Origin of the sequence: Myxococcus sp. CA040A (genome assembly GCF_013336725.1) — a bacterium.
Classification (GTDB): Bacteria; Myxococcota; Myxococcia; order Myxococcales; family Myxococcaceae; genus Myxococcus; species Myxococcus llanfairpwllgwyngyllgogerychwyrndrobwllllantysiliogogogochensis.
The window spans coordinates 8459-66129 of record NZ_JABUMR010000004.1 but is presented as its reverse complement, the minus strand read 5'-3'; the positions used below and the strand labels follow the sequence as shown (position 1 = coordinate 66129).

Sequence of the window (57671 nt, the reverse complement as noted above, 5' to 3'; positions counted from 1 at the left end):
CGGGCGAGGCGCGCCTGCTGCGCCTGGCGGAGATGGCGCGCCGACATGACGTGGAGGAGCTGGCCGAAGAGGTGCGGCGGCTGGTGGGGTTGTTGAGCCGTCACAGGGACCGCGCCTGCCTGGTGTCGGAAGTGGATGGCGAACGGTCCGGGGCGGTGGGGGAGCTGGGTCCGGAGGGCTCGCACTACTTCACCACGCTGGTGGTGGATGACATGGAGGCCGAGGACTTCGCGCGGGTCCATCGCGGCATGGTGGATGCGCAGCGCGGGGAGCGGCAGTTCATCTACGAACTGCTCCAGGTCCGCTCGGTGGAGGACGCGCTGATGGCGGTGCTCGTCAATGACGACGTGCAGGCCTGCGTCGTCCGGCAGGACCTGCCCCTGCGCTCACGCTCGCCGGTGAAGCAGCTGCGCTCCACGCTGGAGCCCATCCTGGCGGAGGCGGAGCGGCGGGGTGAAGCGGCGAGCCTCGTGGTGGCGCGCTGGGTGCGCCAGCTGCGCCCGCATCTCAACATCTACCTGATCACCGACGAGTCGCTGGTGAGCCGGGAGCTGCACACCGAGCGCCTCTTCGATCGCGTCTTCTACCGGTACGAGTCCGCGCATGAGCTGAACGTCACCGTGGTGGATGGCGTGCGCGAGCGCTACCGCACGCCGTTCTTCGATGCGCTCAAGCACTATGCCTCGCGGCCCATCGGCAACTTCCACGCTCTGCCGATTGCCCGGGGGCACTCCGTCTACAACTCGCGCTGGCTGCGAGACATGGGGGAGTTCTACGGCCCCAACCTGTTCATGGCGGAGTCGTCCTCCACGGCGGGCGGCTTGGATTCGCTGCTGGATCCCACCGGCTCCATCAAGGAAGCGCAGGAGATGGCGGCGCAGACGTTCGGCGCGCAGCGCACCTTCTTCGTCACCAACGGCACGTCGACGGCGAACAAAATCGTCCACCAGACGTTGCTCCAGCCGGGTGACGTGGTGCTCATCGACCGCAATTGTCACAAGTCCCATCACTACGGGCTGGTGCTGGCGGGGGCGCAGCCTTTGTACCTGGATGCGTATCCGGTGCGTGAGTACGCCATGTACGGCGGCGTGGCGTTGAGCACGCTGAAGGCGAAGCTGCTGGAGCTGAAGTCGGCGGGGCGGTTGGACAAGGTGAAGCTGGTGGTGCTCACCAACTGCACGTTCGACGGGCTCGTGTATCACCCGGAGCGGGTGATGGAGGAACTGCTCGCCATCAAGCCGGACCTGTCCTTCCTCTGGGACGAGGCGTGGTTCGCCTACGCCACCTTCATGCCGTTGGCGCGTCAGCGCACGGCGATGGCCGCGGCGAAGCGCCTGGCGGAGAAGCTGCGCAGCCGCTCCTATCGCGAGGAGTATCGGGCGTGGCGCGCGCGCCGGGGGGATGGGGACCCCGCGGCGGGTGCTCGGGCGATGGAGGAGCGCCTGATGGCGGACCCGGACAAGGTGCGGGTGCGCGTGTACGCCACCCAGTCCACGCACAAGTCGCTGTCCGCCTTCCGGCAGGGCTCCATGCTCCATGTCTGGGATGAGGACTTCGAGCGGCGCGCGTCGGCGGCGCTCACGGAGGCGTACTACACGCACCTCACCACGTCGCCGAACCATCAAATCGTGGCGTCGTTGGATTTGTCGCGGCGGCAGGTGAACCTGGAGGGCTTCGCGATGGTGAAGGAGGCGTTCCAGCTCGCGATGCGGACGCGGGAGCGCCTGCGGGAGGACCCGTTGCTGCATCGCTACCTGCGGCTTTTGGACGCGGAGCAGGTGGTGCCGGAGGTGTTCCGCAAGTCGGGGTTGAATCGCTACGTGGGCCCGGGCTCGGCGGGGGTGGATGACATGACGCGGGCGTGGAGCCAGGACGAGTTCGTGCTGGACCCCACGCGCATGACGCTCTTCACCGCGCTCACGGGGCGCAATGGCTTCGAGTTCCGGAGCAAGGTGTTGATGGACCGGCTGGGCATCCAGGTGAACCACACGTCCATCAACACGGTGTTGCTGAACGCGACGATTGGCGTCACGTGGGGTTCGCTGTCCTTCCTGTTGGATGGGCTGCGGCACGAGGTGGAGCGACTGGAGTTGGCGTTGTCCCAGTCGACGGAGGTGGAGCGCCGGTTGTTCGACGCGAAGGTGCGGTCCATCACCGAGGAGCTGCCGCCACTGCCGGACTTCAGTGGCTTCCATCCGGCCTTCCAGCCGTCAGGGGGCGTGGGAGAGGGAGACCTCCGCGCCGCGTTCTTCCTGGCGTACGGCGAGGAGAACTGCGAGTTCGTGCCCCTGACGGAGGCGGGCGCGGCGCTGGAGTCGGGGCGTCCGTTGGTGTCCACGCGCTTCGTGGTGCCGTATCCGCCGGGCTTCCCCATCCTGGTGCCGGGGCAGGAGGTGAGTCCAGGCATCGTGGAGTTCATGCGGAAGCTCGACGTGAAGGAAGTCCACGGCTACCGGCCGGAGCTGGGCCTGAGCATCTTCACGGAGTCGGCGCTGGAGCGCGTGGCGAGCGGAGGCGCGCGCGAGCTTCCAGAGCCACGGGCCCGAGGCACGCGTCATGCGCCAGGGAAAGGCCCGGTGCCCGCGCCGCACTGAGCCGCCAGCTCAGGCATGCCACGTGAGTGAGGAGTCCACCCTCGTCACGGCGGGGAGTGAGAAGAAGAACGTGGTGCCGAGGCCCGGCTGGCTTTCCACCCAGACGCGGCCACCATGGGCCTCGGTGATTCCCCTGACGATGGTGAGCCCCAGTCCGGCACCTTCCTTGTGCCGGCTCTTCGCCTGCCAGAAGGGCTCGAAGAGGTGGGGCAGGTCGTCGACCGGAATCCCGGAACCTGTATCGCTCACCGAGCAGCGAACCATGTCCCCCCACGGCTCCGCGCGCAGCGTGACGACCCCCCCCATCGGCGTGAACTTGAGGGCGTTGCCAATCAGGTTGGAGAAGAGCTGCAGCACCCGGTCCTTGTCGACGAACACGTCCGACACATGGGGCTCGACATCGAGCTGGAGGTGGACGGAGCGGGCGTCGGCGAGCGCGCGGTGTTGATCCAGCGCCTCCTGGAGCATCGCCACCGTCGACTCCGGCCGGCGGTCCACCGTGAGCTGTCCGCCTTGCATCCGCGCCACGTCCAGCAGGTCCTCGATGAGCGTGGTGGCGCGGATGACCGCCTTCTGGATGGAGTTCAGCGGCCGGGAGTCCGCGAGCCGCTCCTCCGGCGAGCGCTTCATCAGCGTCCCCGCGCTCAGCGCGATGACATTCAGCGGAGAGCGCAGGTCGTGCGCCACGATTCGCAGCACCTCGTCGCGCAGGAGCGTGGCCTCCTCGGACTGGGCATGCAGGCTGGCGTTGTCGATGGCGAGCGCAGCGCGGCGGGCCACCTCCTCGACCAGCGCCAGGTCTCTTGCGCCATAACGCCGCCCGGACTCGGACGTGCCCAGGGCGACCACCCCGAGCGTGTGTCCTCGCGCGCTCAAGGGCACGACGATGCAGGACTGGGGCGCGAGTCTCCGCAACATGTCCAGGTGCTGGGGCTCCTCCGCCGACGCCTCCAGCAACGCCAGGGGCACTTCCTCGAGCAGCAGGGCCTTGCCTGACTTGAAGACCTCCGCCAGGAGGTGGCCTCGCCGGAAGGGCGTCTGTGGATACAGGTCGAACATCGCCTCCAGGAGTCCGGACTTCTCCGGCGAGGCGGCAAGGGATTGCCTGCGCAATACCCGTCCACCCTCGTCGAGCAACGCGACGAGGCAGAAGTCCGCGAGCGTCGGGACGACCAGCCGCGACACCGTGGAGAGCGTCGTCTGGGGGTCCAGGGAACTGGCGAGCCGAGGCCCGGCCTCCGCGAGCAGGAGCCAGTCGCTCTCCAGTCGCTTTCGCTCGGAGATGTCCAGGACCTGCGAGATGAAGTGCAGCGGCCTGCCCCGGGAGTCCTGAACGAGGGAGGCCGTCAGCAGCGCGTCGACCAGGTGCCCCTGCTTGTGGAGATAGCGCTTCTCCAACTGGTACGACCCCTGTTCCCCGTCGAGCAACCGCTTCACCACGAGCAGGTCCTGCTCCAGGTCTTCGGGAAAGGTGAGGTCGTGGAACGTCATCTGGAGCAGTTCCTCGCGCGAATATCCAAGGATCTGGCACAGCGCCTCGTTCACGTTCAGCAATCGTCCCTCCAGACTGACCAGGCACATGCCGATGGGCGCGTGCTCGAACGCGGCGCGAAAGAGCTCCTCTCGATTCCGACGGGCCTCCTCGGCCCGCTCGCGAGCACTGATGTCCCGGAGGATGACGACGCGCTGCTTCGTTCCATCCACCCACACGTCTGCCAGGGTGGCTTCCGCCGGGAACACCTCGCCCCCCTTGCGAAGCCCGAGGAGTCGACGGCGCTCCTCGCGCGGACTCACGCTGTCTCCCAGCGGCTCTTGCAACAGCAACCCCATGGGCTGTCCCAGCGCGTCGCTCACGCTGTAGCCGAAGATTCGCTCCGCGCCGGTATTGAAGAGGGTGATTCGCTGGCGCGCGTCGATGGTGATGATGGCGTCGGCCGCGTTGTTGACGATGCCGGAGAAGCGCGACTCCGAGTCGCGCAGCGACTTCTCCACCCCGCGCTGGCTCGCATCCAACAGGGACAGGGCCTTCGCGTTGCGCGCCAGGATGGCCAGGAACGTGGCCACCGTGACGAGCGCGAACACGGAGGTTCCGAAGGGGGCGGAGTGAAGCCCCAGCCGCTCGCTGAACAGCCGCAGCCCCCAGACGATCAGCGGAATGAGGATGGTCGCTGGCAGCAACCTGCGCGCCATGAGGCCGCCCGCGTCATCCCGGAGCAGCACGCCCATCAGCCCCTGCCGGGGATGCACGGAGAGCACGCCGAGCGCCAGCATCAGGAACAGGAGCGCCGTGTGCAACGCCATGGGTGAATAGCTCCCGAGCCTGTCGAGCCCGGGCAGGAGCGTGAGCGGAGCATCCTCTAGGTACACGTAGCTGATGAGCGCCTGCGCGGCGATGAGCACGACGAGCAGCGCCAGGGGCCGGGCGGGATGCCAGCCTTCTCGTGTCCTGACGTGAAGCAGCAGCAGGGCACCGCCCATCAAACAGAGGCTCAGCGCCGTCAGGGGAGAGGGGCGACCCGGCGGGCTCGGTGACAACCTGCGCAGCGTGTTCGCGAAGAGGAGGCGGTCAATGCCCAGGTCCGTTCGTGCCACGTACTGGACGAGCACGAGCCCTCCGAGCAGGAGGACGAACAGGGCCATGGCCTGTCCGGTCGTCCGTCTGAGGCGGTTCGTCGGCTTGTCGTGCAGCAGCCAGAGCGCCATGCCCACGAGGAGCAGGCCCAGGGCCGTGTTCGGCATCATCATCCCGGCACCCGGCAGGGTCACCACGCGGGTAAGCCGCTCGCTGGCGAGGGCCCAGCCGACCAGCGCCGTGGTCGTCACCAGGACGGCCATCAGGCACACGGCGGGGACCAGCCAGTCGAGCACCCTTTCAATTGGGTGCGGAGAGTTACTGGGGCGCGCTGCCGTCATGGGGCCGCGGTGGGTTCCGTCGCGAGGTCCGTTCAAAGGGTGCGAGCGTGGAGTTCACTCACCGCACCCGGGATGAAACTTCCATCCAGAAACCTGGAGATGCCCCGGCGTGAGGACCAGGGCGGGGCCCCGGTCAATCCACCGCCCGCCTCATCGAGTGCCCGCCTCGGGCGGTTCCTCGTGGGAGTGGGCCTCCCAGCGAATCCAGCGCAGGTCCCTCACGAAGAGGGTGTAGAGGACGGGGACGAGCAGCAACGTCAACACCGTGGCCACGGTGAGCCCGCCAATCTGCGCGTAGCACAGCGGTTGCCACAGCGGGCCGCCATGCAAGGCGAGTGGGATGAGGCCCAGCACGGTGGCGGCCACCGTCACCAGCACGGGCCGCAGGCGGTGCACTCCCGCGTCGAGCAGTGACTCGCGCAGGGACTCTCCGCGCTCGTGAGCCTCTTCGATGTAGTCGAAGAGGACGATGATGTGACTGACGATGACGCCCATCAGGCTGATGATGCCCAGGAAGGCCATGAAGCTGAACGGCGCGCCCATGATGACCAGGGACACCAGCGCCGCCGCCGCGCCGAAGGGCAGGGCCGCGAAGACGACCAGCGGTTTGACGGCGTTCTTGAACTGGATGACGAGCATCACGTAGATGGCGACGATGAGCATGCCCAGCACGACGACCATGCTGGAGAAGCTCTTCTTCTGTTCCTCCGCCTCGCCGCCAATCTCCATCGTGTAGCCGATGGGCAGGCTCTTCTGGAGTGCATCGAGCCCGGGGCGCGCTTCCTTCAGGATTTCCGACGCGAGGACGCCCTGTTGGGGAAAGGTGGAGACGGTGATGGTGCGGAACTGGTTGCGGCGGCGGATCTTCTCCGTCTGGAGCGAGTAGGTGACGACGGAGACCTGCCGCAGCGGGACTTTTTGAGGCCCCGTGCGGGAGCTGACGTAGAGGTTCTCGATATCGCCCAGCTGGGCGCGCTCCTCCGCGCGGAGCCGGGCGACGATGTCGATTTGATGAATCCCCTCGCGAAGCTGTCCCACCGTCATGCCATTCATGGCGACGGCGGAGGACGTGGCCACGTCCAGGTTGGTGACGCCCGCGAGGTTTGCCCTGTCCGGGTCCACCTCCAGCTTCACGGAGAACGTGTCACTGCCCCAGTCATCCCGGGTGCGAGCCGTCCCGGGGACGGAGCGGAAGAGGGCCTTGGCGCGCTCGGCGATATCCCGGAGCAGGGAGATGTCCTCGCCGGAGATGCGGATGGACACGGGGATGCCCACGGGCTTGCCGGTCTCCAGCTCCCGCACGTCGATGCGCGCGCCGGCGATTCGCCGTGACAGCGCCTCCTGGAACAGTGGCACCAACACGCGGGTGTCTTCCTTGTCTCGGACCTGGACCACGAGCTGTGCGTAGTTGAACTGTTGCAGCTCGGGCGCCACGGAGAACCAGAAGCGCGGCCCTCCGCCGCCGATGAACTCCGTCACCGACTCGAGGATTTCGTGGGGCGGGTCGTCGCCCTTCGCGTGGGCCTTGCCGTAGTCCTCGGCCACCTCCTGGAGGATGCGCGTGGCTTCGCGGGCCGTGTCTCGCGTGGCGGTGAGCGTGGCGTCCTCGGGCAGCCAGACGTCCACGTAGGACAGATAGGACAGGTCCTTGGGGAAGAAGGCGGACCTGACGCGGGTGCCCACCAGCGCGCCCGCGATGAGGATGACCAGGGCCACGCCGACGACGAGGAGGCGGTGGTCGATGGCCCAGCCGACGACCTGCTGGTAGCGCATCGTGAAGCCCCGCGTGCTCCGCTGCCCGGGCGCCAGCTCCGCGTGGGTGGGCGCGCGCAGGATGGTGGAGCCCAGCAGCGGGATGAACGTCATGGAGACGATGCGCGAGGCGACCAGGGACAGGGTGAGGACGATGGGCAGCGTGCGGATGAAGCGGCCCGTGTCCCCGGGCAGCGCGAGGAAGGGCAGGTAGGCGGCGATGTTGGTGAGGGTGGCGAAGAGGATGGCGGTGGCCAGTTTCGTGGGCCCGAGCCATGCGGCGATGCGCGGCTTCCAGCCCATGGACAGGGAGCGTTTGATGGCGTCGCTGGCGACCACGGGGTCATCCACCAGCAGGCCCAGGGCGATGATGAGCGACGCGATGGAGATCTGCTGGAGGTCCACGCCGAACACGTGCATCAGCCCGAAGGTCATCGCCAGGGTGATGGGGATGGACAGGGCCAGCAAGAGCGCGGTGCGCCACTCCCAGAAGCCGATGAGCGCCACGAGGACGACGAGGATGATGGCCTCGTAGAGCGACGACATGAACAGGTCGACGTTCTCCTTCACCTGGAGCGGCTGGTCCGACGTGCGACGGATGACGAGGTCCTCGGGCAGGAGTCGCTGGACGTGTGTCAGTTCCTCGCTCACCACCTTGCCGAAGTGGTCGATCTGCTCGCCGGGCCTCATGTTGACGGCGAGGGTGATGGCGCGGTTGCGAACGAAGTGTCCCTGGGCGTCTCGCGCATCCAGGTAGTTCAGGAAGCGGGGCGGGCTCTGGTAGTCGCGGCGCACGTCCACCAGGTCGCGCAGGTACACCGGGGAGCCGCCGCTGGGGGTGGTGAGGATGTCACCCAGTTGCGTCTCGCTGGTGAGCTCGCCGGACGGGTCGATGGTGATGCTCTTCCCGCCAATCTCCAGGATGCCGCCGGGCGCGGTGATGTTGCGCGCGGAGATGATGTTGGCGAGCCCGGACTGGTTGACGCCATAGGAGGCGAGCCGCTCCTGGGAGTACTCGAGATAGATTTTCTCCGGCAGCACGCCGCTGCGGGTGACCTTGGAGACGACGGGCAGGCGCTGAAGGTGACGCTGGAGGGTGTCCGTGAAGTCGTCGAGCTGCCGGTGGGTGTAGCGGTCCCCCGCGTTCTCCGTGAGTCGCGCCCGTGCGTCCTTGGGTGAGCGCACGACGATGGGGCGCCACACGTCGGGGTGGAGCTCGGAGAGGCTCAAGTGGTCCTGGGCGAACGCGCGCAGGTGTTCCAGCAGCGCCGTGTCCTCCAGCGACGTGGCCATGTCCACGCCGATGAAGCCGGGACTCTGGATGAGTCGGGCGTCATCCGTCTCGGGCAGCGTGTCGAAGAACCTGCGCGCCTGGTCTCCCAGCCGCTGCATGGACGTCGCGTTGATGGCGGGTGGGAAGCTCACCACCACCGTCGCGCGGGGAGCGTCGGATGCCGCGGCGGAGCGCACTTCCTCGATGGCCCGGGCGATGGCGCGTGAGCGCAGCTCCAGCTCCACGTCGTTCGCCTTCGGACTGGCCACCGTGAGCATCAGCGTGGCGGTGTCGCCAAAGTCCTTCAGGAACTGCACGGGGCCGGCGCCACCAGGCAGGTCCCGTATCGTGTCGAGCCGTCCCTGGATGTCGTCGAACTCCTTGGCCCGGTCCGTCACGTCCTCCTTCAGCGTGACGTAGACGACGGAAAGGCTGGTGCGGCTGATGGACTCGATCTTCTCGACGCTGGCGTTCTCGGAGATCTTCTGTTCGATGCGGCGGGTGACGAGCTGCTCGATCTTCTCCGCCTCGGCGCCGGGCCACAGGCAGGTGGCCACCGCGACGCGCACGGCGATGACGGGGTCCTTCGCCTTGGGCATCTTGAAGTAGCCGTAGACACCCCACGCCAGGGTGAAGGCGAGGAACACCCAGGCCACCTGGCGTTTCTCCGTGAAGTAGCGCGCGGTGTTGTGCTTGTGGCGCACCAGCGCTTCGTCGCGAGCCCGCTCCGCCTGCTCCGGCGTTGGAGGTGTCCCGGGCCCGTCGGTGGGGGCGCTCAAGGAATCACCTCGACCGCTTCACCGTCCGACAGGAGGCTGGCGCCGGTGACGACGATGCGCTCACCGGCCTGGAGCCCTTGCTTCACGGGGATGACGTTGCCCAGGTATTCGCCGAGCGTCACCTCGCGGGCTCGTACCAGGGCCTTGCCGTCCTGCTCCTGGAGGATGAACACGGCGAAGCCGTCCGGCTTGCCGGGCGCGCGGACGATGGAGGACAGCGGCACGAGCAGCTCGGGCTGGAGTCGGGCGGAGCCTCCATCGCGCAGCGACAGCGCGGCCACCATGCCGGGCTTGAGTCGCTGGTCGGCGTTGGGGATGGAGACCTCCACGGCGAAGACGCGACTCTTCGGGTCGGCGGAGGGGGCGATGCGGGAGATGCGTCCCTCGAACTGCTGGCCGGGGAAGGCCTGGGTGATGACGGCCTGGGGCGCACCGAGTCGGACATTGGGCAGCAGGGTGTCCGGGACGCCGAACACGACGCGGACGGTCTGCGTCTCCGCGACGGAGAAGGCGACGGTGCCGGGCGCGGCCAGGGCGCCGACCTCCACGGCGCGCTTGAGCACCACGCCCGTCAACGGCGAGCGCAGCTGGGTGTCGTCGAGCGCCGTGCGGGCTTCGTCCACGCGAGCCTGGGCGACGGCGGCGGCCGCCGCGGCGCTGTCTCGCTGGGTGCGTGCGGCGTCGAGCTGCGCGGGTGTCTGCACTTCGGCGTCGACGAGCTTCGTCGTGCGGTCGAAGTTGATCTGCGCCTGTTCCTGGGCGGCACGGGCCTGGGCGAGGGCCGCGCGGGCTTCGGTGAGCTTCTGCGAGTAGTCCGTCTTGCGCAGCGCCGCCAGCTCCGTGCCCTCGCGGACGTTGTCGCCTTCCTGGAGGAGGCGGGGGCGGCCGTCGACATCGCGCACCTTGGCGATGGACTCCACGTAGCCACCGACCTTGAAGGCCAGGTCCACTCGGGTAGCCGGCTGAATCTCCGCGGAGAAGCGCGCGTTCGCCGTCGTCCCGGCGCGGCCCACGGTGGCGATGCGCACCGCGGTGGGAGGTGCGGGCGGAGGCTGACTTCGTCCGCAGGCGAGCCCGAGCAAGGCCCACCCGAGGAGAGTGAAGGCCTGGAACGACATCCTCATGGTGCGGGCTCCTGCGATGCGGCAAGCGTGTTGCGTGAAGGACAGCCCCGGAGGACCGGGGCCATCTCGTGGGAAAGCTCACCACGCTGAAGCGGCGTCTCGGGTGTGGGTACGGGGTGGTGGGCGTTGCGTGTCACGCGCTCGACAGGGAAGAGCGCGGGGATGCTCAGAGGACGACGAGCAGCCCGAGTGAAGCTGTCGGGTAGACCTGCCGCAGCTTCAACTCACCGGCGGTGACGCGAAGGGCGCGAGTGTCCGTGAAGGTGAACCCAGGCCCGCCGCGCGCCGTCAGTCCGAGCCGCCCGGCCCCCGGCCGCCACATGACGCCCACCGCCGGCTCCAGGAACGCCGTGGTGCTGGCGCCCTGCGACGGGCCCTTGCCGGAGCGGGCCACGAACTCCTCGAAGCCCGCGGTCACGCCCACGAACGGACGCAGCGCCCCATTCGCGAGCGTCAACACCGTGTAGCGCGCGTCCGCGCCCACCGCGTAGTTGAGCTTCACCTCGCCCAGCTCCGCCCCGTCGAAGCGCGTCCTCACGCCCACCGTGTTGCCCCACTGGCCCGCGCGCGTCATCAGGCCGAAGGAGAAGGGCCCGTCGAACGACGGCGAGATGTCCAGCCGGATGCCGTACATGGACGCGTCCAGGGCGGGCGGCTGGAACTCCAGCAGCACCGCCCCTCGCCGCTCCCGCTCCTGCGGAGGAATCCGCTCCCCGGCGTCATCGGCCAGGGCGGGCGCCCCCAGCAATGCCACCGACGCCAGGACCGCCTTCAGGGCTCCTCGTGACTGGATTCGCATCGTGCTCTCCTCTTAGTCATTCGACTAAATTAGTTACACGACTAACTAAAACCGGGCTCGAGGGATGTCAAGGCGACCGGGCAGCCGGGGTGGGGCACCCTTGCGGGTAGGTGTGTGGCGTCCTATGGGGGACAGATGGCCCGTCCACGCAGCGCAAAGACACCGTCCAGTCCTCCCCCGGAGCCGGCGGCCCCGGGCGTGCCGGATGCGCGGGAGCGCCTCATCGCCGCGAGCTCACGCGTGCTCGCGGAGCGTGGCTACGACGCGACGACGGTGAAGGAGGTGGCGCGCGTGGCGGGGGTGAACCAGGGGCTGGTGCACTACTACTTCGGCAGCAAGGACGCGCTGCTGCTGGCCGTCACACGCGAGCACAGTCAGCAGTACGCGGAGGAGCTGCGCCAGTTGCGGGAGGAGACGCCGCTGGAGCAACTGGCGGACACGAGCTTCGCGTGGGGAGAGAGTCACCTGCGCGAGTCACCCGCACAGTTCCGCCTGCGCTATGAGCTGTTCGCGTTGGGGCTGCGCAATCCGGAGCTGACCTCCGCCGTCGCCGAGCTCCAGGCCCAGGGCGACATGGAGGTGGCGCGGACGGTGGCCCTGTACCGGGGTGGGGACGCGGCGAAGCCGGAGCCCACCGACCTGCACTACGCGGTCATCATCAAGGCCTGCTTTGATGCGCTCGCGCTCCAGGCGCTGTTGGATCCGAAGTTCGACGCGGCGCCCATCTACGCGCTCTTGAAGCGCATGGTGCTGTCGAGCGTGGATGGACCCGGGAGCGCGAAGCCCGCGCGGCGAGGGACCAAGGGGCAGGCACGGCGAGGGAAGACTCCGGCTCGCCGTCGTCGGGTGCCTCGGCCGCCTCGCTAGAGGGCGGTGCGTTGTCCTGGCGTGAGGAACCTCACGCGTCGGTCTCCGCGAAACGCGGTGCGTACGTCGGCCTCGGTGGAGAGGGGCTCGAAGGTGCCGTAGTGCATGGGGATGATGAGAGAGGGGCGGAAGTACTTCCGGATGGCGAGCGCCGCGGTGCTCGGCCCCAGCGCCCAGCGTCCACCACCGGCGGCGAGCAGCACGATGTCCGGATGGAAGAGCTCCTGGATGAGCGACATGTCGCCGAAGAGCCAGGTGTCTCCCGTGTGGTAGAGCGAGCGCCCGTCCGCGAAGGTGAGCACGTAGCCCAGTGGCCTGCCCCCGGGCTCTGTCGAGTGCATGGCGGGAACGGCATGGACCTGGACGTCGCCGATTGTGAAGCCACCGCCCACGTTGACGCTGTGCTGCTGCGCCTCGGGAATCTTCATCGCGCGCAGGTGCTCACCCGTGGTGACCACGAGGGCACCTGTCACGCGGGCCAGCTCGGGGACATCACCGGCGTGGTCACCATGTGCGTGCGTCACGAGAATGGCTGCGGGTTTCTCCTCGGCGTAGCGGGTGAGTGACTTCCACTCGGTGGGGGTGCTCGGGTTGTCCGTCAACCAGGGGTCGATGAGCAGGCGCGTGCCTCCGGGCGAGATGACCTCGAACGCGGCGTGGCCGAGCCACGTCACGCGAAGTCCGCTGGAGGGTTCGAGGGTGGCGCTCGCGGTGGACGTGGGCCGGGGCGCCGACGCGGCGAAGGCGGGCATCGCGAGCGTCAGCGAGAGCAGCAAGCACGGCATGAAGGGGTGGGGGCGGCTCATCGACACTCCTCGGTCGAACGGGCTCGCGACCGTGGAGGCGCGAGCCGTCATGGGGTGCACCGAGGAATAGAAGGGGGACGGCGTGCGGGGCTTGGGCGTTATTGACGTTGAATCGCGCGCGCGTACTGGCCCGGAGTCATCCCGACGATGCGTCCGAAGTGGCGGTTGAGCTGGCTCTGGTCATAGAGCCCGACCTCCGCGGCGACGGTGCCCGCGGCGAGTCCTTGTGCGAGCAGTGTCCTCGCCCGGGCCACGCGCAGATGCGTGACGTACTCGTGCGGTGGAAGTCCCAGCTCTGAGCGGAACACACGCAGCAGATGGAACTTGTTGAGTCCCACCGCGGACGCGAGCGTCTCCAACTCCACGTTCAGGGTGAAGCTCGCGTGCAGGTACTCGCGGGCGCGTGACACCGCGGCGCGGTGTGGGGCAGGGGAGGCCGGGGGCTTCGTCTCTCCGTACTCGGTGAGCAGGGCCTCGAGTGTCTCCGCCACCAATGATTCGCACTCCAGTGTGTCCTGCGTCCTCCGGGCCAGTGCGTCATGGAGCGCGAGGGCCGTGAGTTCCGTGCGGCCCTCGCCCTGGGACAGCGCGGTGCGCAGATGGGGCGTCGCCGCGAAACCCAATTGGAGCGAGGCCTGTCGCACCAGCGCCGGCGAGAAGGCGACGGACTGCGCGGTGACAGGCGCGTGGACTCGCTCGTCGCGGTGAACCTCGCCCGGCTCCTTGAGCTTGATCCGACGTCCGGGGCCATGTGTCCAGGTGCGCTTGCGGTACCAGAAGTCGAAGGCACCCGCGTACGTCACAGTGAGGCCGTAGGCCGTGGAATGTCCCGTCCACAGGCGGGTGTCATTCTCCACTCGGACGACTTGCACCTCGGGAACCGAGAGAGGGCGCCAGGTGATGACGGTGGCGGGGCGCGCGTGTGGCATGGTGTTTCGTCCTTGATGCTTTCTATCTCACGTTTAGGGTGCTTCACGAGGTAAGGGGCGTCGTGACAGTCGGGGGGGCGCGCTAAAAGCGCTGAACCGGGCCTTTTCTGGCGGCCTACCGGGCCGGAGGATGGAGACATGCCAGGAGCCACAGGCGGTCAGAGCGTGGGGGGCGCACGCATGGGGACGGATGCGGAGGGCGCGTTGCGCGCGGTGCGGTCGCTCGTGGAGCTGGACGAGACGGAAGAGGCGGCACAGCTCTACGAGGAGCTGGGGGCCTCGCAGCGCGAGCGACTCCGAAAGCAGGCGGCGCAAGGGCCGGCCAAGGAGCGGCGAGGCCTGGTGGAGGTGCTGCGCCGCGCGCGCGACTTCCTGGGTGCCGCGCGATTGATGGATGGCAGCGGCGACGACGCCGCGGCCGCGGACCTCTACGTCCAGAGTGGTCAGTACATGGAAGCGGCGGAGGCGTGGCTGCGCGCGGGAGACTCCGAGCGAGCCGCCGCGGCCTTCGAGCGGGGCGGAGCCCTGGAGCGCGCGCTGGAGGTCTATCGCGGCCTGGGGGCGCGGGAGTCCATGGCGCAGTGCCTGGTCCGGCTCAAGCGGCTCTTCGACGCGGCGGACCTCTACCGTGAGCTGGGCCAGCCGCACGCGGAGGTGGAGGCCCTGGGCGGCGTGACGCCCGAGGACCCTCGCTACATCGAAGCGGTGCTGCGCATGTGCCGGCTGCTGGACGTGGAGGGCTTCACGCACCAGGCGCTCGCCGTGCTGGTGGACGCGTTGGCCAGCTCCGAAGTGGCGCGCTCGGAGCCCGCCATGGTGACCGAGCGGGCACGGCTGCTGCGGCGCATGGGGATGAACGCGGAGGCGGAAGCCGTGCTCGGCCGACGCAACGCGACCAGCGCCACGCCGGTGGCCAACGGCTATCGCTTCCTCAAGGCCATTCCCATTTTCAGCGAGCTGACCCTGGAGGACATGAAGGACCTCTACCGTCAGGCGCGGCAGGTCGTGCTCGCGCAGGACTCGGTGGTGCTGGAGAAGGGCGAGCCGGGGGTCGGGTTGATCGTGCTCCTGGAGGGGACGGTGGACGTCTTCAGCGGTCCGGAGGCGGACGCCCGTCAGCTCAACTCGCTGGGACCGGGCGCGTACCTGGGAGAGATTTCGCTGGTGCAGGACGCACCGGTGTCCGCCCACGTGCGGGCACGCACGGCCGTGCGCGCGCTGCGCATCAGCCGTGTCGCCTTCGAGCACTACCTGGACACGCACGAGGCCGCCGCGCTGCGCATCTACCGCCTCTTCACCCAGAACCTCGCGGAGCGGGTGCGTGCCCTGAGCACCTGACGTCGCGACGGCACGGCGTCACTTCCAGGCGCAGCCCTTGATCTTCTTGCAGAAGGCCGAGTTCGTGGCCTTCTTGCAGTCCATGGCGATGCCCATGCACATCTTCGAGGCGTACGAGTAGGAACAGCCGGGCTGGCTGTTGCAGAAGACGCTCGAATACACACCGCAGAAGGTCGCCTTCCCGGTGCACTGGCCGCCGCCTTCGTTCGCCACCGTGTCCTCCGCGGCCTTCTGCGTCCCGTCCTTCGGGGGCGACTCCTTCGCCTTCCCGTCCGCCGAGTCCTGGGGCGCGGGGGTGGCGGGTTTCGCCTGGGTATCCTTGTTTTTTGTGTCGGAGGAGGGCCCCTCCGCGCTGGCGGGAGCACAGGCGAGCAGCACCGCGGTCGCCAATCCCATGACGAGTCCCAGCCGCTCTGCGTGGCGAAGCATATGCCGTCCTTTCGGCGCGGAGCCCGGTGGCCCCGCCGTGGTTTGAACAGGCCAGTGTAGAGGACTCCTTCCGGGCGTGGGGGTGGTGGCGTGCTCGGCGGCCTGCCTCACCCAAGGGGGTGGGTCCTTTTCGCGCGACTGTCATCGACGGGGATGGCTCGCGCGGATAACATGCTGGGCTTCATGGCCAGGCAGGATGGCGCCAGCGAAGATCCCGACCGGGGGCGGCGCATCGGAAAGTACGAAATCCTCACCCGCCTCTCGATGGGCGGAATGGCGGAGCTTTTTCTCGCCTTCACCTCGGGACCGGGCGGCTTTCGAAAGTTCGTCGCCGTCAAACAGATCCTCCCGGACATCAAGAAGGACGAGCAATTCGTCCAGATGTTCCTGGATGAGGCGCGAATCACGGCGGCGTTCTCGCACGCGAACATCGGGCAGGTGTTCGACCTGGGCGAGGACGGCGGCGAGCTGTACCTGGCCATGGAGTTCCTGCCCGGGCAGAACCTGGAGCAGGTGGTCAAGGCCTCCACGCGGCAGCAGTACGGGTTGCCGCTCGGCTTCATCGGGCGGGTGATTCGCGATACCTGCCTGGGGCTGCACTACGCGCACCACTTCACGGACCCCTCCGGGCGTCCGGTGTCGGTGGTGCATCGCGACGTGTCTCCGAAGAACGTGATGCTCACCTATGACGGGGTCGTCAAGGTGATCGACTTCGGCATCGCCAAGGCGCGCGGCCGGCTGGGCCGTACGCAGGTGGGCACGGTGAAGGGGACCAGTGGGTACATGTCCCCGGAGCAGGTGCGTGGCCAGGGGATGGACGGCCGCAGCGACTTGTTCTCCGTGGGGGTGATGCTGCACGAGATGCTCACCGGCCAGCGGCTGTTCAACGGTCCGCACGAGGCCGCGGTGATGCTGCAGATCGTGGAGGCGAACGTCGTCTCGCCCCGCGCGGGCAACCCGGACATCCCGGAGGCGCTGGACGCGGTGGTGATGCGCGCGTTGTCGCGCGACGTGGCGCAGCGCTTCGCGAGCGGCCGGGAGATGGCGCGCGCCATCGAGGCGGCGCTGGGGCCGGAGCTGTTCGACGAGGACGGCATCACCGAGGTGATGGGCGCGCTGTTCCAGGAGAAGCGCCAGAAGACGCGCACGCTCCTGGAGCTGGCCAGCAGCGCCGAGGACGCCCGGGTGAGCGAGGTTGCCGGCGCGCTGCAACAGGATGAAGTGGCCGAGCCCGGAGCCGCCACGCGGGTTCCCACGCCGCGAGCGAAGGTTCCGCCAGCAGGGCCCTCTTCGACGGCGGTGCAGAGCCGCACGGACGTGAGCAGCGCGCCCAAGCCGGTGCCGCAGCGACGTCCAGCGGCGCCGACGGATTCGGAGCTCTCCACCCGCGTGGGGGTGGGCAGCGCGCCCAAGCCGACGCCGCAGCGCCGGCCCGCCACGCCGACGGACCCGGAGATACCGACGCGCGCGGGTGCCGGCAGCGGGCCCAAGGCCGTACCGCAGCGAAGGGCCGCGTCCGAGCCCACCTCGGCGACGCCGCGCAAGCCTCGGCTCGCCCTGGAATCAGGGCTCTCTCGTACGCCCCGGCCCCGACCCGAGGAGTCCGCGGAGGATGCGGAGTCTCTCGACGAGCCGAGCGACCTCTCGACGCAGCAGTTCCGCACCCGTCCGCCGCGTCCCGGAGCGAATCAGGCGGGCGCGCGAGCGGGGCGTGGCGCCACGCGAGGTGACGCGGAGCGCTCGGACACGCCTCGGCAGACGCCTGTCGCCAAGCCGCCGTCGCGCTGGATGGGGCGACTGGTGATGCTGGTGGTCCTGGGCGGGTTGGGCTGGGCGGCGACGCTGCCCTCCGTCCGCGCGCAGTTCCTTCCCGCCGTCGACTCCGCGAAGGCCTGGGTGAAGGCGGAGTTGGATTCGCAGCCCTCGAAGGACCCCGCGGCGGAAGCGCCGTGGCCTCCTCAACAGAAGCCGGGCCCGCCGCCGGGCTTTCCTGGCACGACGGCGCCGGTGGACCCACGTCCGGGGGCCCAGGCCGCCGCGCAAGAGCCCGCACCGGAGCCCGTCGAGAAGCAACCCGCCGCACCGGAGCCGTCTGGCACGCCCGCGGTGCGCACCGCGTCCGTCACGTCCCCGCGCAAGGGGAAGGACGCCGCGACGTCGCCGACCGGGAAGGGGGTGGCGGAGGCCTCCGGCAAGCCCACCCCGCGCCGCGCCGAGAGCAAGGCCAAGGATGTGCCCGAGCCGGTCACCACCGTGACGCAGGACCCGGACATGCTGGCGGAGGTGATGGACACCAGCACGCCCAAGGGCGCGGCGAAGGCGGGCCTGGGGTGGATCACCCTCTACACGGTGCCTCGGGCGGCCGTGTTCGACGGGGCCACCCAGTTGGGTACCACGCCGCTGCTGAAGTTCCCCCTGCCGGTGGGAACCTACAGCCTGAGGTTGGTCGACCCCACGGATGCGGAGGCGGCGAGCCGTCGTTTGTCGGCGCCCGTGCGTCCCGGCGAAGTGACCAAACTGCAGATTCGACTGGCGGACCTCCCCCTGTACAAGGAGTGAGCGCCGTCCTTGACGCCCCCGGACCCCCTCACTAGGGTCCGCGGGCTCTTCCTTCGACGCAATGCGAGAAGGACACCCAAAGCTATGTATTTCCAGGATCTGATCTTCACGCTCCAGAAGCACTGGGCCGACCAGGGCTGCATCAACACGCAGCCGTACGACCTCGAAGTCGGCGCGGGCACCATGGCCCCGTACACGTTTCTTCGCGCGCTCGGTCCGGAGCCCTGGAACGTGGCGTACGTGCAGCCCTCGCGGCGCCCCGCGGACGGCCGGTTCGGAGAGAACCCGAACCGCCTGTTCCAGCACCACCAGTTCCAGGTCATCCTCAAGCCCGCGCCGAAGAACGTGCAGGAGCTGTATCTGGAGTCGTTGCGGAAGATTCGCATCGACCCCCTGGAGCACGACATCCGGTTCGTCGAGGACGACTGGGAGTCCCCCACGCTCGGCGCCTGGGGCCTGGGCTGGGAGGTGTGGTGCGACGGGATGGAGGTGACGCAGTTCACCTACTTCCAGCAGTGCGGCGGCTTCGACTGCAAGCCCGTCTCCGCGGAGCTCACCTACGGGTTGGAGCGCATCTGCATGTATCTGCAGAACGTGGAGAACGTCTTCGACATCGAATGGGTCAAGGGCGTGAAGTACCGCGAGGTGTTCCACCCCAACGAGGTGGAGATGAGCAGGTACGCGCTCCAGGAGTCGGACGCGGGCATGCTCTTCGCGCTGTTCGACGCGTACGAGAAGGAGTGCAAGCGCCTCATCGAGCGTCAGCTGCCGCTGCCGGCGTATGACTTCGCGCTGAAGTGCTCGCACACGTTCAACCTGTTGGATGCGCGCGGCGCCATCTCCGTCACGGAGCGCGCGGCGTTCATCAAGCGCGTGCGCGACAACGCGCGGCTGTGCGCGGAGGGCTACCTCCAGATGCGCGAGCGTCTGGGCTACCCGCTGTTGAAGACGCCGTGGACGGTGGGAGAGCAGCCGGCCCTCCTCGAGGGCAAGCCCGCCAGCGAGTACTGGAAGACGGTTCAGCTCAACAAGCCGGTGGAGAAGAAGGAGAAGGCGGAGGTGGCTCGTGGCGCGTGACCTGCTGCTGGAAATTGGCGCGGAGGAGATTCCCGCGTCGTTCATCGGCCCCGCGCTGGAGGACCTGCGTCGCGCGTTGACGGAGCGCATGGCGGAGGCGCGCCTGAAGCACGGCGAGGTGAGCGTCTACGGCACGCCCCGGCGACTGGCGGTGCTGGTGCGGGACGTGGCGGACTCGGGCGAGGACGTGGTGAAGGAGGTGCTGGGGCCCAGCGCCAAGGCCGCGTTCGACGCCGAGGGCAAGCCCACCAAGGCGGCGGAGAAGTTCGCCGAGAGCCTCAAGCTGTCGGTGGACAAGCTGGGCCGCTCGCAGACGGCGAAGGGCGAGTACCTGTCCGCGCGCGTCGAGGAGAAGGGGCGTCCGGCGGCGGACACGCTGAAGGACGCGCTGCATGTCGCGGTGCACTCCATCAACTTCCGCAAGTCCATGCGCTGGGGTGACGTGGAGGCGTCCTTCGCGCGTCCGGTGCAGTGGTTGGTGGCGCTGCTGGGCGGCGACGTGATTCCCGTCGTCTTCGGCGACGTGAAGAGCGGCCGCACCACCCACGGTCATCGGTTCCTGGCGCCGGGCGCCATCGAGCTGAAGGCGCCCGCGGACTACGAGGCCGCGCTGGCGAAGGCGCACGTCGTCGCGGACATCGCGAAGCGTCGCGCGCAGCTGGTGGAGAAGTTGGCGGCGGCGGCCAAGGCGGCCGGCGGCAAGCTGCTGGAGGACGAGGGATTGGTAGACCAGGTGACGAACCTGGTGGAGCTGCCCAGCCCCGTCGTCGGGACGTTCGAGGAGCGGCACCTGGACCTGCCCCCGGAGGTGCTGGTGCAGGAGATGAAGAGCCACCAGCGCTACTTCTCGCTGGTGGACGGGGCGGGGAAGCTGCTGCCCAAGTTCATCGCCGTGTCCAACACGCCCGTGCGCGACGAGCAGTTGAGCCTGCGCGGCTACCAGCGCGTGCTGCGCGCGCGTCTGGCGGACGGCCGGTTCTTCTACGACGAGGACCGCAAGACGCCGCTGATGGACCGCGTGGAGAAGCTGGGCCGCGTGGTGTGGCAGGGGCAGCTGGGCACGTATCTGGAGAAGGTGGAGCGCTTCCGCACGCTGGGCGTGTGGTTGGCGGTCCAGACGAAGCGGGCAGGGGAGAGCGCGACCATCGAGCGCGCCGCCACGCTGGCCAAGGCGGACCTCGTCACCGGCATGGTGGGCGAGTTCCCGGAGCTCCAGGGCGTCATGGGCCGCGAGTACGCGCGCGCCAGTGGCGAGCCGGAGGCGGTGGCCCAGGCCATCTTCGAGCACTACCTGCCTCGCGGCGCCGAGGACGCGCTGCCCACTCAGGACGCGGGCGCGCTCATCGGCATCGCGGACCGGCTGGACTCGCTGTGCGGCATCTTCGCCATTGGCAAGGCGCCCAGCGGCGCGGCGGACCCGTTCGGGTTGCGCCGGGCGTGCATCGCCATCATCCGGCTGGTGCTGGGCCGGGGCTATCGCTTCAGCCTGGCGGGAGCGGTGGACGAGGCGCTGCGGCTGCTTGCGCCCAAGCTGACCAACGTCAAGCGCAAGGCGGGTGATGCCGCTCCGCGCGAGCAGGTGCTGGAGTTCTTCCGGGGCCGGCTCAAGTCGCTGTGGGGCGAGCAGCACCGCACGGACGTGGTGGAGGCGGTGCTGGCGGCGGGGTTCGACGACCTCGTGGCCGCGCACAAGCGCCTGGAGGCGTTGAGCCTCATCGTCGGGCGCGCGGACTTCCAGCCCCTGGCCGTGGCCTTCAAGCGCGTGGTCAACATCGTGGAGAAGCAGGGCCGCGACGTGGCGGGCGGGCAGACGCAGTCCCAGAAGCTGGTGGACGACGCCGAGCGTCAGCTCCACTCCGCCTTCACCCAGGCCCGCAACTCCGTGGCGGGGTTCGTCCAGTCGGACGACTTCTCTGGCGCCCTGAAGGAAATCACCGGTCTGAAGCCCGCCGTGGACACCTTCTTCGACAAGGTGATGGTCATGGCCGAGGACAAGGAGCTCCGGGAAAACCGTATCCGGCTCCTCACGGAGATTGGCGCCCTGTTCAACCAGGTGGCCGACTTCTCGAAGATCCAGGCCGAAGCGGCCGCCTGACCGCCGTCTGGCGGTTGCCTGCCCCCCGGGGGATGAAGCACGTCCCTGGGGGTCCCAGTTCGTCTGCTGGAGGGCTCCCGGGAATGGATGCCATCCTTTCCGGTTGCCCGGGGGGAGGCCCCTTCCTACACTCCGCCCCCCTCTGATGCGCGCCTACCTCGTCACCTCCGCGCTGCTGCTCGTGTCGTGTTCCGTCGACTCCGAGCCGCAGCCTCCGCCGTCCACTCGCCTCGTCTATCCGAGCGGTGTCGCCTTCTGGCGCCCCGAGGTTTCTACATCCACGAACGGATTCTTGTACGTGGCGGGAGCGAACTTCGACAAGTGTTACGCCTCTGGCGCGGTGACGGCGCTGGACCTGGACGCCTTGGGGCTGCGGCCCTTTGGCAAGGACTTCTCCGACGCCACGGAGGTCGCCAGCTTCCCCGCGCTCATCACCGAGCTGCACGTCACGCCGCCGGCCTTCGTGTTCATCGACAGCTTCGCGGGGGAGATGGCCCTGTGGAGCCCGCCTGGCCGCCCGCCTCGCCTGTTCGTCCCGACGCGCGCGGAGGGAAGCTACCTGCAGGTCATCGACGTGTCGGATGACGGCGCGAACGTGAACTGCGCGCAGGGCGGTAACGGGCGCGACTGCCGGGTGAACGCGCTGTCCCTGGTGGGTGTCCCGGGAGCGTCGAAGGACGGCCTTCCTGGTGCCCCGTCGCCGATGGGCGTCGCCGTGGAGCGCACCAACCCCGACTCCCGGGTGTGGGTGACGCACACGGAGCTGGTGGGCCCGCCCGCGGCGGAGTCCCAGTCCGAGCTTCAGTCGTACCTGGTGGACCTGCCCGCCTCGGCTCCCACGCGCGAGGAGCTGAGCACGTCCAGCTTCGTCCCGCTGGGCGTCAATGGCCTGCTGGCGGGCGCGGCGCACTCGGTGGCCATCGGTGGTCGCTACCTCTATGCGTCCGGGCGGAACTCCGCGACGGATCAGCTGGGTGCGCTCGCCGCCAGCTTCGTGCTGCGGCTGGTGGACCAGACGAACACGGGGCGCGTCCTTGAGTCCGACCTGAGGGCCATCTACTCCATCCGCGAGGCGCGCGGCATCGCGGTGGTGCAGTTGATGATGCGCGACAACCCGACGCAGGTGGACCCCAACCGCGAGCGTGTCTACCTGCTGGCGCGCGGCCCGGACACGCTGCTCGTGCTCGACATCGAGAACGCGCTGGCGGACCTGCCCACGCTGCGCGTGGTGTCGGCGCAGTCGCTGCCGGAGAGCGCCAGTGAGCTGGAGGTCATCTCGCGTGGCCCTGGCCGGGGCAACCTGGTGGCGGTGACGGGCAGCGGCGACGAGGCCGTCTCCATCTACGACGAAGAGGTGGGGCAGCTCGTCGCGCAGGTGCTCGTGGGCAACCAGGACCCGGCCCAGCCCAGCCAGCCCTTCGGATTGACGGCGGACGTGCGCAACAACTCGGCGCGCCTGTTCGCCACCACCTTTGGCGACGGACGCGTCGCTGTCATCGACATTCCCAACCTCGACCGGCCGCAGGATGCGCGGCGGGTCGCCCTGCTCGGCGTGCAGCAGCTGCGCGACACGCGTCAGGGCACCAGTGTGTGCCAGGAGTCCTCCCCGTGAAGCGCGGAACCCTCACCCTCCTCCTCGCGTGCGCCGGGCTGACCGTCGGTTGCTCCGACACCCAGGCCACGACGGGCATCGCCGGTCTGTCCGGTACCTATGACCTGACGCTCGTCGGGAACCTGGTTTTCGTGACGTCGTCGGATCGGGACGAACTCCAGGTGTTGGACCTGGCGGCCAATCCCAGGCAGTTCATCCCCGCGCCCAACCCGCTCCAGACGCTGGCCATCCCCGTGCTGGACCGGCCGGACTCGCTCACGCATGACGTGGGCTACAAGGCCGATGGCTCGGAGCTTCCAGGGCCGTATGTGTACGCGCGCAGCGCCGGAGCCTCGCAGATCTCCGTGGTGGCCGCGGACCCCGCGCGACTGGTGCAGATGCAGCGGCTGTCCGCGCGCAGCCTGGTGACGGCCTTCGCGGCCCGCTCGCCGGACGTGCGCCCCGAGGGTGAGCCGGCTGCGCCGAGCCTGCTCTACTACGCCATCCAGGACCCCGACGCGCCCTTCGAGGACGACAGCGGTGGGTCTCGCATCGAGCGTCAGGCGCTGCCCGGGCCCGAGGCGCTCGAGGCGGGCGAGCTGGTGCCGGCCCCGGTGACGCTGTTCTGCCTCCAGCCGGGCGAGTCCGTCCAGGCGATGGCGGTGCTTCCGGACAGCCAGCTCGTGGTGGCCACGCGGCAGGCGTCCGGGCGCTCCGGGCGCACGCTGCTGGTGACGGATGCGAATCCGACCACGAGCGAGGACTGCACCGTGCCCTCCACGGCGACGCGCGACCTGTCCGCGGGCTTCGACAACACGCCCGTGCGGATCGTGGTCTCCCATCCCCGCGTCGTCACCCGACAGGATGACACCTCGACTCCCGACGTGAACGAGTTCTCCGAGATGCCCGCGGGTCGGTTCGTCTATGGCGTCAAGGACGAGGTCTCCTGCGGCGGGGCGCCGGAGTGCTCTGGCGTGCTCGCCGTGGACTCGACGACGGGGCTGAAGGCCACGGACCTGAGTGGCGCGCCCATGCTCCCCATTCTTCCCCAGGATGGTCTCCCGACGGGGCTGGCGCTCATCCCGGATGCGTCGCTGCTCCTGACCCTCATCGGAGACGATGGAGGGGTGTCGGTGAACGATACCGCCACCGTGCCGCTGCTCGGCTTGCTGCCCTCGTCCAACGGCTCCATCACCGTGTTCTCCGCGAGCGATCGACGCGACTTCGACCTGGATACGCGCAGGGCGTTCGTGAACGTGGTGGCCCGCAACCAGGCGGAAGAAACAATCGACATTGCAGGGGTGTCCACGCGCGTCGACGTGTCTCAAACCCTTGAGTATCCCTGCGACCCGGCGAATCCCACGGGGCCGAGCGTCACCCGCAAGGGCCTCTTCGAGGGCTCGGTGGCGAATGGCCTCTTCCGCTTCATCTACCAGGGGGCATTCCCGGGTGCGTTCGACCTGGCGCGGGACCTGTCGACGCCGACGAGCTTCGAGATTCCCCAGCCAGCCGAGGCCAGCAAGCAGGTGAGGGTGGGGGATGTGATCGTGCTGGCCAGCCTGGATATCATCTGCACCACGGACCTGGTCGTGTCGTCGATTCAGCCCGCGGCGGAAGCAGGGAAGGTGCGGCTGGAGACGCTCACCCCCATCCCGGCGGACTGCGCGGAGCTCCCGCTTTTCACGGTGCTGGCGTCGGGAGAGCAGCCCTTCCTGCTGGTGGATGAGAACGGCAGTCTGCTGTCGCGAGACGTGGAGGGTGTCGGGTCTGGCTATGAGATCCCGACGGGCTCCTACACTTTCCATCCGACCGACTTCCTGGCGACGACGACGCTCACGGGCTGTGGCTCCGGGGGCCTGACAGTGCCCCTCTATCCGCCCACCCCGCCGCCCCTGCGGCTCCGCGTGGACGTCAGCGAGGGTCTGGTCCGAGGAGACCGCTACGTGGTGGCGGTGGGCTCGGGCGTGCTCACCCACGTCTTCGGGGTGAATACGTCGAGCAGTTCGGGCGCGGGTCTGCAGTTCTACACGCTGCCAGGCCCCGTCGTGGGCTCCCAGGCAGGTGGCACCGCGCTGGCCTACATCGCCTATCCTTCCGCGGACGGAATTCTACAGGTGAACCTGAACGAGGTGCGGACCAACACCCTCAACGACGTCGCGCTGTCCTACTTCGAGTAATTGGGCGTGGGGAGAGGTGTCTGTTAGAGTCCGGGTCATCCTGTACCGTCCGAGTCAAGACCGATGATCGATCAGAACTCACGCCCCGCCCGCAAGGTCGGAATCGCCGACCACCTGTGGGACACGTACGAAGAGATGGCCCAGCAGATGGGCTCGGACCGCGATGCGCTGATCAACCAGGCGCTCTTCATGTTCGCGCGTCTGAACGGCTTCATCGAGGCAAGGTCCCGAGCGGAGGCGCACGCCGCGCCCTCCGCCGCGCCCGCGCCCGCGCGTCCGGCCCCCATCTCCGCGGCTCCCGCTCCTCGTGCTTCTTCGCCCCCGGTGCTGGCGCCCGCGCCCGCCCCGAAGGCGGAGCCGCCTCCTCCGCCTCGTCCCGGTGGCCGTTCGGCCGCCGCTGAAGAGCGCGCTTCCGCCAACGGCCTGGACAATGACCCGGTGCGCCGCGAGGTGGCCGAGCGCGTCCTGGAGACGGCCGCGGAGCTGGAGCGCCTCATCAAGGGCAAGAACGAGCCGCCTCCTCCCAACGACGACATGGTCGAGGAGGATGAGGAGCCCCTGCCCGAGGATCAGGACGACCCGGGCCTGGAGGACGAGCAGGCCGAGCCCGAGGAGGAGCCCGCCGACGAGCTCGCCGAGGAGGAGGACGAAGGCAACGCCCTGTACCTCGTCACCGAGTCCGGAGATCAGGAGCGCATCATCAAGGAGCGCTTCGTCATCGGCCGCGGCAAGCACTGCGACTTCGTCATCAACTCCGGGAAGGTCTCCCGCGAGCACGCGGTCATCGCCCAGGAAGGCCACGATTGGATCATCGAGGACCTGGGGTCTTCCAACGGCACATGGTTCAACAAGCAGCGAATCAAGCGCCGGAAGGTCGAAGACGGGGACGAGTACTTCATCTGCAGCGAGAAGATCCGGCTCGTCCTCCGGTGAGTGAGCCCCGTCTTCCGGGGCAACTCGCTGTTCGCCAATTGACGGCCTCCAGGCGTCCCTGGTTTGATACCGGACGCCTGGACGCGAATGGGACAGGCGACGGATGACGCCTGGACACATCGCGCTGTGGACGGTCCTTGGAGTGGCCCTGGTGATCTCGGTGGTAACCGATGTCTTGCGCCGAGAGATCCTCGACGTGGTCACCTACCCGCTGATGGCGGTGGGGCTGGGAGTGCGCCTCGCCACCGAAGGGGTGGGAGGGCTGGAGCAGGGGCTGGTCAGCGGGCTGCTGTCGGGCGTGGGCCTGGCACTGCTGCTGGTGCCGGCGGCGGCGCGGGGGCGGATGGGGTGGGGTGACGTGAAGTTGATGGGAGGGGTGGGCGCCGTGCTGGGGTTCCCGGCGTCGATGGCGGCCGCCGCGTTCATCTCCCTGGTGGGTGCGGCCCAGGCGGTGGTTTCGCTCCTGTGGCAAGGGGCGGTCTGGGACACGGTGGCGGCGGCGCTGCGGCGCTGGGCGGTGCGACTGCACCTGGCGCGCTCGGACGCGCAACCCACCGAGCGGCGTCATATCCCCTACGGGGTGGCCATCGCGCTCGGAACACTCTGGGCGCTGTGGTGGCAGCACGAAAGCTTGGGTTAGCGCAGAGACTTGGAAGAGGGGACACGCACGATGTTCACACGCTTCACGCATGCCGCCGCGCTTGGCGCACTCGTTGCCCTGGTGGCCAGTGGCTCCGCCCTGGCTCAGGATGGCACCAGCGTCAGCCTCGGGGTAGGCGCCCAGAAGGTTCTCACGATTCCAGGCCTCAGCAAGGTGGCCCTCGGCGACCCGTCCATCGCCGAGGTGAAGACGCTCGGCTCCGGTCAGCTCCTCATCACCGGTCAGGCGGAGGGCAAGACGACGCTGCTCATCTGGAAGACCACGGGGCAGCGCGTCAGCTACCTCGTGAACGTCCGCAAGCAGGACCCCAACGAGGTCATCTCCGAGATCAAGCGCCTCCTGGGCGAAATCGAAGGTGTCTCCGTCCGCATGGTGGGTGACCGCATCTACCTGGACGGTCAGGCGTACACCACGCAGGACGCGGACCGCATCGACCAGGTGGTGAGCCTCTATCCGAACGTGAAGTCGTTCGTGAAGATCGCCCCCAACGCCAAGAAGCTGGTGGCGCAGAACCTGAACGCGGCGTTCCAGAAGGCGGGCCTGAAGAACGTTCAGGCCAACGTCGTGGGCGCGACCATCTTCCTGGAGGGCTCCGTGGAGAGCCAGCAGGACCTCCAGAAGGCGGAGCTCATCACCAAGGCCATTGGCGAGAAGGTGGAGAACCTGCTGGTCGTCGGCATCAAGCGGATGATCCTCTCCGAGGTCCAGTTCGTCGAAATCCGCCGCAACAGCCGCGACCGTTACGGCATCCGCTACCCGTTGGATATCACGGGCTCGGCGACGGCCGCGGCCACGGTGACGCAGGAGCTGTTCCCGGGCACCTTCGGGCAGGGCGGCTCCAACCTGGGTCTGACGGCGGGCGCGGACTTCTCCATCGGCTTCCAGGGCAACGACGGTTACGGCCGCCTGCTCGCGCAGCCCAAGCTGGTGTGCGCCAGCGGTGAGAAGGCGGAGTTCCTGGCCGGTGGCGAGGTCCCCATCCCCCTCATCACCAACAACCAGTTCTCCATCGAGTACAAGAAGTACGGCGTCATCCTGAACCTGCGCCCGACCGCGGACCGCAACGGCAACATCCAGACGGAGATCGAGGCCGAGGCGTCTGAAATCGACACCTCCGTCGCCGTGTCCATCGGCGGTTCGTCCACGGTGCCCGGCTTCCGCACCCGCAAGGTGAAGACGAACGTCACCGTGCGCCACGGAGAGACCATCGTCCTGTCCGGCGTGTTCAGCCACGACGAGCAGAAGTCCATCTCGAAGATCCCCGGTCTGGGTCACATCCCCATCATCGGTGAGCTCTTCAAGAGCCGCGGGTTCGACTCCACCAAGCGCGAGCTGGTCATCTTCGTGACCCCACGCATCGTGAACCCGGACTCGGACAAGGTCCGCACCATCATCGAGGACGTGAAGAGCCGCTACAAGCAGGCCCGGTCCGAGGTGAACTTCAACATCTTCGACTGATGCTCGGGCGCCTCGGGGCGCCTTGGGTCGGGGCCCCTGGGGCCCCTGGACGGGCCGGTTTCCTCCCTTTTTCGGGGCGGATGCCGGCCCGTCGCCTTGCGGGCGGGCAGGTCGACTGCGGCTGGCGCTTTGAGGTGGAAGGGGTGCTTGCTAGCATCCGTCCCATGTTTTTGATCACCCTCGCGGAAAAGGGCGGCGGGACCGAGCAGCGTGAGTACCACAAGCCGGAAATCACCATCGGTCGGCTGCCCGGCAATGACATCATGCTCGCGAAGGGCAATGTCTCGAAGTACCACTCCCGCATCGTCGCCAAGGATGGCAAGTGCATCATCGTGGACATGAAGTCCACGAACGGCACCTTCGTGAACGGCAAGAAGATCGCCGCGCCACAGGTGCTGAAGCCGACGGACCAGATCTACATCGGCGACTACATCATCAACGTGGAGCCGCTGGTGGAGGAGGCGGGTCCGGCGATGACGCGCGCCGGTCAGGCCGAGGAGGCCTACGACGACGGGGGTGAGGAAGAGCCGTACGAGGAAGAGGAGCAGTACGAGGACGAGGAGCCGTACGAGGAGGAACCGCCTCCGGCTCCCGCGGCCAAGGCTCCTGTCGCCGGACGCATGCCCGCGTCCATGGCGTCCGCCCTGGCGAAGAACAAGAAGAAGGTGGACCCCCGGATGGAGCGCTACACGCGACTCCAGAAGGAGATCCACGACCGGCTCATCGAGTACCTCGACCTGCGTCGCATGGACATGGACCGGCTCGGCGACGATGAGCTGTGGCGCCGGACCGAGAAGGCCATCCGCGACATCATCGACCAGATGGAAGCGGACGGAGAGCTTCCGGAGGACGTGGACCGCGAGGAGCTGCTCACCGACGTCATCAACGAGGCGCTGGGCCTGGGGCCCCTCGAGGCGTTCCTCGCGTCGGATGAAATCAGCGAGATCATGGTGAACCACGCCAACCAGATCTACATCGAGCGCAAGGGCCAGCTGACGCTGTCGGAGAAGACCTTCTCCTCGAATCAGGCGGTGCTCGGCGTCATCGAGCGAATCGTGGCGCCCATCGGCCGCCGCATCGACGAGTCCAGCCCGCTGGTGGACGCGCGCTTGAAGGACGGCAGTCGCGTCAACGCCATCATCCCTCCGCTGGCGCTGAAGGGTCCTTGCATCACCATCCGCAAGTTCAAGAAGGACTCGCTGAAGATCTCGGACCTGGTGAAGTACAAGACGCTCACCGCGCAGATGGCCGAGTTCCTGGAGATGTGCGTCAAGGCGCGGCGCAACATCGTCATCTCCGGCGGCACGGGCTCCGGGAAGACGACGACGCTCAACATCATCAGCTCGTTCATCCCCGACAGTGAGCGCATCGTCACCGTCGAGGACGCCGCGGAGCTGCAGCTTCCCCAGGACCACTGGGTGCAGTTGGAGAGCCGCCCGCCCAACCTCGAAGGCAAGGGCGCCATCACCATCCGAGACCTGGTGAAGAACTGCCTGCGCATGCGGCCAGACCGCATCGTCGTGGGCGAGTGCCGCTCGGGCGAGACGCTGGACATGCTCCAGGCCATGAACACGGGCCACGACGGCTCGCTCACCACGCTGCACGCCAACACGCCGCGCGACGCCATCGCCCGGTTGGAGACGATGGTGCTGATGTCCGGCATGGAGCTGCCGGTGAAGGCCATCCGAGAGCAGATCGCCAGCGCGGTGCACATGATCGTGCAGCAGACGCGCTTCTCGGACGGTACGCGGAAGATCTGCTACGTCACGGAGGTGTCCGGCATGGAGGTCGACATCGTCACGCTCCAGGACATCTTCTATTACAAGCAGGACGGCTTCACGGAGGACCACAAGGTGCGTGGCCGCTTCGTGGCGTCCGGCTTCGTGCCGAAGTTCTATGACGAGCTTCAGCGCAAGGGCATCCCCGTCAACATGAGCATCTTCCGCGAGGACTGACGCGCCATGTCCACACTGGTCGTCCGTCTGCCTGATGGCACGGAAAACGAGTACGAAGTCGCCGGCGAGCTGAAGCTGGGCCGTCAGCAGGGCTGTGAGGTCCTTCTCACCGAGGGAGGGGTCTCGCGCACGCACGCGCGCGTCTTCTCCGAGGCGGGGACGGTCTTCATCGAGGACCTGGGCAGTGCCAACGGCACCTTCGTGGACGGCGAGCGCATCGCCGAGCCCACCGCGCTCACGCCTCAGTCCGAAGTCATTCTTGGCGACTACACGCTGAGCCTCAAGGCGGCGCCTGGTAGGGCCACCGGCGCGCGGCGCGCCTCCAAGCCCGCGGGCGCGGAGGCCATGCCCGTGGGCGCGGAGGGCGGCGGTGCTCGCGCCACCCGGGCCCTGCCCAGCATCAAGGCGAAGCCCGCTGGTGCCACGGGTGCGGGACCGGCGAAGCGGCCTCCCAGGCCCGCGGGCGGTCCTCCCGGCGGTGGCGGTGGGCCCCTGCTGCGGGGCACCGTGGGGCCGTGGGCGGGGAAGACCTTCCCGCTCAAGGGCAAGGTGCTCGTGGGGCGCCTTCCTCCCGCGGGCATCATCCTGGAAGACGACTCGGTCAGCCGGAAGCACGCGGAGCTGGAGTCGGTCGGCGGCGGGGTGCGGGTGCGCGACCTGGGCAGTGCCAACGGCACGCTGCTCAACGGCGACCCGCTGGGCCCGGAGCCGGTGGACCTGGAGCCCGGGGACCAGCTCCAGTTCGGCGTGGTGGAGATGACGTTCGAGACGCCCCAGGCCGACGCTCCGGCCCGCCGAGGCGCGGGCTCGGCGCCCCCGTCGCGGCGGCGTGACAGCGCGCAGGGTGGCGGCGCGGACCCGGAGGCCCGGCGCAAGAAGCTGTTCATCGCCGGAGGCGGCCTGGTGGGCGTGCTGCTGCTGGCGGCGCTGGGCAAGGCGCTGATGCCCGAGACAGCCGTGGACCCTGGAGGCCCCATGGGCACCGGGGCCGTCGTCGACCCCGCGCAGCAGGTGTCGGAGCTGCTCAGCGAGTGCCGCTCCTATGCCTCCAGCGAGCTGGGGCCCCCCAACTGGGTCAAGGCCGAGCAGATCTGCTCGCAGGTGCTGGACCTGGACCCCATCAACACCGACGCCAACACCCTCATCCGGCGCATCAAGCTGGAGAAGGACGCGTTCGAGCACTTCTCCATGGGAGAGAAGCTGCAGCAGCGCCTCAAGCCCGAGGAGGCGCTGGATTCCTTCCGCAAGATTCCGAAGGAGAGCGAGTACTTCCGCCGCGCCCGCGCCAAGGCGGCCGAGGCCGCCGAGCAGGTGACGAAGCGCGCGCTGGACGACTGCAAGCGCTACCTGCGCGACTCGCAGTGGAGCGCGGCGGTGCCTCGCTGCCAGACGTACATGGCGGTGTGGTGCCAGAACCAGCCGCGTGACGACCTGCAGCCGCCGCTCGGCTACGAGGTGAGGCTGGAAGGGCGCCTGAAGAAGAACGAGTGGCGGCCCAAGGATCCGCTCTTCGTGAAGTTCCTCATCTCGCGCATCAAGCTGGACCCCAACTCGATTCCCTGGACGTGTCCGGTGGCGGAGGTGCTCAACCGCGACAACCTGCCCACGGACCCGAAGACGGTGGTGCTCGAGGCGGTGAAGGGCCGCTACCCGAACAAGCTGATGCAGGCGGCGATGATGGACTACTGGGCCGGCCGTGGCAGCGAGGCGCTGGCCACCCTGCAGAAGCTGCGCGCCAGCTCCGAGTCCGCGCAGTTCCACGCGCAGGCGGACGAGATGCTCAAGACGATGTCCACGGTGGATCAGCTCTTCAAGGGTGGCCAGAGCTACCTGGCCGCGGATGACCCGGAGAAGGCCGCCGAGCCGCTGCGCGAGGCGCTGGAGGTGGATAAGTCGCTGATGCTGGACCTGGCGGAGCCCAAGCCGTCGTTCTACCGGCGCAGCATCCTCGCGGACATGGCGGACAAGTCGTACCAGCGCGGCAAGCACTGGGCGGACCGCGACGACAAGCGCCGTGCGTGCCGGATGTGGAAGCTGGGCTTCGGCTTCTACGCGGGCAACCCGGACCTGAACAAGGCGGCGGGGTTCTGCTCCGCCACGGCGCTCTCCGCGTTCCGTCAGGCGGGCGGCTGCCCGGACATGGCGGCGGTGCTGGACTTCGCCGTCAAGGGTGACGGCGTGGAGGAGCTGGTCGTCGCGAAGAAGAAGGAGTGGAGCTGCCCCTAGCGAGCGAGTTGGACAGGGCGGGACGGGCGCGCTAGGCACGGGGGCATGGCCGACACCAGCCCCCCGCGCACCGCGCCCACCCTGGTCCTCATCGACGCGTCCGGCTTCATCTTCCGCGCCTACCACGCGATTCCGCCGCTCACGTCGAGCAAGGGCGTGCCCACCAACGCCGTGCTCGGCTTCACGCGCATGGTGCTCAAGTCCCTGCGGGACTTGAAGCCCACGCACGTGGCGCTCGCCTTCGACAAGGAGAGCCGCACCGAGCGCCAGAAGATAGACCCCAACTACAAGGCCCACCGCGAAGGCCCGCCCGAAGACCTGGTGCCGCAGTTCGCGCTCATCCGCCGCGTGGTGGAGGCGCTCAACCTGCCCATCCTGGAGTTCGCGGGCTGGGAAGCGGACGACGTCATCGGCACGCTGGCCCACAAGGCGAAGGCCGAGGGCTTCTGCGTCCAGGTCGTCACCGGGGACAAGGACTTCATCCAGATTGTCGACGAGGACGTGCGCCTCTTCGACCCGATGAAGGACGTTCATACCCGGCCCGAGGACGTGAAGGAGCGGCTGGGAATCGAGCCCCGGCAGATGCGCGACTACCTGGCGCTCATCGGCGACGCGGTGGACAACGTGGCCAAGGTGCCGGGCATCGGCCCCAAGACGGCCACGGAGCTCATCCAGCAGTTCGGTGACGTGGACACGCTCCTGTCCCGGCTGGACGAGGTGAAGAAGCCGAAGGTTCGGGAGAACCTCGCCTCTCACAGGGAGAGCCTCCTGCTCGCCCGGCGGCTGGTGACCTTCAAGACGGACCTGCCGCTCGACGTGCGCGTGGCGGAGCTGACCCGCAAGGAGGTGGACTCCGCGCGCGCGCGGGAGCTCTTCACCGAGCTGGAGTTCTACGCGCTGCTCAAGGACCTGCCCCAGCAGGGCCTGCCCGAGTCCTCCGAACCCGCGAAGGAGAAGCCCGCGCCCCTGGCCGTCACCACGACGCTGGTGGGCACCGACGCGGAGCTCCAGGCCCTGGCGGACGCCGTGCGCGCCGCGGGTTCGGTCAGCCTGATTCCGGCCTACGAGGGCATGCCCTTCGCCTCGAAGCTGGTGGGCCTGGGCGTGGCGCTGCCGGATGCGAGCACGCGCTACGTGCCGCTGCGCCACGCGGTGCTGGGCGCGACGCAGGTTCGGCCCGAGTCCTTCACCGCCGCGTTCCGAGGCGTGTTGGAGGATCCGGCGGTGAAGAAGGGAGGGCATGACCTCAAGGCCCTCACGCTGGTGCTGGCCAACGAGGGCCTCACGCTGGCCGGCGCGCACGACGACGTGGAACTCTTGAGCTACCTGCTCAATCCCTCACGACGCGAGCACGCGCTGGCGGACCTGGCGCGCGAGCGGCTGGCCACGGAGCTGCCCGCGCTTCCCGCGGCGGCGGAAGGCAAGCGGGGCAAGAAGGACAGGGCGCTGGCGGACCACTCGCCGGAGGAGGTCGCCTCGGGCTTCGCGGTGCGCGCGGAGGCGGCGCGCAGGCTGGCCCCGGAGCTTTGGAAGGAGCTGGAGGAGGCGAAGCTCGCGCAGCTGGCGCGGGAGCTGGAGCTGCCGCTCTTGCCCATCCTCGCGCGGATGGAGCAGCGGGGCGTGAGCCTGGACACGGTGGAGCTGGCGCGCATCTCCGTGAAGGTGGACGCGGCCGTCGAAGCGCAGGTGAAGGAGGTCTACAAGCACGCGGGCCACGAGTTCAACATCGGCTCCAACCCGCAGCTGGTCCAGGTGCTCTTCACCGAGCTGAACCTGCCCATCATCAAGCGCGGCAAGACGGGCCCCTCCGCGGACCAGGAGGTGCTGGAGAAGCTGGCCGAGGACCACCCGCTGCCTGGCGCCATCATCGAGTACCGCAGCCTGTCCAAGCTCAAGAGCACGTACCTGGACACGCTGCCCACGCTGGTGGCCCCCGACGGGCGCATCCACACGACGTACCACCAGGCGGCCACCGCCACCGGCCGCCTGTCGTCCACCGACCCCAACCTCCAGAACATCCCCGTGCGCACGGAGCTGGGCCGGGAGATTCGCCGCGCCTTCGTGGCCGCCCCGGGCCACCAGCTGGTCAGCGCGGACTACAGCCAGGTGGAGCTGCGCCTGTTGGCCCATATCGCGGATGACGCCGTGCTCGTGGAGGCGTTCCGCAACGACGAGGACGTCCACAGCCGCACCGCCGCCGAGGTGTTTGGCGTCGCGCCCGACCAGGTGGACCGCGAGCAGCGCCGGGTGGCGAAGATGGTGAACTTCGGCATCGCCTATGGCCTGTCACCCCACGGCCTGGCCACCCGGCTGGGCATCCCCCAGGAGACGGCGCGCGACATCATCGAGCGCTACTTCATCCGCTACGCGGGCATCCGCCGCTACCTGGAGGAGACCGTCAACACGGCGCGCAAGACGGGCTACGTGGAGACGCTCTACGGCCGCCGGCGCTACATGGCGGACCTGAACTCGAAGAACCGGGGCGTGGCCCAGGCCGCCGAGCGCGCCGCCATCAACATGCCGATTCAAGGCACTGCCGCGGACCTCATCAAGAAGGCCATGCTGGTGGTGGACGCGGAGCTGCGTGCCCAGGGCCTGCGCACGCTGATGCTCCTCCAGGTCCACGACGAACTCCTGCTGGAGGCGCCCGACGCGGAAGTGGAGCAGGTGAAGGCGCTGGTGACGCGCGGCATGGCGGGCGTGGCCACGCTGAAGGTGCCGCTCAAGGTGGATGTCGGCGCGGGGCGGAGCTGGTCGGACGCCCACTGAAAAACAACACGGGAGGAGCGCCCACCCCCGTAGGCGCTCCCCCCGCGGACCCACTCGTTTTTTCGCTACCACCCCCACAAACAATGCCGACCCGTCCGACCGGCGAGTCGCGCGGACCCCCATCCACGCGTCTTGCCAGCGGCTCGCGATGCGCGCTCACCACTCCCCAGTGGGAGCACGCGACCCCACAAGGCGTGCCATGAGGTCCCCACCCCTGGCACGCTCCCTCCCGCCGGCCTCGGACCCTCCCAAGATTGGAGCGTCAAGCCGGACGGGTCGGCAAAACCGACCACCCTCAATGCATCGCGGTACGCCCATCCCTCGAGCCCGGCGGCACGTGTCTGACGCGTGAAGCCCGCTCGAAGTACTCCACCACCAGACCGCCGAAGGGCACCCGAGGCCCCTCGACTCTCGAATCCCTCAGTCGCTGAAGCAGCGCCACCGCCGAGTCCACCGCCTCATCCACGGCGCGGTTGATGCGCTCCTTCTCCCAATCCCCGCCGCCGAGCACCTCCGCGGCGTCCACCAGGCAGCGCCGCAGCGCCGAGAATTCTTCGTGCAGGGCGCGCGCGCCACGCTCCGGCGACAGGCGCAGCACCGCTTTCGTACGGCTCCAGGGGCTCGTGTCGTCCCCCTCCAGCGTCAGCCCCAGCTCCCGGACGAAGGGCTCCACCAAGCCGTCGAGCTGACTCAGCGGAGTCTGGTTGCCGTCAGTCGCTTCGTGAGCCGACATCCGCATCCGGCGCCACAGCGCCGCGATCCGGTCTGGCTGCTGGCGGAAGAACCGCGCCAGCCCGGCTGCCTTACGTCCCCGCTCAGTCATGTCCGGTGCCTTCCGCATCGCACCGGGAGCTATAGCAAGTCGGTTGCCAGCGCCTGGGACGTGGCCTCTCCAGGAAAATCAGCAACTTGGAAAGGGCACTGCCGCGCGTGGGGAGGCGACGAAGTAAAAACTTCGGGGTTCGGCTTGTAGACCTGTCCGAAGGTCCAGACAGGGTCCGGGTGGAGGGCGCGACTCAGTGCAGCGTGGGCTTGGCGGTGCGGGCTTTCAGCTCGTCATCGCTCCCGGCCGCCTGCTCGCTCTCGTGCTCGGGTCCGACGGAGTACTCGCCTGACGTCGACTCGGCGTGAGGCGGCGACTCGGGGTGCTCCGGCTCCGGTTCCGACGCGGGGGGGCCGGGCCAGTACAGCTCCTGAAGCGGCGCGGAGGGACCCGACAGGGGCGTGCCGGCCTCGGCCGCCTGCTGCTGGGCCACCATCATCAGCCGCAGGGCGGCCTCGTCCGCGGCCTCCTGCGCCGTCATCTCCGCCAGTCGCGCGGCCTTCTGCTGGCGTCGGCGCGCGTACGCGGCCACGCACAGGATGGAGGCCGTCAACCACAGCAGGGCGGAGCTGGTGGTGAGCGGCAGCCACCCGTAGCGGGCCGCCAGCCCGTCACGCCAGCCGGACTCCTCCACGTCCAGCGAGGTGTGGAACGCCTTGCCGAACGCCGTCTCGAAGGGCTCCCCGTCGCGCACGCCGTCGATGAGCAGTCCCATCGCCTGGGGGCCGTAGCGCGTGGAGAGGTGCGCGACGAAGGCGGCGCTCTGGGCGTAGGCGATCTCCACGTCGGCGGGCAGGTCCGGCCAGTCGGAGGACAGGTCCTCGAAGTGGAAGACGCGCTCCTGCGTCACCGCGCGAAACAGGGCCGAGTAGTGGGTGAGCGAGAAGCGCTCTCCAGTGACGTTCTGCGCGACGCCCTCCTGAAACCAGCGGGGCCAGCCCCGGGCGAGCTGTCCCAAGGCCACGTGCGCCAGCTCATGTCTCAGCGTCTGCTGGCCGTCCGGCGCGTGGAGGCTGAGCGCGTCCAGCAGGATGATTTGATGCGTGGGGTAGGCCAGCGCCACGGCCCAGCCCGGAGGCCGGCCGCCGGGGAGCGCCAGCGCCTCGAACTCCTCGCGGCCCACGCCCAGGCGAATCTCCGTCACCCCAGGCCAGTCGCGCCCCAGGATGTTGCCGAAGCCGTCGCGCACCGATTCAATCTTCTCCGCCAGCTCCCTCGCCGCCACGGTGGCCGCCGCCGTGTGGAGGATGCGGAAGCGCTTCGTCGACAGCTCTCCGGCGACGATTTTGGGCCGGGAGTGGGGGACGAGCACCACGTCGTCCACCAGGGCTTCGCCCCCGTGGGGATGGGAACCGGAGCCTTCACCCAGGCCCTGGGCCCACGCCCGAGGCATGGCCAGCAGCAACAGGAGCAGGACGAGCAGGTGGCGCATGCGGGGGCCTCGCTATCCCCCAGACATAACAGCCTCGACCCGCGCCGCATCAACCCCCACCACCTGAACGCGTTTTCGGCGCGACGCGTCACCGGCGACGAGCGTGACTTGCCGCCGGGGCACACCGAGCTGCTTGCCCAGGAACTCGAGGAGGGCGGCGTTGGCTTCCCCATCCACGGGCGGAGCGGCGAGCTGGATTTTCAACAACCCGTCATGTTCCCCGACGACGCGGGTGCGCGAGGCGCGGGGCTGGATGAGCAGGGCCAGCTCCACGCCGTCCGGCAGGGACTTCAGCCAGGGCGCGGCCATGGGCTACTCGTTGCCGTTGGCCTTCTTCTGGGACAGGTAGGCCACGTTGTCCTCGACGCGGGCGTAGTCGCGGTCCGCGAAGGTGGGGGCCTTGAAGGTCTCCAGCAGCTTCTGGTGCGCGTCCAGCACCGAGCGCACCTGGGACTCGAACTGGGTGCGCTGGCGCTTGAGCTCGTTGATGTCTTCCACCACCTGCACCAGCCGCTGATGCGCGCCGTGGACGATCTTCTCCGCCTGGTGCTCGGCGTCCGCGATGATGATCTCCGCCTCCTTCTTGGCGGCGGACTGCAGGTCCTCGCTGATGCGCTGGGCGGTGACCATCGTCTCCTGGAGGGTGCGCTCGCGCTCCTGGTGCTGCTCGAGCTTGAGCTGCGTGCGCTTCAGCTCCTCCTTGAGCGCGATGTTCTCCTTCACCACTTCCTCGAACTCGCCGGCGATCAGCTCGAGGTAGGCCTCGACTTCGCGGCGGGAGAAACCTCGCAGCGCCGTTTCGAACCGCTTCTGCCGGATGTCGAGCGGGGTGATCTTCATGCGCGCGAGTCTAACGCAGGCCGATGACTTCTCCAGGATTCGGCCCTCGCGGGCGACGCCGCGCCCGGAAAGCGCTCCTCGCCTGCTCGCCTGGTGGGGCGGCGAGCGACGTGCTCAGCGCGATGCGGGCGGCGCGTTCCACTGCTCGGCGACGGCGCGCGCGGCGTTCTGCACCACCGAGGTGAGGCGCGAGTCGGTGGCCGCGTCCTGCACGGTGCGCCGGGCGGACGCGGTCCGCTGGAAGACGAGGCCGTTGAGGGCCTGAATCTTCAGTGCGTCCGGCATGCGGGGGTGGCGCACCACGTTGCCCAGGATTTCCTCGGCGCGGGGGTGCTGGAAGAGGGCCACCGCGCGCAGCACGGCCTGCTGGGTGCGGGGATTGGGGTCCCACAGGTGCGTGGCCAGCGAGTCCAGCGCGCGAGGGTCTCCCAGCAGGGCCAGGTCCTCCACGGCGATGGCGCGGACCTCCTCGGGCGCGGGGCGGGCGGCCCACAAGAGGGCGCGCAGCAGGGCGGTGTCGTCCGCCGAGGCCACGGGGGCGGGGGGCTCGGGCGGCGCCGGGGCGGGCCGGGACGAGGGGGGGGCGGGGCGGCTGGTGGCGGGCGCGGGCGTCCGGGCCGGAGCGGCGGCGACGAGCAGCAGTCCGGCGACGAGCAGGGGGCTCATGGGCCCCTATCTAACCCGAAAGCCGGGTGCCTGGAGCAGCCGCGCCCGTGGAGATTTTCTTGACGCGATCTCCCGACATGGGAGTTTGGCGGTGCTACAGGCGTGTTGCTGACGGGAGCAAGTGCTGATGAACACTGCGGTTTCGAGCTGGCGGACCCTGGAGAACGTGGAGGTGGAGTGCACCCACTGCGGCATCCGGATGACCCTTCAGATGGGGAACCGGGTTCGCTACTACCGGTGTTCCGGCTGCCACCGCTGGGTCAGCAGTACCTACACGGACGTGCTCCGCGCGGACGCGAAGGTGCGCACCCACCCGGTGAAGGACACCGGCGCCCAGGATGAGCGCTTCATCGAGGTGAAGGACCGGCTGGAGCGCTGGCTGTCCGCCATCGAGGACCAGGACCCGTACCAGCTCCTGGGCGTCTCGCCCCTGGACTCGGCGGAGAAGGTCCGTGCGCGCTACCACGCGCTGGCGCTGGAGCGGCACCCGGACCGGGGCGGCTCCGTGGAGAAGATGCGCGAGCTGAACGTGGCCTATGAGCGCATCCTCCGCCACCAGCAGCACAAGCGTCAGGACGCCCTGACCTCTGGCACCGTCTCCGCCTCCGCGCTGCCCGCGCGCAGCAGGTAGCCCCAGAACAATCCCCCCAGGGCCAGGCCGAGCGCCGCCTTCGCCCAGGTGGGGAACAAGTCGCCCGGCGACACGTAGCCCTCCACCACGCCGATGAGGGCGAGGAAGGGCGCGCACCCCAGCACCAGCTTCACCGCTTCCCGCCCGCGCAGGGCCAGCGCCTGTCCCCGGGGCAGCTCCCCCGGGTCGATGAGTGACTGGCCCACCATCAGCCCCGCTCCGCCCGCGATGACGATGACGGACAGCTCCACCGGGCCGTGCGCGGAGATGAAGTCCATAAGCCTCCCCAGCATCCCCTCGCGGGCGCACAGCGCGGCGATGGCGCCAATCTGCACGCCGTTGTTCACCAGGATGAACACCGTCCCCAGCCCGTAGAACAGGCCCATGGCGAAGGTGAGGATGGTGACGGTGAGGTTGTTGGTGGCGATACCCGACGACACCGAGTTGGGCGGCGCCACGGACAGGATGTCGTCCGTCCACATGCGGCCCTGGGCCACGTACTGACGGACGCCCGCGGGCACGAGCAGCTCCGCGCCCCGAGGCTCCCACAGCACGACCAGTGCGCCCAGCAGCAGGCCCAGGATGAACAGCGCGGCGCTGGCACCCACGTAGCGCAGCTCCCTGCGCAGCGTCTGGGGGAACTCGCGGCGGAAGAAGGCGCGCACCGACGCCCAGCGCTCGCGCGGGGGCTGGTAGATGGCGGCGTAGGCGCGCGCGCAGAGCTGGTTGAGGAATCGGTGCGCGTCGGTGCCCGGGTAGAACGTCTGCGCATGCGCCAGGTCCGAGGCGGCGCGGCGATACAGCGTGTCCAGCGTGCGCAGCTCCTCCAGCGTCAGGGTGCCCTCGCGTTGGCGCGTGAGCAGTGCCTCCAGGGAGTCCCAGCTTCCACGGTGGCTGGCGACAAAGGCCGGCAGGGCAACGGCCATCTCTAGCGCTCCACCTGAACGTGGGCCCGCAGGAACGCCTCGGTGGCCTCGGCCGACGCGAGCACCGTGGCCTGCTCCTCGGACGTCAGCCCGCCCAGCTTCTCCACCAGCTTTGTCCCCATCCTCCTCCGGACGTCGGCTTGCAAACCGGGCGCGCGCGTGAGGAAGGCCAGCACCAGCTCCACCTCGTCCGGCGTCAGCGCCCGCGTGGCTTTCGGACTCGGGGCGCCGGCTTCGGGCGCCCTCGTCGCGGTGTACTTGTCCAGGTCGATGCGCTCCTCGCGCACCAGCACCGTTCCGGCCAGCAGGTCACCCAGGCGTCGGTGGTGCGGCGTCAGCAGCATGCTGATGCAGCCGGCGGCATAGACACCCGGCAGGAAGTCCACCGCGCGGCACAGGTTGCGCACCGCGCTCTCGTAGAGGCCCACTGGCGAGCCATCCAGCCGCACCACGCGGATGCGCAGCGCCCGCTTGCCCGGTGTCTGCCCATGGAAGAAGACTTCGCCCAGCGTCCAGTACAGCCACTGTGTGGCGAAGATGCCCACCACGAGCAACGTCTGGCCCACGCCCGACAGCCCCTGGAAGACGCCGAGCACGTCCGACACCAGCAGCGTGAAGACGAAGTACGCCACCACCCAGAAGAAGAAGAGCAGGCTGGCGTCCACCAGCCACGCGAGGCACCGGTAGCCGATGCCGGCCACGGGCAGGGAGAGCGCCACGCGTTCCGGCGTGGCCACGGCGAGGTGCGGAGTCGAAGCGGTACTCATGTCCGCTACCCAGCATACACGCCGCCCGCCGTACCATCTCCCACCTGTTGCGACCCGGCTGTCTGGCTAATCCAGGCTCAGAGGGGTGTTGCGTGGTGGACATCCGGACCCACGACGGGGGACGGCGGGTATCGGCTGTTGGACGGAAAAGGCTGTCATGGACGTGACAGCGATGACGAACCAACGGACGCGGTGCCCGAATCCAATCCGATTCGCGCACACTTGACACTCGCGCCAGGGGCGCCTTCGCCTCTGCGCTTTCCCGGTGTTAGGGTATTCGTGGCGTTGAACCTGGAGCTGGCTCCAGCGGAGGTGGAGCCCGGAAGGACGTCGCGAGTCGTGGGTAGTTGAAAGCAGTCAGGGAGTCGGGTCTTACATCGATGGGCCGATCCCGGAGTGGTTCAGCGGACGTGCACGCACGACCTGGAAGCCTCTTCCCGCTGGCCTGAGCTGTCCGGAGGTCGGAAGCAGTCAACACTGCAGTCCAAGTTGTTTCGCCATGGCGGCTGGGGGGCCTTCGCATGGCAACTAATCAAGCAGCGATCCGTGTATCCATTCTCGAAGGACCGTGGGCGGCGTGGGAAAGCCTCGCCGACGGTCTTCGCGGCGAGGGTGTTGCCGTGACCTCGGTGACGAGGGACGTGCGACTCTTTCTCGATGGGCTGGGAACCGATCCGCCACAAGTGGCGGTGATGGATGTGGAAGGAGATAGCGAAGCGGCCGTGGGCTGCTCGGTGACCGAAGGCATCAACCTGCTGCGCGAGGCACGCAAGCGTCGGCTGGAGGTGCGCATGTTGCTCCTCTCGGCCGTGAGTGCTCCGGAGATCATCTCCCAGTGCTTCGACGAGGGTGCCTCCGGCTACCTCTTCCGGAAGGGGCTCGGCACGTCCGCCGTGTCCTCGGCCATCAACTCGCTGGTGCGAGGTGAGCGGCTCTTCCCGGTGCAGCTGTTGCGCAACGACTTCGAGCATCCGCCCGTCACGTCACCCACCGCGAGTGTCCTGCTGGCGCTCACTCAGCGCGAGCGCGAGGTCCTGGCGTATGTGGCCGGGGGCGCGGACAACTTGAAGATCGCCGCACATCTTCAAATCGCCGAGCGCACCGTCAAGTCGCACGTCACCCAGCTCTACCGAAAGCTTGGGGCCGAGAACCGCACCCAGCTGGCGTTGCGCGCCTGCCATCTGGGGGTTCGTCCGCCGCCGGACCTCTGAGACGTTGAACCCCGCCCTCGGACCCCAGTGAGTTCACCGGGGTCCGTCAGGCGGGGCGCTCGTCACTTCAGTTCTTCAGCGCCTGCTCTTCCATCTTCTTGCGCAGGCTCAGCGGACGCATGTCCGTCCACACCTGCTTGATGTGCTCGAGGCACTCGGCCTTCAGGCCCTGCTTGCCCGCGTCCTTCCAGCCCGGCGCGTTCTCCCGGTCCGCCGGCCAGATGGAATACTGCTCCTCGTGGTTGACGACGACCTTGTAGATCGTCGTGTCCTCGCGCTCGTCCGCCATGTGAGTGACTCCTGAAAGTGGCTGCATCTTGTTCACATCCCAGGAAAAGGGGTCAAGACCGCCAGGAGTAGGCGGATGCCTACCGACCCCTCTGCTGGAACACTGCTCCGACAGGCTGTCCTTCCCGCGACCATGCGTCCTGGTGCGAGAGAGAGCCACCCCCTGTCGCGAAGGTGGCCCGTCATGACTCCCGACCTTCCAGGTCGAACAGTTTCTTCAACCACCGCGTGACGTGCGGTGCGCGCAGCACGGAGACGGCGTCTCCGGGGGACTCGTGGAGCTCGAGGCCGCCCTCGGCCAGCTCGCCCCAGCCCCCGTCGAGCGCGTCCTCATCCCGCTCCGGAGCCTCCGTCGCGCGCAGCAGCAGCACGGCGCCCTCGGTGGGCTCGGGGAGGTAGCGCCGCGCGGCGCGCAGGTGGCTGGCGAAGACCTTGAAGTGCACGCGCAGCTCCTCGAGCGAGAGCGCTTCCGGCAGCAGGCCCGTCTTCGCGCCTTCGGCATGCAGGTGCGCGAGCAGCGGCTCCGCGTCCTTGCTGGTGGTGAGCGCCGAGGGCAGCGCCGGGGCGTCGATGCCCGCCTGGGCGGCGAGCAGCTTCGCGAACAGCGCCCCCTGCGCGCCGGCCGTGGTGGCCGCCGTGCTGGCATCCGGCTCCGCGGGGAGCGGCTCGATGAGCAGCAGCTCCACGGCATGGCCTTCGCGCTGGAGTTGCTGTGCCATCTCCCACGCCACCAGCGCGCCCATTCCCGGGCCCGCGAGCCGGTACGGCCCCTGGGGCGCGGAGGCACGCAGGGCTTCCACGTAGAGCGTGGCCATCGCCTCCACGGACTCGAGCGGGGCGCGGCCCTCCTCCAGCCCTCGGGCCTGGATTCCGACGACGCTCCAGCCCTCGGGGGCGTGGTTCGCGAGCTCCGCGTAGCCGTCCACCCGGCCATCCATTCCGTGGATGACGTGGAGCACGCGTCGCGCATCGGTGCCCGGGCGCAGCGTGACGAGCGGCGACCAGGTGGGCGTGGCCGGACGGGCCGTCGCCTTGGGGCGTGTGTCCTGGGCCTTCAGCGCCTCCTGGGCGCGCTCGAGCAGCAGGGCGAGCGACTCGACGGTGGGGGCCTCGAAGAGGGCGCGCAGCGGCAGCTCCACGCCCAGCACCGCGCGCACGCGGGAGACGACCTGCGTGGCCAGCAGCGAGTGCCCACCGAGCGAGAAGAAGTTGTCGGTGATGCTCACGCGAGGCGTGCGCAGCACCTCCGCGAAGGCCCCGGCCAGCAGATCCTCCAGTGGCGTGCGAGGCGCGGAGAACGGCGTGGTGCCACGCAGGCTCTCCTCGTCCGGAGGAGGCAGCGCGCCGCGCGCCACCTTGCCGGTGGGCATCAGCGGCAGCGCCTCCAGACGCACGAAGATGGACGGCACCATGTACTCGGGCAGCTTCTCGCGAAGGACCTGACGGGCCTCCTCGGTGCTCCACGGCGCGTCGGCCGGCAGCACCACGTAGCCGACGAGGCGGCGATCTCCCGCGACATCCTCGCGGACGATGGCCACCGCGTCGCGCACCTGGGGCAGCGCGCGCAGGGCCACTTCCACCTCGCCCAGCTCGATGCGGAAGCCTCGCAGCTTCACCTGGCTGTCCAGGCGGCCGAGGAACTCCAGGTTGCCATCCGCCAGCCACCGGGCCTTGTCGCCCGTGCGGTACAGCCGCGAGCCGGAAGCGCCACCCATGAAGTTCGGCGGGAACCGGTCCGACGTCAGGTCCGGACGGCCGTGGTAGCCGTGGGCCACGTTGGCGCCACCGACGTAGACCTCGCCCGCGACGCCGATGGGGCAGGGCGCGCCGTGCGGGTCCAACACGTAGAGCTGCACGTTGGTGACCGGCGAGCCCACCGGGGGCAGCGCCGGCCAGCGCTTGCGGTCCGCGGGTGCGCGCCACGCGGTGACGACGTGCGCTTCCGACGGGCCGTACTGGTTCTCCAGCGTGCACTCCGGCAGCCGGTCGAAGAACGCGAGCAGCGCGGGCGTCACCTGGAGCTGCTCGCCGGCGGTGATGATTTCACCCAGCGGTGGAAGCTCCTTCTCCGTGAGCGCCGCGTCGCACATCGCCTGGAGGGCGACGAAGGGCAGGAACAGCCGCTCCACGCGGTGCTCGCGCATGTAGCGCAGCATGGCGGGCGGGTCCTGGCGCAGCGAGCCGTTGATGAGCAGCACCTTGCCACCCAGGAACCAGGTGCCGAACAGCTCCTGGAACGACACGTCGAAGTTGAGCGACGCGAACTGGAGCGTCGTCGCGTCCGGCTTCACCGCGCGCTTCATCAGCCACCACAGCATGTTGCCCACCGCGCGGTGGGACATGACGATGCCCTTGGGCCGGCCCGTGCTGCCGGAGGTGTAGACGAAGTAGCAGTTCGTCTCCGGCGACATGTCCACGTCGGGCGAGTGCGTCGGCCGCGAGGCGACGGACGTCTCCTCCTCGAGTCGGAGCACTCGCGCCGTCAATCCCGGAGGCAGCGCGGAGACGAGCGCCGAGTGCGCGAGGACGACGGGCGCGCCGGTGTCCTCCAGCATCAGGGCCAGTCGGTCCGCCGGGTAGCTCGGGTCCAACGGGAGGAAGGCGGCGCCCGCCTTGAGCGTGGCCAGCACCGCGACGGGCATGTCCAGGCTCGCGCGCTCCAGGCACAGGCCCACCGTGCCATTGACGGGCACGCCGAGCGCGATGAGGTGATGGGCGAGCTGGTTGGCCCGCGCGTCGAGCTGCGCGTAGGTGAGTGAGCGGGTGCCATCCGTCACGGCCACGCGGTCCGGTGTGCGCGACACCTGGGCCTCCACCCAGCGGTGCATCAGGCCCGGCACGTAGGTCGGGTCCACCGCGGCGTTGAAGCCCTCGACGACCTGCTGACGCTCGGTGTCCGAGAGCAGGGGCAGCCGGCCCAGCGTCAGGTCCGGCTGGGAGACGGCGCCTTCGAGCAGGTGCTGGAGCGCCCCCACCATCCGCTCCGCCGTCTCTCGCGTGAAGAGGTCGGAGGCGTACTCCAGGTAGCCGGCGAAGCCCTGCGGCGACTCGAACACGGAGAGCGTCAGGTCGAACTTGGCCGTGCCGCTGGTGGCCTCCATCGCCGACATGCGGAGGCCCGCGGAGTCGTAGGTCTCCTTGTTGACGTTCTGGAGGACGAACAGCACCTGGAACAGCGGCGTGCGGTTGAGGCTGCGCTCGGGCTGGAGCTCCTCGACCAGCTTCTCGAACGGAACGTCCTGGTGCGCGTACGCATCCAGCGTCGCCTCACGTACGCGGCCGAGCAGCTCGCGGAACGTCTGGTGCTCGGACAGCTGCGTGCGCAGCACGAGCGTGTTGGCGAAGAAGCCGATGAGCTTCTCGAGGTCGGAGTGGCGCCGGCCGGCGATGGGAGAGCCGATGCTGATGTCGTCCTGACCGGAGTAGCGCCACAGCAGGGTCTGGAAGGCGGCGAGCAGCACCATGAACGTCGTGGCGCCCTCGCGGCGCGCCAGGGTCTGCACCGCATCCTGGAGGCCGCGCGGCATGGTGACGCCCACCATGTCACCCTTGAAGCTGCTGACCGCCGGACGGGCGAAGTCCGTGGGCAGCTCCAGCGCCGGGGGCGCGTTCAGCAGATGTTTGCGCCACCAGGCCACCTGCCTGTCGAGCACGTCGCCCTTCAGCCAACTGCGCTGCCAAGTGGAGTAGTCCGCATACTGGAGCGGCAGGTCCGGCAGCGTGAGCGGCAGTCCCCGGGCGAAGGACGTGTACGCGGAGGCCAGCTCGTTGATGAGCAGACCCATGGACCAACCATCCGAGACGATGTGGTGCATGGACATCAGCAGCACGTGGTCCTCGGCGCCGAGCTTCAGCAGCCGGACGCGCAGGAGCGAGCGGTCCGTCAGGTTGAACGGACGCTGCGTCTCCTCGGTGACCGCGCGACGCGCCTCGGCCTCGCGGGCCTCGGGCTCCAGCGCACTCAGGTCCAGCACGATCAGCGCGGCGGGCTCGTGCGGATGGATGACCTGGATGGGCTGACCGTTGTTGCTCAGGATGGACGTGCGCAGGGACTCGTGCCGACGGAGCAACTCGTTGACGGCCCGGCTCATCGCGTCCACGTTCAGCGCGCCCTCCAGCCGCACGGTGGCGGGGATGTTGTAGAAGGCGCTGTTCGGCTCGAGCTGGTCGAGGAACCACAGGCGCTGCTGGGCGAACGACGCCGGCAGATCGCCCGTGCGCGCCACGGGGACCAGCGGCGGAATCTCCAGACCCTGGCCCTGCTGCACCGCGAGGTCCACGCGCTGCGCCAGTGCCGCCAGGTCGGGCGTGTCGAACAAGTCCCTCAGCGGCAGCTCCACCTTGAACACCGCGCGCATGCGACTGATGGCCTGGGTCGCCATCAGCGAGTGCCCGCCCAGCTCGAAGAAGTTGTCGTGGATGCCCACGCGCTCCACTTCGAGCACCGCGCACCAGATGGTGCCCAGCCGCGCCTCCGTGGGTGTGCGAGGCCCCACGAAGTCGGGCCGCCCGCTGACGTTGCTCATGTCCGGCGCGGGCAGGGCCTTGCGGTCCACCTTGCCGTTCGAGGTCAACGGCAGCGCGTCCAGCACCATCACCACCGTGGGCACCATGTACTCGGGCAGCGCGTCCTTCAGCGCCGAGCGCAGCGTCGCTCCGTCGGTGGGCACACCCTCGCGCGCCACGGCGTAGGCGATGAGGCGCTTGCCACCAGGTCCATCCTCGCGAGCCACCACCACGGCCTCGCGCACCGCCGGGTGCCGGGCCAGCGCGGCCTCGACTTCACCCAGCTCGATGCGGAAGCCACGCACCTTCACCTGCGCGTCCACGCGGCCGACGAACTCCAGCGTGCCGTCGTCGCGCCAGCGCACCACGTCGCCGGTGCGGTACAGCCGAGCGCCGGGCACCTCGGAGTACGCATCCGGGATGAAGCGCTCGGCGGTGAGCGCGGGCCTGCCCGCGTAGCCTCGGGCCACGCCGACTCCGCCCAGGTACAGCTCACCCTTGACGCCCACCGGCACCGGCTCGCCGCGTGCGTCGAGCACGTAGACGCGCACGTTGGCCAGGGGCCTGCCGATGGAGGGCACGTGGCTGTCATCCGCGACGACCTGTCCGAGCGTGGCCACGACGGTGGCCTCCGTGGGGCCGTAGGTGTTGAGGAACCGGCGACCCGGGGCCCACCGTGCGACGACGTCCGAGGGCAGGGCCTCGCCGCCGGAGATGACCGTCCGCAGCGCGGGCAGCGCGTCGGCGGGCGTGGCGGCCAGCGCCGCGGGCGTGAGGCTGATGACAGTGAGCGCCTGCTCTCGCAGCAGGGCGTGCAGCGGCGCGCCCGGCATCACCTTCTCCAGCGGCGCGAGCACCAGCGTGGCGCCCGAGGTCAGCGTGGTGAAGATCTCCTCCACGGACAGGTCGAAGGAGAGGTTGGCGAACTGGAGCACGCGCTCGCCCGGACCGATGCCGTAGGCCGTGGCCTCGTGCGTGACGAGGTTGGCCACGCTCCGGTGCTCCACCGCCGTGCCCTTGGGCTGGCCCGTGCTGCCGGAGGTGTAGAGCACGTACGCGAGGTTGCCGGGAGTGACGCCGGTGACGGGCGCCTCGGTGCTCTCGCGCGCCAGGACCTCGTGCGCGGTGTCCAGGCACAGGGCACGGGCGCGGTGCGGCTCGGGGAAGCGGTCCACGAGCGGGGACTGTGTCAGCAGCAGCGCGGCACCGCTGTCGTCGAGCAGGAAGGACAGGCGCTCGCGCGGCAGCAGCGGATCCACGGGCACCCAGGCGCCGCCCGCCTTGAGGATGCCGAGCAGGCCCACCACGACATCCAGCGAGCGCTCCACGCCGAGCGCGACGCGGACCTCGGGGCCGACGCCGTGACGGCGCAGCACATGGGCGAGCTGGTTGGCCCGCTCGTTCAACTGGGCATAGGTGAGCTGGGTGCCCTCGAAGGAGGCCGCCAGCGCGTTGGGAGCGCGGTGGACCTGGGCCTCGAAGAGCACGTGTACGCAGGCCTCGGGGAAGTCCGCGCGCGTGTCGTTCCACGTCACGAGCTGCCGCAGACGCTCCTCGCCGGAGAGCAGGGTGAGCGAGGAGAGGCGACGCTCGGGGGCGGAGACGAGCAGCTCCACGAGCGCCCGGAAGTGCCGGATCATCCGCTCGATGGTGGACGCGTCGTAGAGGTCCGCCTGGTAGTTGAATTCGCCCGTGAAGCCCGCGGCGTTTCGTCCCATGGAAAGCGTGATGTCGAACTTGGCGACATGGTCCTCGTCGGGGCCCGGACGCAGCGTCAGGCCCGGCAGTGAGGCCGTCGCGTCCGGTGTGTTCTGGAGGATGAACATCACGCGGAACAGCGGCGACTGCTGGAGGTCACGCAGGGGCTGGAGCTGCTCGAAGGGCAGGTGCTGGTGTGCGTAGGCGCCGAGCGCCGTCTCGCGCACGCGGCCCAGCAGCTCGCGCACCGTCGGGTCTCCATCCAGGCGCGTGCGGAGGACCAGCGTGTTGAGGAAGTAGCCGACCAGGCCCTCCAGCTCCGCGCGGTTGCGTCCCGCCACCGGCGAGCCCACGGAGATGTCGTCCTGACCGGAGTAGCGCGACAGGACGAGCTGGAACGCCGCCAGGAAGAACATGAAGGGGGTGATGCCTTCACGGTGGCAGAAGGTCTCGATGGCCACCGCCAGCTCGGGAGGCACCACGAGGGGCAACAGGCCGCCGCGAGGCCGCGACAGGTGCGCGCGCGGCCGGTCGGTGGGCAGCTCCAGATCCTGGGGAGCTCCATCGAGCTGTCGCTGCCACCAGGTGAGCTGACGGTCCAGCTCAGCGCCGTCCAGCCAGCGGCGCTGCCACGCGGCGAAGTCCGCGTATTGGAGTGGCAGCTCGGGGAGGTTCGGCACGCGGCCGGCCTGGAAGTCACCGTACAGGAGCGCCATCTCACGGACGACGACGCTGATGGACCAGCCGTCGGAGACGATGTGGTGGACGTTGAGCAGCAGCAGGTGCTCCTGGTCCTCCAGTACCAGCACGGCGGCGCGCAGCAGCGGCCCGGTGCTCAGGTCGAACGAATACATCGAGTGTTCGCCCGCGTGACGTCGGGCCTCGAGGTCTCGCTGCTCGGCGGAGAGGTGGCGCAGGTCGATGACGGGCAGCTCGAACGGCGAGGGGGCGTGGATGACCTGCACGGGGCCCTCCGACTCCGTGTGGAACGTGGTGCGCAGGGCCTCGTGACGGTGCACGACGGCTTCCAGCGTCCGACGCAGCACTTCCACGTCCAGCACACCGGAGAGCACCAGCGCCGTCGGGATGTTGAACGCGGGGCTGCCCGGCTCGAGCTGGTCCAGGAACCACACGCGCTGCTGCGAGAACGACAGGGGCAGCTTGCCATCGCGCGGCGCGCGCTCGATGGGCGGCGCCGTCGTCGTCGCGCCGGTGCGCAGGGCGGTGTCGACCCGCTGGGCCAGCGCGGCGACGGTGGGGGCCTCGAAGAGGTCTCTCACCGGCAGCTCCACCGCGAAGGCGGAGCGGATGCGCGACGTCACCTGGGTGGCGAGCAGCGAGTGGCCGCCCATCTCGAAGAAGTTGTCCGTGACGCTGACGCGAGCCAGCTTCAGCACCGTCGCGAACAGCTCCGCCAGCTTCTCCTCCACGGGCGTGCGAGGCGCGGTGAACGCCGTGTCGCCGCGCAGGCTCTCCACGTCGGGCGAGGGCAGCGCTTTGCGGTCCACCTTGCCGTTGGGCGTGAAGGGGAGCGCGGCGAGCACGGCGATGGCGGAAGGCACCATGTGCTCGGGCAGGCGTCGCTTGAGCGACTCGCGCAGGGCCGCGACGTCGATGGTGTCGCTGGAGTCGGCGACGACGTAGGCGATGAGGCGCTTGTCGCCAGCGGCTTCGGTACGGACGGTGGCGACGGCCTGGTGGACGGAGGGGTGGAGGAGGAGAGCGGCCTCGACTTCACCGAGCTCGATGCGGAAGCCGCGCAGCTTCACCTGGTCGTCGATACGGCCGAGGAATTCGAGGGTGCCGTCGGGAAGCCAGCGAGCCTTGTCACCGGAGAGGTAGAGGCGAGCGCCGGGAGTGGGGCTGAAGGGGTTGGGGACGAAGCGCTCGGCGGTGAGGGCGGGCTGAGAGAGGTAGCCACGAGCGAGGCCGACGCTGTCGACGCAGAGCTGGCCGGGGACACCGACGGGCAGTGGGCGCAGAGAGGAGTCGAGGACGTAGACGCGGACGTTGTCCCAGGGCTTGCCGATGGAAGGAGTCTGGCCGGGGAGGAGAGGAGCGGAGATGGAGGCGCAGACGGTGACTTCGGTGGGGCCGTAGGCGTTGAGGAGACGGAGGCGAGAGCCCCAGCGCTGGACGAGCTCGGGAGGGCAGGCCTCACCGGCGGAGATGAGGGTTTGGAGAGAGGGGAGGTCCTCGGGGCTCATCTGCGCGAGGACGGAGGGAGTGAGGGTGACAGCGGAGATGGACTCGTCGCGGAGCAAGTCGCGCAAGGGGGCGCCCGGGAGGAGGCGCTCGCGAGGAGCGAGGACGAGGGTGGAGCCGGCGAGGAGTGCGCCGAAGATTTCCGCGACGGAGGCGTCGAAGCCGAAGGCGGCGTACTGGAGGACGCGAGAGGAGGGAGAGAAGCCGTGGGCACGGCCAGCGGTGAGCGCGGTGTTGGCGAGGCCGCGGTGCTGGAGAAGGGTGCCCTTGGGAGTGCCGGTGGAGCCGGAGGTGTAGATGACGTAGGCGAGGTTGTCGGCGCTGGTGCTGGAGGCCGGAGGGGATTCGGGCTGCGCGGAGATGAGGCTCGCGTCGGAATCCAGGCGGACGATGCTCGGGACTTTCAGGCCCAGCGACTCGACGAGCGACGCCGTGGTGACGAGCACGGGGGCTGCGCAGTCGCGGAGCATGAAGGAGAGGCGCTCGACGGGGTACGAAGCATCGAGAGGGACCCAGGCGCCGCCAGCCTTGAGGATGGCGAGGATGGAGACGACGAGGTCGAGAGAGCGCTCGACGCAGAGAGCGACGGGGACTTCGGCCGTGACGCCGAGGCCACGCAGGTGGTGCGCGAGGCGATTGGCGCGAGAGTCGAGCTGAGCGTAGGTGAGGGAGGTGCCCTCGAAGCGAAGCGCGGTGGCGTCAGGAGTGCGAGCGGCCTGGGCCTCGAAGATGGCGTGCGCGGTGGAGTCGCGCGGGAAGTCTCGTGCCGTGTCGTTCCACTCGACGAGGAGCTGGTGCTGCTCGGCCTCGGAGAGAAGAGAGAGGGAGGAGAGAGGAGCCTCCGGCTGGGCCGCGGCCTTCTCGAGAAGGGCACCGAGGTGGATGAGCAGCCTGTCGACGGTTTGAGCCGTGAAGAGGTCGGTGCGGTACTCGATGCTGCACCCCAGGCCCTGGGCCGTTTCCTGGAGGGCGAGGGTGAGGTCGAGGCGCGAGGTGCCGGTGTTGGAGGGCTGGACGTGGAAGGTGAGGCCCGGGAGCTTCAGCTCGGCCTCGGGCTGATTCTGGAGCACCACCGCGACCTGGAAGAGGGGCGCGTGAGCGAGGCTGCGCTCGGGGTTGACGGCCTTGACCAGCTCTTCGAACGGAAGGTCCTGGTGCGCGTAGGCGCCCAGCGTGTCCTTCCTCACGCGTCCGAGCAGCTCGCGGAAGGAGGGATTGCCACCTAACCGCGCGCGCAGGGCGAGCTGGTTGATGAAGAAGCCGATGAGGCCCTCGGTCTCCGCCTGGTTCCGGTTGGCGATACCGGTGCCGATGACGAAGTCCTCCTGGCCAGAGTAGCGGGACAGGACGGCCTGGAGGCCCGCCACCAGGGCCATGAACAGCGTGGAACCCTCACGACGGCACAGCGCGTGGAGTGAGTCGACGAGCTGACGCGGCATCACGCGCGAGACACTCGCGCCTCGGAAGCCCTGCACGGCGGGGCGCGGGAAGTCCGTGGGCAGCTCCAGCAGCGGAGGCACCCCCGCGAGGAGCTCCTTCCACCAGGAGAGCTGGGTTTCGAGCGCCTCGCCCTGGAGCCAGGACTGCTGCCATGCGGCGTAGTCGGCGTACTGGATGGGCAGCTCCGGCAGCGGCGAAGGCTGACCCGAGGAGAAGGCCGCGTAGAGCGCCGCCGTCTCGCGCACGAGCACATCCATGGACCAACCGTCCGAGATGATGTGGTGCATCGTCAGCAGCAGCACGTGCCGCTGTTCACCCAGCCGAAGCAGGGTGACGCGCAGCAGGGGGCCGTGCGTGAGATTGAAGGGACGACGAGCCTCTTCATCGACACGGAGCTGGAGCTCGGCATCGTCGAGTCCGGACAGCTCCACCACGGGCACCGACACAGGCATCGGCGCCTGCACGAGCTGCTCGGGGCCCGCGCGGAACGTCGTGCGCAGCACCTCATGGCGCCGGACGACTTCCGTGAAGGCTCGCTCCAGCGCGTCTGTGTCCACCACGCCTTCGAGCCGCAGCGCGATGGGCATGTTGTACGACGGGCTGCCCGGCTCCAACTGGTCCAGGAACCACAGTCGCTGCTGCGCGAAGGACGGCACGAAGGCCCGGGGCGCTTCGCCATCACGCGGAAGGGCGGTGAGAGGCGGCCTCTGGAGCTTCGCGCCCGCGCTCAGGGCGGCGTCGATGCGCGTGGCCAGCGTGTGGACCGTCGGCGCCTCGAACAGCTCGCGCAGGGGCAACTCGACCTGGAACGCGGACCGCACGCGTGAGACGAGCTGCGTGGCGAGCAGCGAGTGTCCGCCCAGCTCGAAGAAGCTGACGGTGGTGCTGACATTCGGCACTCCGAGCACCTGGGCGAACAGCCCCGCGAGCAGCTCCTCGGTGGGCGTACCCGGCGTGGCCTGGGACGCGTCCTCGGTAAGCCACGACTGCTCGGGCACGGGCAGCGCCTTGCGGTCCACCTTGCCGTTCGCGGTGAGGGGCAGCGCGTCCATCATCCGCAGCGCGGACGGAACCATGTACTCGGGCAGGCGCTGGGCGATGAACGCTCGCAGCGCGGGGGCCTCCAGCGAGGACGCACCCACGACGTAACCCACCAGTCGCTTGTCTCCGGGCCGGTCCTCGCGAGCGAGCACCACGGCTTCACGTACTTCGGGATGCGCGAGCAGGGCGGACTCGATTTCGGCCAGCTCGATGCGGTAGCCGCGCACCTTCACCTGGGCGTCGGCGCGACCGAGGAACTCCAACACGCCGTCATGGCGCCAGCGGGCCTGGTCGCCCGTGCGGTAGAGCCGGGCGCCGGGCACGGAGGAGAACGCATCCGGGACGAACCGCTCGGCCGTCATCGCCGGCTGGCCGACGTAGCCGCGTGCCACGCCCTCGCCTCCGATGAACAGCTCACCCGTGACACCCACGGGCACCACCTGCCCATGCGCATCCAGCACGTACACCTGCGTGTCACCAATCGGGCCGCCAATGGGCGCGGTGGCTCCGTGGATGAGGCCATTCACCGTCCAGGACGTGGCGTCAACCGCCGTCTCGGTGGGGCCGTAGCAGTTGGCCAGACGGGTCTCCGGCCACTGCGCGCGGATGCGTCGCGCGAGCTCCGCCGGCAGTGCTTCACCACCGGACACCAGCACTCGCAGGCCCGTGGCGCGCTCGAGCCGCTCGGCCTCCACGAACAGGCTGAGCTGCGAGGGGACGAGCTGGAGCACCGTCACCTGCCGATGCGCGAGCACCGTCAGCAGTGCGTCCATGTCCAGGTCCGCCGCCGCCGGAGGCAGCACCAGCCGCGCACCGCTGACCAGCGTGGAGATCAGCTCCGGCACCACGGCGTCGAAGCCGGGGGCCGTCTTCTGCAGCACGCGGTCGCTGGGCCCCAGGCCCAGATTCGAGCTGAACCAGGCCGTGTGTCGGGCCAGGGCGCGGTGCGGCACCAGTACGCCCTTGGGGCGTCCCGTCGAGCCGGACGTGAAGAGGATGTACGCCGCGCTTTCCGAAGGCAGGACAGGGGCGCGGAAGGTGCTGCTCGCCACCGGTTCGGACGCCAGCACGTCTTCGAGCACCAGGACGCCAGCCGTCCCCGCTGGCAGCGCCTCACGCAGCGCGCGCTGGGTCAGCACGACCGTGGGCGCGGTGTCGTCCAGCATCATCGCCAGTCGCTCGGACGGCGAGGAAGGATCGAGCGGGACCCAGACGCCACCCGCGGCGAGAATGCCGAGGACTCCGGCGACCAGCTCGGGTGAGCGACGCGCGAACAGACCGACGCGCACTTCGGGCTCGATGCCGCGCTGACGCAGCACTTCCGCCAGCGCGAGCGCCTGCCGCTCCAGCTCGCGATACGTGAGCTGCCCGTCGTTCCACTCCAGGGCGACAGTCTCGGGGGCCAGGGCGGCGCGCGACTGGAACCACGCGAACACGGAGGTGTCGCGCGGGAAGTCCGAGCGCGTGTCGTTCCACTCCACCACCAGCCGGTGCCGCTCCTCGGTGGAGAGCACGGGCAGCTCGGCGAGCGTGAGGTCCGGGTGGTTCATCGCCGCTTCGAGCAGGCGTGTGAAGTGCCCCGTCATGGCCTGGATGGTCTCCAGGTCGAAGAGGTCCGTGTTGTATTCGAACCCGCCCGTGAGCCCGTCCTGCGTCTCTTGGAGGACGAGGGACAGGGCGTACTTCGCGATGCCCGGGTCCACGTCCGCGGAAGTGAGGGTGAGCTCCGACAGGGTCAGCGAGGGGGCAGGCATGTTCTGCAGCGCGAACATCACCTGGAACAGCGGCGAGTGACTCAGGCTGCGCGCGGGCTGCAACTCCTCCACCAACTGCTCGAACGGGACATCCTGGTTCGTGAGCGCGCCGAGCGCCGTCTCTCGGGCCTGCTCGACGAGTTCGCGGAACGTCATGTCACCGGACATCCGCCCACGGAGGACGAGCGTGTTGATGAACACGCCGATGAGGCCCTCGGTCTCCGGACGATTGCGCCCGGCCACCGGTGAGCCCACGAGCACGTCGTCCTGACCCGTGGCGCGGTACAGCAGCGCCTCGAACGCGGCGAGCAGCACCATGAACGGCGTGGCGCCCATGTGCTGGCTGAAGGTCGTCACGGCGGAGGAGACCGCCGGGGACAGTCGCACGGGGTAGGTCGAGCCGGCCTGGGTCTGCATCGCCGGAACGGGACGGTCTGTCGGCAGCGTGAGCACGTGGTTCGCGCCCGCGAGCTGGGTCCTCCAGTACGTGAGCTGTCGCTCCAGCTCACCGGCCTCCAGCCACTGGTGCTGCCAGGCGGCGTGGTCGGCGTACTGCACGCGCAGCTCCGGCAGGGACGCGGGACGTCCCTCGCGGGCGGCGATGTACAGCTCCCCGGCCTCGCGCACGAGCACGCCCGTGGACCAGCCGTCGGAGATGATGTGGTGCATCGTCAGCAGGAGCACGTGCAGGCGCTCATCCATGCGGAGCAGCGTTACGCGCAGCAGGGGGCCTCGGGCCAGGTCGAAGGGCCGCTGCGCCTCCTGGAGCGACAACCTCTTCGCTTCGTCCTCGCGTTGCGCGGAGGGGTGCTCGGACAGGTCCACGAGCGCGAACTTCAGATCCGCCGTCTCGGCGATGGCCTGCACCGGGCTGCCGTGGGCGTTCGCGGGGAACGTGGTGCGCAGTGACTCATGGCGCCGCACCAGCGCGCCGAAGGCCTGCTCCAGGGCCGCGACATCGACCGGGCCATCCAAGCGGATGGCGGCGGGCAGGTTGTAGAGGGCGGTGCCCGGCTCAAGCTGATCCAGGAACCACAGCCGCCGCTGCGCGAAGGACAGCGGGAGTTCACCCGTGCGAGACACCGGCACCAGCTCTGGCGCCCGTGACGCACCCGCCCCCGCATGCGCGACCGCTTCGAGCCGTGCGGCCAGCTTCGCCACCGTGGGGGCCTCGAACAGCTCCCTCAGTGGCACTTCCATGCCGAAGGTGGCCTGGATGCGAGACATCGACTGCGTGGCGAGCAGGGAGTGGCCGCCCAGTTCGAAGAAGTCGTCGTGGATACCCACGCGCTCGATGTGCAGCAGCTCGGCCCAGAGTGCGGCGAGCTGGGTTTCGACGTGGGTCCGGGGCGCGACGTATTCGCGGACCGGCGCGGAGAGGGACGCGTCGGGCGAGGGCAGCGCGTTGCGGTCCACCTTGCCGTTGGGAGTGAGGGGGAGCGCGGCGAGCACGGCGATGGTGGAAGGCACCATGTGCTCGGGCAGGCGTCGCTTGAGCGACTCGCGCAGGGCCGCGACGTCGATGGTGTCACTTGAGTCGGCGACGACGTAGGCGACGAGGCGCTTATCGCCGGCGGCTTCGGTACGGACGACGGCGACGGCCTGATGGACGGAGGGGTGGAGGAGGAGCGCGGTTTCGACTTCACCGAGTTCGATGCGGAAGCCGCGCAGCTTCACCTGGTCGTCGATGCGGCCGAGGAATTCGAGAGTGCCGTCGGGAAGCCAGCGAGCCTTGTCACCGGTGAGGTAGAGGCGCGCGCCGGGGGAGGGGCTGAAGGGATTGGGGACGAAGCGCTCGGCGGTGAGGGCGGGCTGGGAGAGGTAGCCACGAGCGAGGCCGACGCTGTCGACGCAGAGCTGGCCGGGGACACCGACAGGGAGGGGGCGCAGCGAGGAGTCGAGGACGTAGACGCGGACGTTGTCCCAGGGCTTGCCGATGGAAGGAGTCTGGCCGGGGAGGAGAGGTGCGGAGATGGAGGCGCAGACGGTGACTTCGGTGGGGCCGTAGGCGTTGAGGAGACGGAGGCGAGAGCCCCAGCGCTGGACGAGCTCGGGAGGGCAAGCCTCACCGGCGGAGATGAGGGTTTGGAGAGAGGGGAGGTCCTCGGGGTGCATCTGCGCGAGGACGGAGGGAGTGAGGGTGACAGCGGAGATGGACTCGTCGCGGAGCAAGTCGCGCAGAGGAGCGCCGGGGAGGAGGCGCTCGCGAGGAGCGAGGACGAGGGTGGAGCCGGCGAGGAGTGCGCCGAAGATTTCCGCGACGGAGGCGTCGAAGCCGAAGGCGGCGTACTGGAGGACGCGAGAGGAGGGAGAGAAGCCGTGGGCACGGCCAGCGGTGA

32 protein-coding genes (1 of these 32 cut by a window edge) are annotated in these 57671 nt (G+C 69.2%); 16 read left to right on the top strand and 16 right to left on the bottom strand.

What is annotated here, in order from left to right; genetic code table 11:
* On the top strand, positions 1-2594 hold the 3' portion of the coding sequence (locus tag HUA75_RS17365) for an aminotransferase class I/II-fold pyridoxal phosphate-dependent enzyme (protein ID WP_217446142.1). It extends 226 nt beyond the left edge of the window; only the last 2594 of its 2820 coding nucleotides appear in the window; the start codon falls outside the window, past its left edge; its stop codon occupies positions 2592-2594.
* 9 nt (positions 2595-2603) lie between these two features.
* Here the strand turns inward: HUA75_RS17365 and HUA75_RS17360 are convergent, their stop codons facing one another.
* The 4 genes from HUA75_RS17360 to HUA75_RS17345 form a co-directional block, all read right to left on the bottom strand.
* Positions 2604-5462, bottom strand: a complete 2859-nt coding sequence (locus HUA75_RS17360) for a PAS domain S-box protein (RefSeq protein WP_371746131.1) — start codon at positions 5460-5462, stop codon at positions 2604-2606.
* Between the two features lie 195 nt (positions 5463-5657).
* Positions 5658-9311, bottom strand: a complete 3654-nt coding sequence (locus HUA75_RS17355; RefSeq protein WP_174487067.1) for an efflux RND transporter permease subunit — start codon at positions 9309-9311, stop codon at positions 5658-5660.
* A complete protein-coding gene (locus HUA75_RS17350) occupies positions 9308-10435 on the bottom strand; it encodes an efflux RND transporter periplasmic adaptor subunit (RefSeq protein WP_141646782.1) in 1128 nt (375 codons plus the stop codon). Before HUA75_RS17350 ends, HUA75_RS17355 begins: the two co-directional genes overlap by 4 nt.
* Positions 10436-10601: 166 nt before the next feature.
* Complete coding sequence (locus HUA75_RS17345; protein WP_141646781.1) at positions 10602-11234, bottom strand: hypothetical protein; 633 nt, start codon at positions 11232-11234, stop codon at positions 10602-10604.
* A 135-nt stretch (positions 11235-11369) separates the two neighbouring features.
* Between HUA75_RS17345 and HUA75_RS17340 the strand changes: the two genes are divergently transcribed.
* On the top strand, positions 11370-12101 hold the full coding sequence (locus HUA75_RS17340) for a TetR/AcrR family transcriptional regulator (RefSeq protein WP_174487066.1): 732 nt from the start codon (positions 11370-11372) through the stop codon (positions 12099-12101).
* On the opposite strand, the gene HUA75_RS17335 is transcribed toward HUA75_RS17340, so the two are convergent.
* Positions 12098-12907, bottom strand: a complete 810-nt coding sequence (locus HUA75_RS17335; protein WP_174487065.1) for a metal-dependent hydrolase — start codon at positions 12905-12907, stop codon at positions 12098-12100. The genes HUA75_RS17340 and HUA75_RS17335 overlap by 4 nt on opposite strands.
* 98 nt (positions 12908-13005) lie before the next feature.
* A complete protein-coding gene (locus HUA75_RS17330) occupies positions 13006-13836 on the bottom strand; it encodes a helix-turn-helix domain-containing protein (protein WP_141646778.1) in 831 nt (276 codons plus the stop codon).
* A gap of 138 nt (positions 13837-13974) precedes the next feature.
* On the opposite strand from HUA75_RS17330, the gene HUA75_RS17325 reads away from it, so the two are divergent.
* A complete protein-coding gene (locus HUA75_RS17325; RefSeq protein ID WP_141646777.1) occupies positions 13975-15174 on the top strand; it encodes a cyclic nucleotide-binding domain-containing protein in 1200 nt (399 codons plus the stop codon).
* An 18-nt stretch (positions 15175-15192) separates the two neighbouring features.
* On the opposite strand, the gene HUA75_RS17320 is transcribed toward HUA75_RS17325, so the two are convergent.
* The gene (locus HUA75_RS17320) at positions 15193-15603 is read right to left on the bottom strand and encodes a hypothetical protein (RefSeq protein WP_174487064.1); all 411 of its coding nucleotides are present in this window, start codon (positions 15601-15603) and stop codon (positions 15193-15195) included.
* A gap of 183 nt (positions 15604-15786) precedes the next feature.
* Here HUA75_RS17320 and HUA75_RS17315 point away from each other — a divergent pair, with 183 nt between their 5' ends.
* From HUA75_RS17315 to polA, 11 genes are all read left to right on the top strand, one after another.
* Positions 15787-18162, top strand: a complete 2376-nt coding sequence (locus HUA75_RS17315; protein ID WP_174487063.1) for a serine/threonine-protein kinase — start codon at positions 15787-15789, stop codon at positions 18160-18162.
* Between the two features lie 84 nt (positions 18163-18246).
* Positions 18247-19239, top strand: a complete 993-nt coding sequence (glyQ, locus tag HUA75_RS17310) for a glycine--tRNA ligase subunit alpha (RefSeq protein WP_141648943.1) — start codon at positions 18247-18249, stop codon at positions 19237-19239.
* Positions 19229-21334 carry a glycine--tRNA ligase subunit beta gene (gene glyS / locus HUA75_RS17305; RefSeq protein WP_174487062.1) on the top strand — a complete coding sequence of 702 codons (2106 nt, stop codon included), beginning with the start codon at positions 19229-19231 and terminating at the stop codon, positions 21332-21334. The genes glyQ and glyS overlap by 11 nt, the downstream gene beginning before the upstream one ends.
* Before the next feature lie 145 nt (positions 21335-21479).
* The gene (locus HUA75_RS17300) at positions 21480-22946 is read left to right on the top strand and encodes a YncE family protein (RefSeq protein WP_174487061.1); all 1467 of its coding nucleotides are present in this window, start codon (positions 21480-21482) and stop codon (positions 22944-22946) included.
* Positions 22943-25102 carry a hypothetical protein gene (locus HUA75_RS17295; protein ID WP_371746130.1) on the top strand — a complete coding sequence of 720 codons (2160 nt, stop codon included), beginning with the start codon at positions 22943-22945 and terminating at the stop codon, positions 25100-25102. The genes HUA75_RS17300 and HUA75_RS17295 overlap by 4 nt, the downstream gene beginning before the upstream one ends.
* Positions 25103-25165: 63 nt before the next feature.
* Positions 25166-26035 carry an FHA domain-containing protein gene (locus HUA75_RS17290; protein WP_141648946.1) on the top strand — a complete coding sequence of 290 codons (870 nt, stop codon included), beginning with the start codon at positions 25166-25168 and terminating at the stop codon, positions 26033-26035.
* A 103-nt stretch (positions 26036-26138) separates the two neighbouring features.
* Positions 26139-26675, top strand: a complete 537-nt coding sequence (locus HUA75_RS17285) for a prepilin peptidase (RefSeq protein WP_174459000.1) — start codon at positions 26139-26141, stop codon at positions 26673-26675.
* Positions 26676-26705: 30 nt separating this feature from the next.
* Positions 26706-28154 carry a type II and III secretion system protein family protein gene (locus HUA75_RS17280; protein WP_141648448.1) on the top strand — a complete coding sequence of 483 codons (1449 nt, stop codon included), beginning with the start codon at positions 26706-26708 and terminating at the stop codon, positions 28152-28154.
* A gap of 164 nt (positions 28155-28318) precedes the next feature.
* On the top strand, positions 28319-30109 hold the full coding sequence (locus HUA75_RS17275) for an ATPase, T2SS/T4P/T4SS family (RefSeq protein ID WP_174459001.1): 1791 nt from the start codon (positions 28319-28321) through the stop codon (positions 30107-30109).
* Positions 30110-30115: 6 nt separating this feature from the next.
* On the top strand, positions 30116-32335 hold the full coding sequence (locus HUA75_RS17270; RefSeq protein WP_141648450.1) for an FHA domain-containing protein: 2220 nt from the start codon (positions 30116-30118) through the stop codon (positions 32333-32335).
* A 45-nt stretch (positions 32336-32380) separates the two neighbouring features.
* Positions 32381-35104: a DNA polymerase I gene (gene polA / locus HUA75_RS17265; RefSeq protein WP_174487059.1), complete on the top strand. Its 2724-nt coding sequence runs from the start codon at positions 32381-32383 to the stop codon at positions 35102-35104.
* A gap of 295 nt (positions 35105-35399) precedes the next feature.
* Here the strand turns inward: polA and HUA75_RS17260 are convergent, their stop codons facing one another.
* The 5 genes from HUA75_RS17260 to HUA75_RS17240 all read right to left on the bottom strand — a co-directional run bounded on the left by HUA75_RS17260 (position 35400) and on the right by HUA75_RS17240 (position 38865).
* Complete coding sequence (locus HUA75_RS17260) at positions 35400-35945, bottom strand: hypothetical protein (protein ID WP_141648452.1); 546 nt, start codon at positions 35943-35945, stop codon at positions 35400-35402.
* Positions 35946-36120: 175 nt separating this feature from the next.
* On the bottom strand, positions 36121-37359 hold the full coding sequence (locus HUA75_RS17255; RefSeq protein WP_141648453.1) for a peptidase MA family metallohydrolase: 1239 nt from the start codon (positions 37357-37359) through the stop codon (positions 36121-36123).
* A 12-nt stretch (positions 37360-37371) separates the two neighbouring features.
* Positions 37372-37668, bottom strand: coding sequence for a DUF167 domain-containing protein (locus tag HUA75_RS17250; protein ID WP_141648454.1), 297 nt, complete (start codon positions 37666-37668; stop codon positions 37372-37374).
* A 3-nt stretch (positions 37669-37671) separates the two neighbouring features.
* Positions 37672-38199 (bottom strand): DivIVA domain-containing protein, encoded by a 528-nt coding sequence (locus HUA75_RS17245; RefSeq protein ID WP_141648455.1) that lies wholly within the window; start codon positions 38197-38199, stop codon positions 37672-37674.
* Between the two features lie 114 nt (positions 38200-38313).
* On the bottom strand, positions 38314-38865 hold the full coding sequence (locus HUA75_RS17240) for a HEAT repeat domain-containing protein (RefSeq protein ID WP_174487058.1): 552 nt from the start codon (positions 38863-38865) through the stop codon (positions 38314-38316).
* 127 nt (positions 38866-38992) lie between these two features.
* On the opposite strand from HUA75_RS17240, the gene HUA75_RS17235 reads away from it, so the two are divergent.
* The gene (locus HUA75_RS17235; RefSeq protein ID WP_141648537.1) at positions 38993-39496 is read left to right on the top strand and encodes a J domain-containing protein; all 504 of its coding nucleotides are present in this window, start codon (positions 38993-38995) and stop codon (positions 39494-39496) included.
* On the opposite strand, the gene HUA75_RS17230 is transcribed toward HUA75_RS17235, so the two are convergent.
* Together HUA75_RS17230 and HUA75_RS17225 are read right to left on the bottom strand one after the other, a co-directional pair.
* On the bottom strand, positions 39436-40422 hold the full coding sequence (locus HUA75_RS17230; protein ID WP_141648538.1) for a stage II sporulation protein M: 987 nt from the start codon (positions 40420-40422) through the stop codon (positions 39436-39438). The two genes, HUA75_RS17235 and HUA75_RS17230, sit on opposite strands and share 61 nt — an antisense overlap.
* A 2-nt stretch (positions 40423-40424) precedes the next feature.
* On the bottom strand, positions 40425-41189 hold the full coding sequence (locus HUA75_RS17225) for an RDD family protein (protein ID WP_174487057.1): 765 nt from the start codon (positions 41187-41189) through the stop codon (positions 40425-40427).
* 521 nt (positions 41190-41710) lie between these two features.
* Between HUA75_RS17225 and fruA the strand changes: the two genes are divergently transcribed.
* A complete protein-coding gene (gene fruA, locus HUA75_RS17220) occupies positions 41711-42400 on the top strand; it encodes a response regulator transcription factor FruA (protein WP_141648540.1) in 690 nt (229 codons plus the stop codon).
* A 67-nt stretch (positions 42401-42467) separates the two neighbouring features.
* Here fruA and HUA75_RS17215 read toward each other — a convergent pair whose 3' ends face one another.
* On the bottom strand, positions 42468-42689 hold the full coding sequence (locus tag HUA75_RS17215) for an MbtH family protein (protein ID WP_141648541.1): 222 nt from the start codon (positions 42687-42689) through the stop codon (positions 42468-42470).
* Positions 42690-42870: 181 nt separating this feature from the next.
* Positions 42871-57671, bottom strand: a 14801-nt coding sequence (locus tag HUA75_RS17210) for a non-ribosomal peptide synthase/polyketide synthase (RefSeq protein ID WP_174487056.1), incomplete at its 5' end; no start/stop codon positions are given.

Bases quoted from the DNA above. Each gene is read 5' to 3' on its own strand.
- HUA75_RS17315 (WP_174487063.1), top strand. From the start codon at position 15,787: ATGGCCAGGCAGGATGGCGCCAGCGAAGATCCCGACCGGGGGCGGCGC.
- HUA75_RS17300 (WP_174487061.1), top strand. From the start codon at position 21,480: ATGCGCGCCTACCTCGTCACCTCCGCGCTGCTGCTCGTGTCGTGTTCC.
- HUA75_RS17255 (WP_141648453.1), bottom strand. From the start codon at position 37,359: ATGCGCCACCTGCTCGTCCTGCTCCTGTTGCTGCTGGCCATGCCTCGG.
- glyQ (WP_141648943.1), top strand. From the start codon at position 18,247: ATGTATTTCCAGGATCTGATCTTCACGCTCCAGAAGCACTGGGCCGAC.
- HUA75_RS17235 (WP_141648537.1), top strand. From the start codon at position 38,993: ATGAACACTGCGGTTTCGAGCTGGCGGACCCTGGAGAACGTGGAGGTG.
- HUA75_RS17250 (WP_141648454.1), bottom strand. From the start codon at position 37,668: ATGGCCGCGCCCTGGCTGAAGTCCCTGCCGGACGGCGTGGAGCTGGCC.
- polA (WP_174487059.1), top strand. From the start codon at position 32,381: ATGGCCGACACCAGCCCCCCGCGCACCGCGCCCACCCTGGTCCTCATC.
- HUA75_RS17325 (WP_141646777.1), top strand. From the start codon at position 13,975: ATGCCAGGAGCCACAGGCGGTCAGAGCGTGGGGGGCGCACGCATGGGG.
- HUA75_RS17345 (WP_141646781.1), bottom strand. From the start codon at position 11,234: ATGCGAATCCAGTCACGAGGAGCCCTGAAGGCGGTCCTGGCGTCGGTG.
- HUA75_RS17335 (WP_174487065.1), bottom strand. From the start codon at position 12,907: ATGAGCCGCCCCCACCCCTTCATGCCGTGCTTGCTGCTCTCGCTGACG.
- HUA75_RS17285 (WP_174459000.1), top strand. From the start codon at position 26,139: ATGACGCCTGGACACATCGCGCTGTGGACGGTCCTTGGAGTGGCCCTG.
- HUA75_RS17320 (WP_174487064.1), bottom strand. From the start codon at position 15,603: ATGCTTCGCCACGCAGAGCGGCTGGGACTCGTCATGGGATTGGCGACC.
- HUA75_RS17240 (WP_174487058.1), bottom strand. From the start codon at position 38,865: ATGAGCCCCCTGCTCGTCGCCGGACTGCTGCTCGTCGCCGCCGCTCCG.
- HUA75_RS17260 (WP_141648452.1), bottom strand. From the start codon at position 35,945: ATGCGGAAGGCACCGGACATGACTGAGCGGGGACGTAAGGCAGCCGGG.
- HUA75_RS17350 (WP_141646782.1), bottom strand. From the start codon at position 10,435: ATGAGGATGTCGTTCCAGGCCTTCACTCTCCTCGGGTGGGCCTTGCTC.
- HUA75_RS17290 (WP_141648946.1), top strand. From the start codon at position 25,166: ATGATCGATCAGAACTCACGCCCCGCCCGCAAGGTCGGAATCGCCGAC.
- HUA75_RS17275 (WP_174459001.1), top strand. From the start codon at position 28,319: ATGTTTTTGATCACCCTCGCGGAAAAGGGCGGCGGGACCGAGCAGCGT.
- fruA (WP_141648540.1), top strand. From the start codon at position 41,711: ATGGCAACTAATCAAGCAGCGATCCGTGTATCCATTCTCGAAGGACCG.
- HUA75_RS17280 (WP_141648448.1), top strand. From the start codon at position 26,706: ATGTTCACACGCTTCACGCATGCCGCCGCGCTTGGCGCACTCGTTGCC.
- HUA75_RS17225 (WP_174487057.1), bottom strand. From the start codon at position 41,189: ATGAGTACCGCTTCGACTCCGCACCTCGCCGTGGCCACGCCGGAACGC.
- HUA75_RS17215 (WP_141648541.1), bottom strand. From the start codon at position 42,689: ATGGCGGACGAGCGCGAGGACACGACGATCTACAAGGTCGTCGTCAAC.
- HUA75_RS17270 (WP_141648450.1), top strand. From the start codon at position 30,116: ATGTCCACACTGGTCGTCCGTCTGCCTGATGGCACGGAAAACGAGTAC.
- HUA75_RS17330 (WP_141646778.1), bottom strand. From the start codon at position 13,836: ATGCCACACGCGCGCCCCGCCACCGTCATCACCTGGCGCCCTCTCTCG.
- HUA75_RS17230 (WP_141648538.1), bottom strand. From the start codon at position 40,422: ATGGCCGTTGCCCTGCCGGCCTTTGTCGCCAGCCACCGTGGAAGCTGG.
- HUA75_RS17245 (WP_141648455.1), bottom strand. From the start codon at position 38,199: ATGAAGATCACCCCGCTCGACATCCGGCAGAAGCGGTTCGAAACGGCG.
- HUA75_RS17340 (WP_174487066.1), top strand. From the start codon at position 11,370: ATGGCCCGTCCACGCAGCGCAAAGACACCGTCCAGTCCTCCCCCGGAG.